The sequence below is a fragment of the Rhizocola hellebori genome (assembly GCF_016862955.1).
Lineage (GTDB): Bacteria > Actinomycetota > Actinomycetes > Mycobacteriales > Micromonosporaceae > Rhizocola > Rhizocola hellebori.
In genome coordinates this window covers 1-52,950 of sequence record NZ_BONY01000064.1, presented here as the reverse complement: position 1 = coordinate 52,950, position 52,950 = coordinate 1, and the positions used below count along the sequence as shown (strand labels likewise).

The 52,950-nt window shown below is 65.2% G+C and carries 46 protein-coding genes; 24 read left to right on the top strand and 22 right to left on the bottom strand.

Features of this window, described 5'->3' with window-relative positions; genetic code table 11:
* Positions 1-168 precede the first annotated feature (168 nt).
* Positions 169-891, top strand: a complete 723-nt coding sequence (locus tag Rhe02_RS36390) for a hypothetical protein (protein ID WP_203913008.1) — start codon at positions 169-171, stop codon at positions 889-891.
* A 97-nt stretch (positions 892-988) separates the two neighbouring features.
* Here Rhe02_RS36390 and Rhe02_RS36385 read toward each other — a convergent pair whose 3' ends face one another.
* Positions 989-1,585, bottom strand: coding sequence for a DUF6348 family protein (locus tag Rhe02_RS36385; protein ID WP_203913007.1), 597 nt, complete (start codon positions 1,583-1,585; stop codon positions 989-991).
* Between the two features lie 260 nt (positions 1,586-1,845).
* Between Rhe02_RS36385 and Rhe02_RS36380 the strand changes: the two genes are divergently transcribed.
* Complete coding sequence (locus Rhe02_RS36380) at positions 1,846-2,313, top strand: GNAT family N-acetyltransferase (RefSeq protein WP_203913006.1); 468 nt, start codon at positions 1,846-1,848, stop codon at positions 2,311-2,313.
* 78 nt (positions 2,314-2,391) lie between these two features.
* Positions 2,392-3,051, top strand: coding sequence for a hypothetical protein (locus Rhe02_RS36375; RefSeq protein ID WP_203913005.1), 660 nt, complete (start codon positions 2,392-2,394; stop codon positions 3,049-3,051).
* Between the two features lie 120 nt (positions 3,052-3,171).
* Here Rhe02_RS36375 and Rhe02_RS36370 read toward each other — a convergent pair whose 3' ends face one another.
* The gene (locus Rhe02_RS36370; RefSeq protein WP_203913004.1) at positions 3,172-3,765 is read right to left on the bottom strand and encodes a TetR/AcrR family transcriptional regulator; all 594 of its coding nucleotides are present in this window, start codon (positions 3,763-3,765) and stop codon (positions 3,172-3,174) included.
* Positions 3,766-3,852: 87 nt separating this feature from the next.
* Here Rhe02_RS36370 and Rhe02_RS36365 point away from each other — a divergent pair, with 87 nt between their 5' ends.
* Entirely contained in the window at positions 3,853-4,857 is a 1,005-nt protein-coding gene (locus Rhe02_RS36365) for a quinone oxidoreductase family protein (RefSeq protein WP_203913003.1), read from the top strand.
* 18 nt (positions 4,858-4,875) lie between these two features.
* On the opposite strand, the gene Rhe02_RS36360 is transcribed toward Rhe02_RS36365, so the two are convergent.
* Positions 4,876-6,681, bottom strand: coding sequence for a hypothetical protein (locus Rhe02_RS36360; RefSeq protein ID WP_203913002.1), 1,806 nt, complete (start codon positions 6,679-6,681; stop codon positions 4,876-4,878).
* 147 nt (positions 6,682-6,828) lie between these two features.
* On the opposite strand from Rhe02_RS36360, the gene Rhe02_RS36355 reads away from it, so the two are divergent.
* Positions 6,829-8,868, top strand: a complete 2,040-nt coding sequence (locus tag Rhe02_RS36355; protein ID WP_203913001.1) for a PLL family lectin — start codon at positions 6,829-6,831, stop codon at positions 8,866-8,868.
* Here Rhe02_RS36355 and Rhe02_RS50190 read toward each other — a convergent pair.
* Positions 8,865-9,011, bottom strand: coding sequence for a hypothetical protein (locus Rhe02_RS50190; RefSeq protein ID WP_239124275.1), 147 nt, complete (start codon positions 9,009-9,011; stop codon positions 8,865-8,867). The genes Rhe02_RS36355 and Rhe02_RS50190 overlap by 4 nt on opposite strands.
* Before the next feature lie 410 nt (positions 9,012-9,421).
* Between Rhe02_RS50190 and Rhe02_RS36345 the strand changes: the two genes are divergently transcribed.
* From Rhe02_RS36345 to Rhe02_RS36325, 5 genes are all read left to right on the top strand, one after another.
* Positions 9,422-10,213, top strand: coding sequence for a class I SAM-dependent methyltransferase (locus tag Rhe02_RS36345; protein ID WP_203913000.1), 792 nt, complete (start codon positions 9,422-9,424; stop codon positions 10,211-10,213).
* Between the two features lie 426 nt (positions 10,214-10,639).
* On the top strand, positions 10,640-11,044 hold the full coding sequence (locus tag Rhe02_RS36340; RefSeq protein ID WP_203912999.1) for a hypothetical protein: 405 nt from the start codon (positions 10,640-10,642) through the stop codon (positions 11,042-11,044).
* Positions 11,045-11,273: 229 nt separating this feature from the next.
* Positions 11,274-12,092, top strand: coding sequence for a DUF4303 domain-containing protein (locus Rhe02_RS36335; RefSeq protein WP_203912998.1), 819 nt, complete (start codon positions 11,274-11,276; stop codon positions 12,090-12,092).
* 230 nt (positions 12,093-12,322) lie between these two features.
* A complete protein-coding gene (locus tag Rhe02_RS36330) occupies positions 12,323-12,652 on the top strand; it encodes a PadR family transcriptional regulator (protein ID WP_203912997.1) in 330 nt (109 codons plus the stop codon).
* Entirely contained in the window at positions 12,649-13,935 is a 1,287-nt protein-coding gene (locus tag Rhe02_RS36325; RefSeq protein ID WP_203912996.1) for a GGDEF domain-containing protein, read from the top strand. The genes Rhe02_RS36330 and Rhe02_RS36325 overlap by 4 nt, the downstream gene beginning before the upstream one ends.
* On the opposite strand, the gene Rhe02_RS36320 is transcribed toward Rhe02_RS36325, so the two are convergent.
* Together Rhe02_RS36320 and Rhe02_RS36315 are read right to left on the bottom strand one after the other, a co-directional pair.
* Positions 13,930-18,192 carry a trypsin-like peptidase domain-containing protein gene (locus tag Rhe02_RS36320; RefSeq protein WP_203912995.1) on the bottom strand — a complete coding sequence of 1,421 codons (4,263 nt, stop codon included), beginning with the start codon at positions 18,190-18,192 and terminating at the stop codon, positions 13,930-13,932. The two genes, Rhe02_RS36325 and Rhe02_RS36320, sit on opposite strands and share 6 nt — an antisense overlap.
* A gap of 69 nt (positions 18,193-18,261) precedes the next feature.
* Entirely contained in the window at positions 18,262-18,582 is a 321-nt protein-coding gene (locus Rhe02_RS36315) for a trypco2 family protein (protein WP_203912994.1), read from the bottom strand.
* 213 nt (positions 18,583-18,795) lie between these two features.
* On the opposite strand from Rhe02_RS36315, the gene Rhe02_RS36310 reads away from it, so the two are divergent.
* On the top strand, positions 18,796-19,017 hold the full coding sequence (locus tag Rhe02_RS36310) for a hypothetical protein (protein WP_203912993.1): 222 nt from the start codon (positions 18,796-18,798) through the stop codon (positions 19,015-19,017).
* Between the two features lie 28 nt (positions 19,018-19,045).
* Positions 19,046-19,960 carry a sulfotransferase domain-containing protein gene (locus Rhe02_RS36305; protein ID WP_203912992.1) on the top strand — a complete coding sequence of 305 codons (915 nt, stop codon included), beginning with the start codon at positions 19,046-19,048 and terminating at the stop codon, positions 19,958-19,960.
* A 36-nt stretch (positions 19,961-19,996) separates the two neighbouring features.
* On the opposite strand, the gene Rhe02_RS36300 is transcribed toward Rhe02_RS36305, so the two are convergent.
* Both Rhe02_RS36300 and Rhe02_RS36295 read right to left on the bottom strand, forming a co-directional pair.
* Positions 19,997-20,293 (bottom strand): T7SS effector LXG polymorphic toxin, encoded by a 297-nt coding sequence (locus Rhe02_RS36300; protein ID WP_203912991.1) that lies wholly within the window; start codon positions 20,291-20,293, stop codon positions 19,997-19,999.
* A gap of 15 nt (positions 20,294-20,308) precedes the next feature.
* The gene (locus Rhe02_RS36295; RefSeq protein WP_203912990.1) at positions 20,309-20,653 is read right to left on the bottom strand and encodes a hypothetical protein; all 345 of its coding nucleotides are present in this window, start codon (positions 20,651-20,653) and stop codon (positions 20,309-20,311) included.
* 211 nt (positions 20,654-20,864) lie between these two features.
* On the opposite strand from Rhe02_RS36295, the gene Rhe02_RS36290 reads away from it, so the two are divergent.
* Both Rhe02_RS36290 and Rhe02_RS36285 read left to right on the top strand, forming a co-directional pair.
* Entirely contained in the window at positions 20,865-21,344 is a 480-nt protein-coding gene (locus Rhe02_RS36290; RefSeq protein ID WP_203912989.1) for a hypothetical protein, read from the top strand.
* Positions 21,345-21,488: 144 nt separating this feature from the next.
* Positions 21,489-21,941 carry a Rieske (2Fe-2S) protein gene (locus Rhe02_RS36285; RefSeq protein WP_203912988.1) on the top strand — a complete coding sequence of 151 codons (453 nt, stop codon included), beginning with the start codon at positions 21,489-21,491 and terminating at the stop codon, positions 21,939-21,941.
* Here the strand turns inward: Rhe02_RS36285 and Rhe02_RS36280 are convergent.
* Positions 21,931-22,395: a hypothetical protein gene (locus tag Rhe02_RS36280; RefSeq protein ID WP_203912987.1), complete on the bottom strand. Its 465-nt coding sequence runs from the start codon at positions 22,393-22,395 to the stop codon at positions 21,931-21,933. The genes Rhe02_RS36285 and Rhe02_RS36280 overlap by 11 nt on opposite strands.
* 157 nt (positions 22,396-22,552) lie before the next feature.
* On the opposite strand from Rhe02_RS36280, the gene Rhe02_RS36275 reads away from it, so the two are divergent.
* The gene (locus Rhe02_RS36275) at positions 22,553-24,367 is read left to right on the top strand and encodes an outer membrane protein assembly factor BamB family protein (protein ID WP_203912986.1); all 1,815 of its coding nucleotides are present in this window, start codon (positions 22,553-22,555) and stop codon (positions 24,365-24,367) included.
* Positions 24,368-24,448: 81 nt separating this feature from the next.
* On the opposite strand, the gene Rhe02_RS36270 is transcribed toward Rhe02_RS36275, so the two are convergent.
* Together Rhe02_RS36270 and Rhe02_RS36265 are read right to left on the bottom strand one after the other, a co-directional pair.
* On the bottom strand, positions 24,449-28,321 hold the full coding sequence (locus Rhe02_RS36270; protein WP_203912985.1) for an RICIN domain-containing protein: 3,873 nt from the start codon (positions 28,319-28,321) through the stop codon (positions 24,449-24,451).
* Positions 28,322-28,477: 156 nt separating this feature from the next.
* On the bottom strand, positions 28,478-28,726 hold the full coding sequence (locus Rhe02_RS36265; RefSeq protein WP_203912984.1) for a hypothetical protein: 249 nt from the start codon (positions 28,724-28,726) through the stop codon (positions 28,478-28,480).
* Positions 28,727-28,885: 159 nt separating this feature from the next.
* Between Rhe02_RS36265 and Rhe02_RS36260 the strand changes: the two genes are divergently transcribed.
* A complete protein-coding gene (locus Rhe02_RS36260) occupies positions 28,886-29,956 on the top strand; it encodes a serine hydrolase domain-containing protein (protein WP_203912983.1) in 1,071 nt (356 codons plus the stop codon).
* A 312-nt stretch (positions 29,957-30,268) separates the two neighbouring features.
* Here the strand turns inward: Rhe02_RS36260 and Rhe02_RS36255 are convergent, their stop codons facing one another.
* The 4 genes from Rhe02_RS36255 to Rhe02_RS36240 form a co-directional block, all read right to left on the bottom strand.
* A complete protein-coding gene (locus Rhe02_RS36255) occupies positions 30,269-32,515 on the bottom strand; it encodes a UvrD-helicase domain-containing protein (RefSeq protein WP_203912982.1) in 2,247 nt (748 codons plus the stop codon).
* Positions 32,516-32,526: 11 nt separating this feature from the next.
* Entirely contained in the window at positions 32,527-33,468 is a 942-nt protein-coding gene (locus Rhe02_RS36250) for a hypothetical protein (protein ID WP_203912981.1), read from the bottom strand.
* 971 nt (positions 33,469-34,439) lie between these two features.
* Positions 34,440-35,000, bottom strand: a complete 561-nt coding sequence (locus Rhe02_RS36245) for a hypothetical protein (RefSeq protein WP_203912980.1) — start codon at positions 34,998-35,000, stop codon at positions 34,440-34,442.
* A 73-nt stretch (positions 35,001-35,073) separates the two neighbouring features.
* Positions 35,074-36,048, bottom strand: coding sequence for a pentapeptide repeat-containing protein (locus Rhe02_RS36240; protein ID WP_203912979.1), 975 nt, complete (start codon positions 36,046-36,048; stop codon positions 35,074-35,076).
* 368 nt (positions 36,049-36,416) lie between these two features.
* On the opposite strand from Rhe02_RS36240, the gene Rhe02_RS36230 reads away from it, so the two are divergent.
* The 5 genes from Rhe02_RS36230 (at position 36,417) to Rhe02_RS36210 (ending at position 42,631) form a co-directional block, all read left to right on the top strand.
* On the top strand, positions 36,417-37,484 hold the full coding sequence (locus Rhe02_RS36230) for a nucleotidyltransferase family protein (protein WP_203912978.1): 1,068 nt from the start codon (positions 36,417-36,419) through the stop codon (positions 37,482-37,484).
* A 108-nt stretch (positions 37,485-37,592) separates the two neighbouring features.
* Positions 37,593-38,786 (top strand): cytochrome P450, encoded by a 1,194-nt coding sequence (locus Rhe02_RS36225; RefSeq protein ID WP_203912977.1) that lies wholly within the window; start codon positions 37,593-37,595, stop codon positions 38,784-38,786.
* A complete protein-coding gene (locus tag Rhe02_RS36220; protein ID WP_203912976.1) occupies positions 38,732-40,030 on the top strand; it encodes an MFS transporter in 1,299 nt (432 codons plus the stop codon). The genes Rhe02_RS36225 and Rhe02_RS36220 overlap by 55 nt, the downstream gene beginning before the upstream one ends.
* Before the next feature lie 236 nt (positions 40,031-40,266).
* Positions 40,267-40,944, top strand: coding sequence for a hypothetical protein (locus Rhe02_RS36215; RefSeq protein ID WP_203912975.1), 678 nt, complete (start codon positions 40,267-40,269; stop codon positions 40,942-40,944).
* Positions 40,945-41,515: 571 nt separating this feature from the next.
* On the top strand, positions 41,516-42,631 hold the full coding sequence (locus tag Rhe02_RS36210) for a PxKF domain-containing protein (protein WP_203912974.1): 1,116 nt from the start codon (positions 41,516-41,518) through the stop codon (positions 42,629-42,631).
* A gap of 462 nt (positions 42,632-43,093) precedes the next feature.
* Here Rhe02_RS36210 and Rhe02_RS36205 read toward each other — a convergent pair whose 3' ends face one another.
* Positions 43,094-43,387 carry a hypothetical protein gene (locus Rhe02_RS36205; protein WP_203912973.1) on the bottom strand — a complete coding sequence of 98 codons (294 nt, stop codon included), beginning with the start codon at positions 43,385-43,387 and terminating at the stop codon, positions 43,094-43,096.
* Between the two features lie 67 nt (positions 43,388-43,454).
* Here Rhe02_RS36205 and Rhe02_RS36200 point away from each other — a divergent pair, with 67 nt between their 5' ends.
* Positions 43,455-44,438 carry a helix-turn-helix transcriptional regulator gene (locus tag Rhe02_RS36200; RefSeq protein ID WP_203912972.1) on the top strand — a complete coding sequence of 328 codons (984 nt, stop codon included), beginning with the start codon at positions 43,455-43,457 and terminating at the stop codon, positions 44,436-44,438.
* Between the two features lie 22 nt (positions 44,439-44,460).
* On the opposite strand, the gene Rhe02_RS36195 is transcribed toward Rhe02_RS36200, so the two are convergent.
* The 5 genes from Rhe02_RS36195 to Rhe02_RS36175 form a co-directional block, all read right to left on the bottom strand.
* Positions 44,461-44,829, bottom strand: coding sequence for a hypothetical protein (locus Rhe02_RS36195; RefSeq protein ID WP_203912971.1), 369 nt, complete (start codon positions 44,827-44,829; stop codon positions 44,461-44,463).
* 62 nt (positions 44,830-44,891) lie between these two features.
* Positions 44,892-46,184 (bottom strand): lanthionine synthetase LanC family protein, encoded by a 1,293-nt coding sequence (locus tag Rhe02_RS36190; protein WP_203912970.1) that lies wholly within the window; start codon positions 46,182-46,184, stop codon positions 44,892-44,894.
* Positions 46,181-47,224, bottom strand: coding sequence for a T3SS effector HopA1 family protein (locus tag Rhe02_RS36185; protein ID WP_203912969.1), 1,044 nt, complete (start codon positions 47,222-47,224; stop codon positions 46,181-46,183). The genes Rhe02_RS36190 and Rhe02_RS36185 overlap by 4 nt, the downstream gene beginning before the upstream one ends.
* Complete coding sequence (locus tag Rhe02_RS36180) at positions 47,221-48,333, bottom strand: phosphotransferase (protein ID WP_203912968.1); 1,113 nt, start codon at positions 48,331-48,333, stop codon at positions 47,221-47,223. Before Rhe02_RS36180 ends, Rhe02_RS36185 begins: the two co-directional genes overlap by 4 nt.
* 43 nt (positions 48,334-48,376) lie before the next feature.
* Positions 48,377-48,835: a hypothetical protein gene (locus tag Rhe02_RS36175; RefSeq protein ID WP_203912967.1), complete on the bottom strand. Its 459-nt coding sequence runs from the start codon at positions 48,833-48,835 to the stop codon at positions 48,377-48,379.
* A 139-nt stretch (positions 48,836-48,974) separates the two neighbouring features.
* Between Rhe02_RS36175 and Rhe02_RS36170 the strand changes: the two genes are divergently transcribed.
* Positions 48,975-50,627, top strand: coding sequence for a glycosyltransferase family 4 protein (locus Rhe02_RS36170; protein ID WP_203912966.1), 1,653 nt, complete (start codon positions 48,975-48,977; stop codon positions 50,625-50,627).
* A 5-nt stretch (positions 50,628-50,632) separates the two neighbouring features.
* On the opposite strand, the gene Rhe02_RS36165 is transcribed toward Rhe02_RS36170, so the two are convergent.
* Positions 50,633-51,280: a class I SAM-dependent methyltransferase gene (locus Rhe02_RS36165; RefSeq protein ID WP_203912965.1), complete on the bottom strand. Its 648-nt coding sequence runs from the start codon at positions 51,278-51,280 to the stop codon at positions 50,633-50,635.
* A 445-nt stretch (positions 51,281-51,725) separates the two neighbouring features.
* Here Rhe02_RS36165 and Rhe02_RS36160 point away from each other — a divergent pair.
* The coding region (locus Rhe02_RS36160; RefSeq protein ID WP_203912964.1) for a peptidoglycan DD-metalloendopeptidase family protein at positions 51,726-52,950 on the top strand (1,225 nt) is incomplete at its 3' end.

The following is a 52,950-nucleotide window of genomic DNA, read 5'->3' as shown; positions in this document are numbered from 1 at the left end:
GCCCGGCGGTCCCGCGCACAGCGGCTCCGCGGCGTACGCGCCGCCGACACACGGAGTCGACCACACCAGACCCGTTGTGGTACAGCATATTCTCGGCAGAACACGCTCATCGCGGCAAATCCGGATGCCTGCGCCGAACGCGAATCGGCTTGTTGAGAACATGGCAGTGTGGGATTCGGTTACAAGACATCGTGGTTGGCGGTACCGGGCCGGTCAGCTGAAGACGTCGCTGACGCGCTGAAGTTGCACGACCGGGAGGTTCTGGACTGGGCGGCCGGCACTGAACGGGCCTACGAGAGCGGCGTATATGTGGCCGCCTCCGTGCAAGGCTGGACACTGGCCCACGGCCGGCTGCATCTGCCAGCAGGTTTCGACGCGGCCGACCCGCGCTTTTGCGACTGGCTCAGGCAGCTGAGCCGCAGTCTGGGCGACGTCCGGTACTTCGCCAACGAACGGGTCCCCGACTATCACGTCTGGGCATGGGCCCGCGATGGCGAGGTCGTGCGCGCCTACTGCTTCATCGGCGAGCGAGGTGAGATACCACTTTTCGTCGGCGACCCGACCGACGACGAGATCGAACTCGCCAAAGGCACCCAGCGCGGTCCAGAGACCGGGTCCGACGAGCACTGGGCAGCCTGGTTCGCTACCACGCCGTCGGAGTCCGACGTCATGGCAATGGCCGGGCGCTGGAGCGTCGATCCCACCACGATTGACGATGCGGCCGTGACAGCCGCTGGCATCCACGGCCTGCCGCCATCGGTCCGACACACCTCGCGCGTTGGGCAGGCTGTCCAGTTGTCCACTGATGACGCGGCCGCAGATGAGGCGGCCAAGATGCACGAGGACGCCGCATTCTGGCGCCGCTTCCGTGCCGGCGATCCACCCTCCTAGGCCTTGATCAGCACCCTTTCACGCATCTGCAGCGGGCCCCGGGACTAGATCTGCGGGTTGAACGTGGGTGGTCTGACGCCGGCGGAGCCTCTGGCTTTCATTCCGGCCCGACCAGGAGAACAAAGGTGCGTGCGAGTCCAAACTGGCTGGTGCGCGGCCAATCCAGTGCGGCCAGCGCCGCCGACGATGGTTCGTGTCTGCGACCGTTGATTCGGACCTCACACTCGGTGAAGTCACCACCCTGGCCGACCAGCATGCGGACACCATTGAGATGCGGCCGATCGAGTCCGGTCGTGATGACGGGCGCCAAAATCGACCAGGGCATTGCTTCGGCGAACCACTCCTGTTTGTCCTGCGATCCGTCGACAGACCAACCGGTGATGCTGCCGACGATCGCATGCCAGCCGCTGACACCGCCCTGATCGCCGGACCTGAAGTGGCTCGCCAGTCGCCCTTGCTGCTCAATCATCTCCAGCACTGTCACCGCACAAGTCTCGATCCACGCACCGATCGCCTGACGGGCAGCCTCGACTGGATCGGCCGCGACGCCAACCGTGCAGTCGACAATCGTTGGCACGTCCGTCCGCGCCGCATTGAGCAGGATCTCCAAATCTAGATGCCGGTAGTCGTCGCTGTCGGCTGGAAGGACGCGAACGCCCAACGACCCCGATCGCAACATCGGCCCGTCGGTCATCTGCCACGTGCCGCCCACCTCGGCAAGCATCGGCGCGGCGATCTCAAGTACATCCTTTGCGGGAAGGCCCTCTGGCACCGGTTGCGGGTCGACCATGTGATCAGCCTACAGACGCTCGTGCGCCGCCGCTTGCTGGCGCAAGGCGCGCCAATCGGATGAGCAGAGCGCCACCGAAATCCAGTCAGGACATACGCTCAGCGGCAGATGGGCGCGCCCGGATTGGGTTCGCGTGACGGTGGGGGCCGTGCCAGCATGGCGGCGTGACGACGAAAGCTGGCCGCCTACGTAGCGCGGCCGCACACGAGTGCGTGGAGTTGCTCCGCCTGTGGGCGTTGCTGTTTGACCAGGACAAGGCCGCACCCGAGGAGCGGTGGATAAATCACGCAGCCGAGTGGTTCACCCGCATGGTTGATGATGACAGCAGTGCTCGCTTCCCGGTGATCGAGGTAGACGGTGCGATCGTCGCCACGGCGATCGGCACCCTCGAACTCGGCGTGCCGAACCCGCATTGCCTCAGAGGGCGCACGGTGCGACTCATGAATGTCATTACCCTGGCTGAGCACCGCGGGCACGGCTACGGCACGAGGCTCGTCTTCGATGTGCTCAACTGGGCCAGGTCCATCCATGCCGACCGCGTTGACCTCAGTGCCACACCGCAGGGCCAGCGCCTCTACGAGCGGCTCGGCTTCACGATGACCTCGGCCCCGCGGATGAAGTTCATGCTTTGAACCGCCATGTTCTCGGCCTGAGCGGACGTTGCCTCAAATCGGTGGAGCTGTTTAACCGCACTGCGGCAAGATGAATCAGTGCAGTGGGACAACGAAACACGGCTTGCCGTAGAGACCGCGCTGAACGAGTCGGAGGTTCTCGGCGTCCGGCTCGGGCCCTGCGGCGGCTGGTGCGACCTTCTTCTGCATGTCCTGGCGCTGCCAGAGGCCGGCCCGATCGATCCTGATACACGTAGGATCCTGCGGCTCACGTCGCCCACACAGGTAAAGATCCTGCTACGGGCAGACCGGATGGCAGCGTCGGGTTACGGCCCTGTCATCCCGCTCGGCAATCTGGACGCGGTCGAAGAGTTCTTCGCCTCGCTGAGTTGGACTGGGTCCATGTATGGCTGGAAGTTCCTCGACGACTCGTCATTAACACACGACTGGCCCGCCGAGACGAGCCTCACCATTGACATCCGCCCGCCCGCCGCCGCACCGCACACGCTGTACTGGTTCAACGAATGTGGGCGGGACGAGGCTGAAACGAAGGTCGGCTACTGCATCGAAGGGACCGTCGCGTTCGAGAGTCTCGCAGTCCTACGGGCCGATGCGACACCACAACCGTTGAGCGAGTTCGTCTTCCAAGGGCAAAACTACTGGCGGGCACTACAACGAGGCGATGAACGGCTCGGCGTGCAGGCCCAGCGAGCTGCTCAAAGCGGCGCGCCCTCGTGGCGGCACAACGTGCGCAACTGAGCGTCCGGCATCCGCTCAATCCAGCTGAGAAGCGGCGGCGTTTGGCGACCATCGGCATGAGTGGATGCTTAAGGTCCGATCAGGACATCCGCTCAGCGGCGCGAGCGGATGGCGAGGGGGCTACTGAGGCATCAGGCCGGTCACCAGGTCGCGCAAGGTCCGGTCGAGGCGGTTTGCGTAGCCACGTTCCAGTGCGTTCAGGATCGGTTCGCTGTGCAGGGTGGCGAGCAGGACGTGCGCGAGCATGTCGGCGTCGAGGTCGGGCCGTTGCTGGTGGACCAGTTGGCTGATGTGGCCGTGCCAGGACCGGTAGACCGGATGCGTCTCACGCGGTTCCTGCTCCGGCGCGGCGGTGACGGGCGCGGCGGGGCCGAGGGCGGCGAGCAGACCCTTGTTGCGGGCGACCAGTTCCACCATGGCGGTGAGGAAGGCCAGGAGTCGTGTACGCGGCGGTGCGCCCTGGCCCAGCGGCGGCGGGCCGGTGGTGATCGCGATCTCCAGGTCCTGCGCGCGTTCCTGTATGAGTGCGCGCATCAGCCCGTACCGGCTGCCGAATCGATGGAACACGGTGCCCTTGCCGACGCCGGCTGCCGCGGCCACCTGTTCCATCGAGATCTGCTGCGGGTGATGGCGGGTCAGCAAATCCTCGGTGGCGCGCAGGATGGCCGCGCGGTTACGGACCGCGTCAGCGCGGAGTCGTTCGGGCTCGGTCACGTCACACCTCCTCGACAACTGGACCGCCGGTCCAGTAATGTCCTGGACCGAAGTTGACTGTCGGTCCATTTTAGGCGAGGGGTGGCCATGCGACGCGTCCGGTACTACGAATACGGCGGGCCGGAGGTGCTGACCGTCGAAGATGTCGACCAGCCGGTCCCGCACACGGGACAGGTCCTGCTGCAAGCCGAGGCGATCGGCGTCAACTTCGTCGACACCCGGTTCCGCCGTGGACCCGGCAGCGGCAGCATCTTCCAGCGGCCTCTGCCTGGCCGCCCGACCGGTGACGTCGTCGGCACGGTCACCGGGGTGGGTCCCGGCGTCGACCCGCTGCTCGTGGGCCGACGGGTCGCCGCGCTCGCCGAGGACGCGTACGCGCACTACGTCGTCGCCGAAGCGCGGTGGCTCGCCGCCGTCCCCGACCACCTCGATGCCGGTGACGCCAGCATGCTTGCCATGAGCGCCCCCGTCGCCCTGCGGATCCTTCGCGCAGCGCAACTCAACTCCGGCGACACCGTCCTGATCCACGCCGCCGCCGGTGGCATCGGGCACCTTGCTGTGCAACTCGCCAAGTTCCTCGGCGCCGGCACCGTCATCGGCACTGCCCGATCATCACGCAAGCTCGACTTCGTCCGGACCATCGGTGCCGACGTCGCCATCGACTACGGACAATCTGACTGGCCAGACCAGGTCCGCGCAGCCGCCCCGGGTGGTGTCGACGTCGTCCTCGACGCGGTCGGTGGACCAATCCTGCAATCCAGCCTCGACCTGCTTGCGCCCTTCGGCCACGCCGTGGTCTACGGCGCCGCAACCGGAGAGCTGGAACAAATCCCCGTCGTCAAGCTCTTCGCGCTGCGATCCGTCACCGGCTTCAACCTCACCGCCTGGCGCCATGCGAACCCGGACCAGGCACGCCACGAGATGGACGAAGTCGCAGACCTGTTCGCGGCAGGCAAGCTTCGCACCACGGTGCACGCCAGCCTCCCCCTCACCCAGGCCGCGACCGCTCACGAACTCATCGAAACCCGCTCTCACACCGGCCGTATCCTGCTACTCCCCTCGGCGCCCACACCCGAGAACACACCCTCATAAGCATCCGGGCTGGAAGGGTCATCTCGCACCGCCGTGATGCGTTGAGTTTTCGGCCGTGTTCGGAGGCTGGTAGGAGCAGCGAACTCCGGTGCGCACGCTGGAGCGCAGCTCGTCGCCGATGACCGGGTCGGCCCGCTCGATGTGGGCCAGCGCGCGGCGGATGGCTTTGCCGACGGCGACTCGGGCCCGCTCGGGGTTGTCCTGGAAACGGCGGTCACGCCCGGCGAGCCCGGTCGCCGCGGCCAGCTCGTCGAGCAGCCATTGCCTTTCGCTGCGCGCGATCTCGGCTGCGGCGGTGTCACCGCGATCCTCGGCTTCCTCGACCCGGGCGTCGAGAGCGCGCAGACGGTCGCGGTAAGCGCGCTTAGCCGTGTTGTCCAGCAATTCTTGCGTGCTCTGCGCGGAGGCCGGGGCGCCCGCCAGCTCGACGGCGGGAACCTCCAGGCCAGGGTGGGCCAGAAGCCTTGCCAGATAAGCCATTCCCAAGCTGTCCCCGACGACGGCTTGGCGGCGGCCCAGCTTGAGCTCCCAGCGGTCACCGTGGCGCCGGCCTTGGACGAGGTCACGCGCGCGCTGCGGCGGCAGGGCCTGCGCCTGGGCCAGGCGCGACCTGGACAGCGCGGCCGCCGGGAGGTGGCCGATCGCGAGATTGCGCTGCACCGCACGCCGGAAGTGCTCGGCCGCGCGTGGGGCTTCGTCGGTGGTGAGGCAGGCAACGCCGAGCGCGTGCTCCACCGAACCGAAGCAGGCCACCCCAAGCCCGGCCATCATCGGCAGATCTCGGTGCGGCGCAAGCAGGTTGTAGGCCTCCGCCGCGACGGCCGCGTCGCCCAGCAGGGCCGAGGCTTCCACAATGCCGTACATGGTGATGAGCCAGCTGCTGGACTGGGGAAGGTCCGCCAGCGAGTTGCCGCGCAGGCGGGCCAGGAGGGCGGCTGCCTCAAGCCGGTCGCCGCGCACCGCCAGCGCCGCGCAAAGGGCCGCCAGATAGGAGTTGTCCACTGTGCTCAGTGCGGGCGAGTCAATCGCGAGGCGCAGCATGGGCACCAGCTCGGTGAGGCGTCCCTGGTACCAGCGGATGGCGATCAGGTGCGCTCCGTGCCAGCCCACGGCGTCGGCGTCCCCGGCCGTCTGGCCCTTTGCGGCACAGATGTCGGCCATCCTTTCCGCCGCATCGAAGTTCCCGCAGCGGATGGCCAGCATCACCTTCATGGCATCGGTGACGAAGCGCGCGGCAGCGTAGCCTTTCAGCGCGGTCTTGTGGCGCAGCTCGGCCAGTCTCCGCTCGGCGTGTGGGTCGGCAGCGAGGAACAGGTCGGCGGTGTGCCACATCAGACCCATCAAGATGTCGCCCCGCCGGCCGGTGCGGAACCCGATGGCCATCAACTCCCGGCTCAGCTCGAGACGTTGCGCCGCATGGGCCGGGCCAAGCAGGCAATGGTGGGCCAGGCTGAGCCCTTCCGCGATCGCGACCAGGTCCCCGCAGGCACGGGCGGCGTCGAGGGCGGCCAGCACCCCGGCTGCTTCGCCGTTGCGGTAGTCGGTCTCCGCGGCGATGCGGCAGCGCAGGCGGATCCCCAGCGGGGTCAGCGGATCAGTCAGCTCTGCGGCGGTGCGCAGCCGTGCCTCCAAGAGGGTGGCCGTCGTCGTGTCGCGGTGCTCGTGCACCCAAAGACCGGCGTAGCCCAAGGCCGCCACTGCGAGCGCCTCCCGGTCGCCGGCCCGTTCCGCCTGGGTGTGCGCGGTGCAGAACAGGTCCCGGCTGATGGCCAGCTCGCCGTCTGTCCACAGTGCGCAAAGGCCCCGGTCAAGCATTGTGGACATGGCGGGCCCGTCAAAGCTGTTGTGTGGCACGCGAACTGGACGCTTTGGAAAGCCGGGGCGTTGTCGCCGTGTTCTGTCGGCTTCCCGGCAGCTCGCCCCGCCACAGAGGATTCAGAGCGATGGAACGGGATGGAACGCCTTAAGGGCATGTCTATTTCACGAACCCTGCGCCTATGCCGGTCGGTGGCGGCGGTGCTGCTTGCCGCCACCGCCGCGGTCGCGGTGGCGGGTGCCCCCGCCCAAGCGGCCTGGGTGCCCAACTTCAGCGGCCGAGCGCCGGCAGCGGCCCTCAACAGCAACGGCACCCTCGAGCTTTTCGCCACAGACGGAAACGACCAGGTCTGGCACCGCTGGCAGACCAGCCCGGGCGCGCAGACCTGGACCCCTTGGACCGGTTTCGGCGATGGCGTTCAGATGCGCTCGCTTGCCGCGGAGGCCAACGGCAGCGGAATCTCGCTTTTCGGCTTCAACTCCTTAGGCCAGATCTTCCACCGGTGGCAGCAGCCGGGCGGCTGGACGGCGTGGCAGCCGGTGCCGGACCTGAGCGCCAGATCGCTGGCGGTGGCGCGAAGCGGCGACGGGCGCCTTCACCTGTTCGCCGTCGGGCGGAGTATCGCGCAGCTCTACCATGCGGTGCAGGCTGCACCCGGTACCAACCAATGGTCAGCCTGGTCTCTGTTTGATAGCACAGCGCAGGCTGTGGTGGCACAGACCAACGCCGACGGGGGGATCGACCTGTTCGCCCTCGACGGCGGCGGCCGGGCCATGTGGCGTACCCAGCAGATCACTGGATGGTCGGCGTGGACAGTGCTCGACGGCAGCTTCACCGCGCTGACGGCCGGCCGCAACAAGGACGGGCGGTTGGAGGTCTTCGGCGCTAGCAGCACGGGGCGGGTCATGCATCGCTCGCAGATCGCGGTGGGCAGCGGCATCTGGGCGCCATGGGTGCCGTTCACCGGCCTGCTGCGCTCGCTGGCGGCCGAGACCAACCTTGACGGCCGGATGGAGCTGTTCGGCGCCACGAATCTGGGCCAGTTCTCGCATCGCTGGCAGCACACGGGTGGCTGGAGCGAGCTGACGCTGCTTCCGGGTGCGCTGAGCCCGCCTTTCCGAGGCGGAGGCACCCACTCGGTGCTCGATGGCGGCGGCGTCACCGGGGCCTACCCCGCGATCGCCACGGGCGTCGACGGCCTGGCCGTCATCGCCTACCGCAACGAGACCACGGGCTCGCTCAAAGTGGCGCACTGCAACAACCCCGAATGCACCTCGGCCACGACAACGGTAGTCGACTCGACCGGCAACGCCGGCTTCTTCAACTCCATAGCAATCGGCGGCGACGGACTGCCGGTGATCGCCTACGTGGCGAAGGACCCGCGCGACCTGCGCCTGGCGCATTGCCTCAACACGGCCTGCACCCAGTCGACGACAGTCACACTGGACCCTGAGTCCAATGTGGACTCGATTCCCGGGCTGGCCATCGGCAACGACGGGATGCCGGTGCTCGCCTACAGCCACCGCGTTTCCGCGCACAACGACCCGGTCTATGTCATCGGCTGCCGCGACCACGGCTGCGCCTCGGTGACCTGGCACCAGGTCTACTCCGGGCAGTTCACCGCCTCGGGGCTATCAATCGAGATCGCCTCGGACGGAAACCCGACCTTCATCGTGGACGAGGGACCCTTGCGCATCGGCCACTGCGGCACCCCGGACTGCGCCACGGTCACCGGGGTGACGGACTACTTCGGCAACAGCTCCAGGATCTCGACCACCGTGGGCGTGGACGGCAAGATATTGACCGCCATGAACAGTCCATCGCTGCCCGATGGCCGGACAGCCGAGATGTTCGTGTCGCGTTGCGCGGACCCGGCCTGCACCTCCTTCGACAGCGGGAGCATGGTGGATTTCGGTGGCCTGCTGGGGGTATGGCCGTCGCTTCGGATAGGCGAGGACGGTTTTGGGGTCGTCAGCTACTTCGAGCACGATGCCGGCGTGCTGCGCCTGGCCCACTGCAACGACATCGGCTGCTCAGCCGCAACCAACACCGGGCTGCTCCCGATCGGGCCCGGCGCGGGCTACACCGCGCTCACCATCGGCCATGACGGCATGCCGCTGATCGCCTACCAGCAGCCGGGCGTCGCCGACCTGAAGATCTTGCACTGCGACAATCCTTTGTGCACAGGTTTCTAGCCCCGAGCCAGGTCGCGGAGATGTGCCTTGACCTCGTCATAGGACATCTCCGCGACCGGCCCCATCGACGGGCCGGCGAGGCGCTTGGAGTTGATCCGCCTGTCCAATGTGGACAAGTTGGATGGCGCCGGAGCCGAAGACATGTACGCCGAGCAGCCTCTTGTCCTCGGGCGACACCAAGATCTTGAGCATGCCGTGCGAGTCGCCGATGACTTGGCCGCGTGCCAGTTCGCGTCTGCCCCAGATAGCGGCTGCAAAGCGTTGAGCACACGTACCTGTTCACCGCATGCGTGCATCGCGGCGAGCCTGCCCTGCTCCATCGAGGTGGCGGCCAGGGCTGGAAAGCCGCCCAAGCTTCGCGGCGGCCACGGCCGCTTTCTGCCCGCCCGGGCCTGACCCGATAACCAGAACATCCACATGCACCATGCGACGGCATGGCTCCCACGGCCAGGTTAACAATGCCATCGCCCTAAGGTTTCGTGATCCCGATAGGGGCAAAGCGGGAAGCAGCCCGCGACCAGCAGCGCCCCGCTCGAAACGCTAGGTTAGCCGGATGGATTCGCACCAGATCGCGCGCCTCATGCTCGGGCACTCCCACAGCCCGGCGATTCAGGAGACGCAGACTCGGTTCCGGCGTGAGCTGGTCAACCGGTGGGGCATCGAGCCTGGTACCCGGGTATTGGAGATCGGCTGCGGGCAGGGCGAGACCACCTCCGTGCTCGCCGCTGCGGTCGGACCGACCGGTCACGTCACCGCGGTCGATCCCGCTCCGCCCGGCTACGGCACACCGGTCACCCTCGGGCAATCCGCCGACCACCTGCGCCAGGGGCCGCTTGGGTCGCGCATCGCCTTCCGGTTCGGATGGGACGGCTCCACGGTCGATGACGGGCCTTACGACTATGTGGTGCTCGCGCACTGCTCCTGGTATTTCGACTCGGTCGAACGGCTGCTAGATCAGCTCCTCGCCGCGCGCGCCTGGGCTGCGACGCTGTGCTTCTCGGAGTGGGACCTGACCCCGCACGACATGGCCCAGGTCCCGCATCATCTGGCGGTGCTGGCCCTGGCCCAGCTCGGCGACGAGACTGGCAACATCCGCACGCCGTTGTCTCGGCAACGCGCCACGGCGCTCATCGCCGAAGCCGGCTGGAACATCGTCGCAGACGAGACTGCGGACTCACGCGACCTGCAGGACGGCCGGTGGGAGGTCGGCGCCTGCCGCGAGGCCGCCGCGAGGCCAGGCCTGTCAAGCCTTGTGGCCAGCCAGTTCGACGTGCTGCTGGCGATGTCGGAGCTCGCCGAGGTGACATCGCTCGGCTCGTATGCCGTCGTCGCCCACCGCAGCTGAGCGGTGTGCACCCGGGCTTGCCGCCACTGGACAACACTGACGCCCGATCGCGCGTTCCGATCAACCAACCTGGCTCACTGGTGCTGGGACCAGCGAACGGCCAACTGAGGATCGTGGCAGCGATCGCGGCGGCCTGATCGGCGATCTGGGCCGCCCACACCGCATCGGTCGCGGCGACCACCTCAGCTACCGCAGCCAGCGCCTTCGCCTGAAAGTAGCCATCGCTGGTGCTGGCGGCGATCTGGGCTGTCTGGGCGACGATCTGGGCTGCCCGCACCGGGTCGGTGCCAGCGACCCCGATCAGGGCGCCCCGGCGACGGTGGCCACCTGGACCGAGGCCGTGCCGGGCCGCGGGCGGATGATCGGCGGCGTGTTCCGCTCGGCCGCCAGCGCGCTGCCGTCGTGCCGCGAGCGCATAATCGCGTCATGATTCTGGTGCTTCTCGGCGTCTCGGTCCTCTTCGCCTTCAGCATGACAATGTCCTATGTGAAGGTTTGGCAGCGCCGCTTGCACGGTGTCACTGGCTGGGCGACGGTGGAGGCACGCAGGGACATTCACGAATACGAGCGCGTAAGTCACCGCCTCCTCGTGCGGCTCGACACCGGCACGTCCGTACCTCTTACCCTTGTGGAGCCTAGCCGCGTGCCTGCTGTGGGCGATCGCATAGAGGTCCGCTACGACAGCCGCAAACCTTCCAATGTGGAGGAAGTTAGCCGCACGTTGGGCGCTCGCCTCCTGGCCGCCGTCACTGAAGTAATCATGCTTGTCTTCACCCTGGGCTCGATTGCCACAGTGGTGTTCCTATCCTTCGCAGCGACCAAATCCACATAGCCGCCGTTACCGGCAGCGCGGACGCCGCAGGGCGTGGGCATTCGGACACTGACCTACACGACACGCTGCGTGGCGCTGTCCGCTACAAGAGCGACCGATGTGGGTGCGAGCCATTGCTGGCAAGTCCACCTTCTGTTCTTGCCGGTTCAGGTATTGACCGGTACCGTCCCGGTCGGGTGACAGCCTCGTTGGGCGGCATGGTGATCCAGGTTCGGGTAGAAAGCGGTAAATGATGGCGCCAACTGAGTCTGATCTTGCCGAGGCGATCTATCGGGCCACGGCAGCGGCTGCGGCAGACCTGTTTCGGGACTACCCCGATCATCATTTCTACTGGTACTCGCTAACGACGACCGGCGAAGCGCACGCCCCGTGCCCGTCCGCGTGGTCGACGCAGGCGCTGGCCGAGGCAGCGCGCACCGACGAGGACTGGCTGATGCTGAAATGGTCCTACGCCGACTCGCCTTTCTACTTCTACGGCGGACAACATTTCGCGGCTGTGGACCGTCTATTCCAGGCACGACCACAGATCGACGCGTGTTCCGAGGAAGCGTGGGCCTGCGAGTACGAGCTGCGATTGCGCGCGATGGAAGCGGCGATGGCGCGGCTGGACCACGAGGGTCTGTTCGGTGTCGGCCAAGAACGGTTACGCATCGTCATTACCGTGGAGGTGGCGCCGCCCGACCACACGAACACCGAACGGGCCATGCGGCTCAACCCACCCGAGGCGCTCACCGAGTGGCTGGCCGAAGCGGCGGAGCCGGCGCCCGATCCCGAAGATCTTCTGCCCTGGAACACCAGCATCTACATCGACCAGATCCCACTGGACTCCATCAAGATCCTGATTCAGCTCAGAAGGATTCTTGGCACCGCCTGGCCCTTCAGCGATCTACGTGGACTGCTCGCCTCCCAGCCGCTGCTCGCCGACGCTGCAGGTGACCCCCGCGCGCTGCGCCGCAAACTCGACCAGTTCCCCGAGCTGCGGCCCTACCTGTTCTTCGAGGCCGATGGCAGACTCGAATCGGTGTGGCCCCAAGACGCAACACATTGATGTTGCCCCATGCGAGAGGGGCATGGTTGGTTCTAGCTACGCCAACGCGACCAGGGGAGGGCTGAGTATCAAACGGCTATGCTCGCTGGCGGCAAGCTGAATCACAAAAGCGCCTTGCCGACGTCCATGAATTGCCTGTGCCGATGTGGGTCAATCGCCTTCCGCGATGCCACTCACTGAACGCTAAGCGGCCGAACGTCACGGTTGCCGCCGTGGGATAAGGTTTTTCCATGTCTGGACCGCCTGTGGTCACTGGCCCGATGCTGGAAGTGCTGGCTGTCCTCCTTGAGGCTTTCACGGCTCAGGAGCAGCCGCACGGCTGGGCGATTGTCAAGGCAACGAGGCGTTCGGGCCCCACGGTCTATGATGCTCTCGATCGGCTGGAGGACGCCGGCTGGGTTACCGCCCGTTGGGAGGATCCTCTGCCCGGCACGGTCAAGGCACGGCGCCGGTTCTACACGCTAACGCCGACTGCCCGAGCCGAGGCCATGGCCTTAGTCGGCGAAATGCGGCAGGCTCGCAGCGTCCTCGGCTCGAATCCTCTGCCGGGGACGGCATGAGCGGCTGGGAGCTGGCCGTTGCCGTCGTCACGGGGCTGCTGGTCAACGAATGGTCGGATGCGTCCCCCTGGCTTGCCCGCCGAATAGTCCAGTGGTCGGCGAGGCGCCGCTACGGCCGCGGCCAGCGCGCCGAGATCCGGTCCGAGGAGTTGAGCGCGTTTATCGACGATCGGCCCGGGAAGTTGTTGAAACTGTTTACCGCGATGGGTTTCGCGATGACTGCAATCCTCGTGAAATCAGGTACTCAAAGCACGCCCTGGGTTCAGCGGCTTCTGGATCTGCTTGCAGGCATAAGAATTCCACGCCGCCGCAGTCGCCTGGGCGAGCTGCAGTTGCTCATCAGGAGGCTCGACGTCGGCGACGGGCAGCTGCCCGATGTGTTGCTGCTGGGCACCCGCGAGCTGTTTGACTGTCGTCACACGACATTCTGGCTACCCGAAGGCGGGCGTTACCCCGAAGTGCTTCTTACTGCCACGCGCGACCTCGACGGGCTGAGCGACGGTCCCAAACCAGACGTCCTGGCCAAGCTCAGGCAGCAGGCCTATATGTCCGGTGAAGCTATAGAAATGTACAGATCTCACCCCGCCCGGTCAGAGATCGCCCCGGGCTGGGATGGAGAGGCTGCGATCATCGTGGCGTTGCGGGTGAGCTCAGTTGTCCTTGGGACGTTGGAGATCACGGGACCATCCAAGCGCCGCCGCCGGTTCAGCCGCAGGGACGTGGCCATGCTCGAGACGATCGCCTCGCATGCCTCGATCGCGGTAGAGAACGGCCGCCTGATGGACCGGCTGCGGTTTGACGCATATCACGATTTCCTCACCAGCCTGCCGAACAGGCGGCGGATCCTCAGCGATCTGGAGGAAGGGCTAAAGGTCCTGGAAGGTGATCAGACAATTCTCGTGGTCGCAGCCGACGTCGCGGATCTCCGGCAGATCAACTCCCAGCTCGGTTACCATACTGGCGATCTCGTCCTGCAAGAGATAGGCAACCGGCTAAGAACGATGGTGCCGGCGCAGGCCCTCGTCGGACGGGTCGAAGGGTCCGGCTTCGCCGCAACGATCCGTTTGTCCCAAAAGGACACAGGTCAACCCGTCATCGAAGCAATTCGGTCAGCATTCAAAGATCCGATGCTGCTGGACACGATAAGCATCCAATTGCGCGCTGGTATCGGCTACGCCAAAGCGACACGAGCCGACAAAAATGTTGAGCTACCTCTGCAACGAGCGTTAGATGCCGCATACCGCGACAAGCAGGAGATCACGAACGTTCCGTTCCGCCTATAAGTATTCAATCGGCTGCCCGTTGTTGCTGTTGAACAGGTCGTCGCAGATGGCCTGTTGGATGGCGTGAGGGAGCGCCTTGGTGCCAGATCTCCATGAAAGGCCCAGCTGAATCGCTTCTGCGACAAGCTTGCATGCCTTCAGCGGGGGAGGTGTCGCACCCCTGACGCCCAGAGCTATTCTTTCAAGCGCATGTGCCCGGTCGAGCGGGTCGGTGATGGTGCGGGCGATCTGCTCGGCTTGGTCGGCAAGGCGCACCGCCCAGCCCACGTCAATGCCTGCGATCGCTGTCGCCATACCGGTCAGCACATTTGTCCGGTCGTAGGGGCCAGTGATGGTACGGGCGATCTGCTCGGCCTCGTGGGCGAGGCTAAGGGTCTGGTCCACGTCGGCGCCCGCAATCGCCTCCGCCACACTAGTTAGCGCCCGTGCCTTGTAAATCGGGTCGGCGATGGTGCGGGCAATCTGTTTGGCCCGCTCCACATCAACGCCTGCGATCGCTTCTGTCGCATCGGTCAACGCCCATGTCTGACGGTCCGCGTCGGTGAGGGTGCGGGCGATCTGCTCGGCCAGATCGGCGAGGCGCACCGCCCGGTCCACGTCAATGCCTGCGATCGCTGTCGCTATACCGGTCAGCGCCTTTGTCCGGTCGTACGGGTCGGTGATGGTGCGGGCGGTCTGCTCGGCTTGGTCCGCGAGGCGCACCGCCCAGTCCACGTCAATGCCTGCGATCGCTGTCGCCATACCGGTCAGCGCCTTTGTCCGGTCGTACGGGCCGGTGATGGCGCGGGCGACCTGCTCGGCGTAGCTGGCGAATCGTCGGGCTCGGTCCATGTCAAGGCTTGCGATCGCCGTCGCTATGTCGGTCAGCATCAGTACCAAAGTCTGGGGGTACGGGTCGGTGATGGTGCGAGCGATCTGCTCGACCTCGTCCGCGATGCGCGTGGCCCGATCCACGTCAACGCTTGCAATCGCTTTGACCACAGCTGTCAGCGCCCGTGTCTGGTGGTGCGGGCCGGTGAGGGTGCGGGCGATCCGTTCGGCCCGATCTATGTCAATGCCCGTGATCACTTCCACCAGGCCGGTCAGCGCCATTGTTTGGGTGGCCGGGTCGGTGATGGTACGGGCGAACTGCTCGGCGCGGTCCACGTCAATGCCTGCGATCAGTGTCGCAGTCTCGGTCAGTGCCAGTGTCTGGCGGAGCGGGTTGGTGACAGTGCGGGCGATCAATTCAGCCTGGCCGATGAGGCGTATGGCCCGGTCCTTGTCAATGTCCGCCATCGCTTCCGCCATACCGGTCAGCGCCCGTGTCTGGTGGTTCGGGTCGGTGACCGTACTGGCGATCTGTTCGGCCCGGTCCATGTCGACGCCCGCTACCGCTTCGGCCACGTAGATCAGCGCCCATATCTGGTCCCTCGGGTAGGCGATGCTGCGGGCTATCTGCTCGGCCTGGTCCACGGCAAAGCTTGCGATTGCTGCCGCTATCTCGGTCAGCATCCATATCTGGGTGTCCTGGCCGGTGATGGTACGGGCGACCTGCTCGGCCTGGCCAGATAGGCGTATGGCGCGGCCGACATCAACGGCCGCGATCGCTGTTGCCACACTAGTCAGCGCCCACGCCTGGGAATACGGATCGGTGATGGTGCGGGCGATCTGTTCGGCCCGATCCGCGTCAACCTTCGCGATGGTCTCTGTCAGGCCGGTCAGCGCCCATTCTTGGGAGGAAGGGTCGGTGATGGCGCGGGCGATCTGCTCAGCCTGGCCGGCGATGCGCATGGCCCGGTCCACGTCAGCGTCTACGACTTGCTTCGCCACACGGGTCAACGCTTCTGCCAGGCGGGTCGGTTCGGTGATGGTGCGGGCGATCCGCACGGCCCGGTCTACATCAACACCCGCGATCGCTGTCGCCACGCGGGTCAGCGCTTCGGCCTGGTGGGCCGGGTCGGTGATGGTACGGGCGATCCGCACGGCCCGCTCCACGTCAACACCAGCGATCACTGTCGCCACACGAGTTAACGCTTCCGCGTGGTGAGACGAGTCGGTGATGTTGCGGGCGATCTGCTCAGCCTGGCTGGCGAGGCGTAAGGCCCGGTCCAGGTCAACGTCCGCGATCGCTTTCGCCACACCGGTCAGCGCCTGTACCTGGTCGTCCGGGTCGGTGATGGTGCGGGCGATCTGTTCGGCGCGGTCCGCGTCAACACCCGCGATCGCTTCCGCTAGAGTGGCCAGCGCCCGTGAACGGGGGCTCGGATCGGCGATGCTGCGGGCGAGGGCTTCGGCTCGGGGGAGGTTGCCCAACCGCGCCCATAGGGCAGGTAGCCGGTCCGGGATGTTGCTGTTGCGCAGCTGCAAGCTCTCCCGGTGCCGGGCAATGCGTACTATCGTGCGGATATCCGGTTCCGCGGCAGCAGCAAGCAGGCTCAACGCCATGTTGATCTCAGCGTATGCCGTGTCGTCGCCGCCGGTGTGGGCAAGCATCCGGTCATGCCGGATAGCGTCTTCGGCCAGCGCAGCCAGCCGGACTAGGTCGCCGGTGGCATCGAGCAGGCGCGGATAGCCGGTCAGCAGATACCCGGGTGTTTGGTGCGGCCATTGTCGCCGGCGGTAACTGTCGGCCCAGGTGTGGATGTGCTGGCGGTAGTGAGTCAGTTCGCCCCCGAGCAAGCCGAGTGCTTGTTCGCGCAATGTGTCGTGGGCGAACAGGTACACATGCTGGGCATCGTTGGCGGTGGGCACCAGGCGGCCGCGTAGGGTACGCCCGAACACCGAACCCAGCAGATCCAAGATGATGTATCTTGGCTGTCCGGTGAGCTCCTCGAGATCGGTGACGGTTACCCCGCCGCCGCTGGCGGCGATCAACCCGACCACCTCACGGTGCACGCCGCCGCGTGCAAGCAGCTCCATCAGCTCCAGGCGCGCGATCTGACCGATCTGCAGGGCATGCGGCGACGTCGACAACCAGCGACGCGCACAGACCCGAAGCGGATGATCGGCGGGCACATCGCCGGGCAGCCGCGGATCGGGACGTCCGGCCACGATCACCTTCAACCCCGGCACCGGCTGACGCGGCAGCAGCGACGCGATGCTGGGCACACCGGACCCGGCATGAGTGCCGCTGTCCTCATCCAGCCCATCAACCAGCAGCACCAGCTGCTGCCCCACCGCGTAGGCCTGACGGGCCCGCTCGCCCAAAAAAGCGCGATACCCCTCCCGCGTCGTCACCAGATTCGGCAACGCCTCGCCCATCAACGCCGCCAACTGCGCCGACACCGTCCGCAGAAACCCCGTGCTGTCATTCTCACCGGCGTACCGCGCCGTCACAAAATACGGCACCACCGTCACCCCCGCCGGCGGACGCAAAGCAAACGTCGCCATCAACGCCGACTTACCCGCCCACGGCGGCGCCTGCCAATACACATAAGAATCGGGACCAGCGCAGAATGCGGTCAGGTCCGCCAGCTCGGCATCGCGATCACGCAACCCCATCGCCGGGACGATCTCGCCCAGCTGATCAGTCAACGCCTGCCGCTTCCACCCCACCCACGGCGGCACACCCGCCGCAGCCAGGCCCGCTACCGACACCACACCCAGCAACGGCAACACCCGCGACGCCTCCGCCCCGCTCAGCTGCGCCAAACACACGTCCAGACGCACCGCGGCCAACCGCGACAAACCCTCCTGCCGATGATGATCCGTCACCACCGCCACCAACAAACCCGACTGAACATCGACGACCGGGGCGCCTGACATGCCCTCCCACGCCGACCGACTCGGGTCTGGATCCGGATCGGGCGGCGTCACGATCAGCTCGCAGCGGCCGGTGCGCCAATTGCCCTGCGGCGCCAGCCTCGCCGGCACCTGCGCCAGCTCCCGGAAACTCCGCCTGCCATCACCAACAGACGGCGAGCTCTCATCCACGTTGCGGACCTTAAACCGGGGGAACCCGAACACCTGTGCACCCACCACCGCGGCACAGTCATCGAATCCGCCCACCCGCACCGCCAAAGGACTCTCATCGGCCAGCCCATCCAGACAAGCCACCGCCACATCGGACGAACCCAGCCGCACCACCGAACGCGCCGTAGCAGTCCGCCGCCGATCCGATCCCGCCTCGAACACAGCCAGCACCCGAACCGCGTCCGCGACCACATGCCACGCCGTGATCAGCACATCGGCACGCAGCCACAACCCCGACCCACGCTCACGCCGACCATCCGCAAACTCAGCGACCACCTCGGCCACCCGACGCCGACCATCCACACCCACAGCCACCGCCGCGAACCCGCCTCACCTAGACACAGCGCATCGGACACCTCCCACACCCGCGCGCTAGCCGGGGTCTTCCTCACCCACCATCGAAGGCCCAGAGATCTTCGATGGGTGCCCGTCCGGTCCGACCGGCTGCAATGTCAGCTTGATCCGATGAATTGTCTGCGAGGACCGTTTGCCTTCCGCCGACACGTCTACCACCCACAACGCCGCCGACGCCCCCACGCCTCGGGACGAGTCCACGATCACCGACAGTTCAAGCTCCACCGGACCCACCACGAACTTCGGATCCTTGCCCTCGCCCTGCCACGCGGCCCGATACAGATCGCCGCGCAGCTGCACGATCAGATCCGCCAGCGATACCGCCTCAGCCTCAGACACCCAAACCTCACCTAGGTCGAAGAACACCAAGCAGATGCCCACATCCTTGCTCACGCCGGCCGATCAGCACAGTCGCCAACCAGACCACCGCCGACACCCATGCGTAGGCAGAAGAGCGCGTATGCACGGCCGCGTTCGCTCGACGCGACGAGCGTGAAGCAGCGCACCCGGCGGCAAGTTTTGTGGACTGGATCCCACCTCCAAAGCAGCATCGTGCTCGGCTTCGCCCTGTTCAGCCCAGCCCTTGCCGACGACGGCGCCGAGGCAGAGGCGGACCTGGCCGCGATGCCCCCTGCTCCCCCACCGGGCGCAACGGTCGCCCCCGAGTTGCACGACGCCGACAACCCCACGCTGGGCTGTGCGACAGCCAGACCGAGTTCGAGTTCACGCTGGATCTCCTACCCGACGGGTCGGACCGCGCATGAGACCAAATAGCATGGTCTGTCGATATACATTGGCGACCATGCAGCGATACCAGATGATGATGTCAGACAGCGCACTGTGGAACGGATTCCCGTTCCGCGACGACGACGTCGTAATAAGCCCGCCGGCCAAATGCGGCACAAGCTGGATGCAGATGCTGTGCGCTTTGCTTGTCTTCAACTCGACCCGGTTTACCCGCCGGCTGACCGAGATCTCGCCCTGGCTTGACAACATCACCTATGACTTCGCCGAGACACTCGCGGCCCTGCAGGCACAACCACACCGGCGTTTCATCAAGACCCACACTCCGCTGGACGGACTCCCGTTCGTCGAGACAGTGACCTACCTTTGCGTCGGGCGCGACCCGCGCGATGTCGGGGTCTCCTTCGACCACGCCCTCGCCAACATCAGCGACGAGACAAGGGCGGTGCTCACGGTTAAGAAGGACATCGATCGCAGCGCCATGCCGGTGCCACCGGAGGACCTGCGGGAGCGCTTTTGGCTGTGGGCCGAGGGCGAGTTCGTCAACGGCCCGACCGGGATTGGGAGCTTGGCCAACATGATCCAGCACCTGCAAACATTCTGGGACAGGCGAAACGAGCCCCAGGTCGCGCTGTTCCACTACCACGACCTGCTGACCGACCTGCCCGGCCAGCTGAAGCGCCTGGCCGAGGTGCTGGGCATCGACCTGCCCGCCGGGCGCGTCGAGGAGCTTGCCGCCGCGGCCACCTTCGACAAGGTACGTGAACGGGCCGATGAGCTCGCCCCCGGCGTCGACAGCGGGCTCTGGCGCGACAACCGCGCCTTCTTCCACACCGGCACCAGCGGGCAGTGGAAGGCCCTGCTCGGCCCGGACGACCTGGCTCGCTTCCACACGCGGCTGGCCGAGCTGGCCTCCACCGATCTCATCGAGTGGTTGTACGACGGTTGGCTGCACCGGCCGGCGGCTCAATAGGTCATGTCCATCACCTTCCGGACCAACGCCTGTAATTCAACCCTGCCTGATCTGCGGCGGTCTTGGCCGTATCCTTTGCAACTGCTCCTCGAGCCGTCGCAGCCGCTGTATTTCCTGTTCGAGCAGCTGCTCCAAGCTGCGCAGGAGCTCGCGTTTGCGGGCAATCTCCTCTTCGAACGCCCGCCGGACCGCCCTGCCTCCCTCGCCGTCCAGCCCCGGATTGTCCACAGACGACTCCAGTGCCCGCAGCCGCTGCTTGTGCTGCGCCAGCTGCTGCCGCAGATCGGCGATGATCCCCCGCGAGGCTTCGATGTCCAAGTCAAGCTGCGCCATGTCCCTACCTCCCGTTCAGCCGTTGAGCGCGGAACCGTACTTACCGCCGGAGATCTTCCGGGTCGTCTCGTCTCGATCCGCCTGGCTCTCGCTAAGAACCGCCTCGATCACGCTCGCCGACTCTCCTAGATACCGGCCGACGTCGAGCATGCGCTGATGGATCACCGTGTCCGACTCCTGCAGCTGCTCGCCCAGACGCCGCAGCGCCTGGCTCGTACCGGCCTCGTTGAGCGTGCCGGCCAGCCGGCCAAGCAACTCCACGATCTGCCCGGTGTTTTCTTGAAGGCTCTGGCACGCCACCTCGATTGCGTCGGACGTGGCCTGCATTTGCTTGGTATCGGCGCGCTCCGGTCCAGTCATCGCCATCCTCCCCACATTCAATCCAACGACAACCATAGATGTCAGAGGCGGGGAGTTATGTGAAATAGTACGCACAACGGCCACTATGACTGGTTTGATTCATTGGCCCGTGCCAGCCAACATTCCCATGGGCCAACCAACGACGATCAGGTTCCTGTGCCGACGTCACGAATGGCGTTGCGCCAGCTCGCCGAGACGCTACCATCGGCCGATGATCAGGATGGCGCGGTCAGGCGATCTCGAATTGATCGTGTCGCTGGCGGCAGCACGCAGGGCCGAATATGAGGTACACCAACCACAATTCTGGCGTGTCGCGCCGCGGGCGAAGGAGCTTCATCATGCACACCTGGCCTCGCTGATCGTCGATGACCAGTGGGGATCGTTCGTTTCTGAGCCGTTCACGGGCTATGTGTTCGCGCGGCTCGTCCCGGCCCCACCCGTGTACGACCCCGGCGGGCCATCGTGTTTCGTCGACGACTTCGCCGTGACATCGGCGCGGCTTTGGCTGACCGACGGCAAGGCGCTGCTCGACGCGGCTGCCCGGTGGGGTGCCGCCCGCGGCGCCGCCCAGCTCGTCGTGGTAAACGGACAACACGATGCGCTCCAGGCGGAGTTGCTTGCTGCGTATGGGCTTTCGATCGCCTCGACCTGGTCAGCCGGCTCGCTGCCTCAGATCCCAGCCCAACATTAGGTCCGAAACACCCCGCCTGAAGAATATCCCTGTACGCGGGCCACCCGTGACCCGCTCTCGCCGCGGAGCGGGCATCCGGATGGTCACACCTGTCCCACAGGTTTGGGACAGGTGCTCCACAGCCGGCCCAACAAGGCTGGACGGATGAGCGATGAGGGTGAGGCCTTCGGAGGTACGGTCCGGCGCACGCTGCTGGCGCGCGGTGGCGTGCTGTGCGGCGCGGTCGGGCTCACCGGTTTGACGGCGGCCTGTGGTGGTGGCGCGGCAACGTCGAGCACCGGATCCGGTACCGAATCCGGCGGCTCAGGTGTGGTCGGCGACGTGCTGGCCGCGGTCGGCCAGGTGCCGATTGGTGGTGGCGTTGTCGTCAGCGGTGTGCTGGTCGTGCAGCCGACTGCGGGCGTGTTCAAGGCCTACAGCGCCACCTGTCCTCATCAGGGTGGGCAGGTAAGCGCCCCGGTCGACGGGGTCGCCACCTGCCGGCTGCATCAGTCCACATTCGACATTGGCGACGGAGCGCGTCTTGGCGGCCCCGCTACCCGCGGCCTGACCGCGATCGGGGCCACCGTGCAGGGCTCGAACGTCGTCAGATCCTGACAACACGGCGATGCGGGCCCTCTCGGCGGATACCCCGCCCAAGAACCGGTGACGGACCCAGGGCTGTCCGCGGCGCGGCTCCCCTGACGAGCATGACCTGATCGCGCCACACCCGGCGCTTGGCGGAGGCTTGAACGGCACGACCTGGCAGCACTGTGACTAGATCGATGCGGTACAGGTCATTGGCTTGGATCTCGGCTTCCCGTCGCAGTTGTTCGTCCTGGTCGAGATGCTCGTAGAGCACCCGCGACAGCAGCCGCAGAAAGGTGGGATTCTCCTGGACATCGTCTGGGCCGAGGTGGTCCAGGTCGGCGCCTTCACCCACCACGCCCATGATCGCCTCAGGATGCTGGCCGTGTTCGAATGCCCAGTCTGGTTCGAGGATCGATACGACGTCGCGCTCGCCCTGCCCGGTGTCAAATCGGTAGATGAACACCTGGCGTTCTTGAGTCATAGCCCGACATGCTAGCCAACCCAATCGCCAGAAAGTCGTCTGGCGGTTGGGAGCAGTCCCCCCAGACGCGTCCTATCCGGTCGATCATGATTGTGGCAACCCTTTCCGGGAGGCTGGCCGTTTCTCATCTGGTCCCCATACTGATTCGGTGGAGCGGATGAACGAAACCGACGACTTTGATGCGTTTTACCACGGAAGCTTCCGAAGGCTGCTGCGCTACGCCAGCGGCATTGCCTTCGACCTAAACGATGCTGAAGATCTGGTTGGGAAGGCGTATGCGCGGGCGTGGCTGCGCTGGCGATCGCTGAGGGATCACGAGGAGCCCGAGGCGTGGTTACGCGCTTTGGTGACTCGGCTCGCCATGGACCGACGGCGCAGGAACATGACTTCGTCCGCCTTCGGCGCCGATGGTATGCGCGTGCCCGGCGCCGAGGCGCTTCGGGCGTTTCCGCGCGATCAGCGTCGTGTCCTGGTGCTGCGTTTCCTGCTGGACCGTTCGCCCGAACAGATCTCCAAGGAGACGGGTACCGATCTGAGCGCCGTCGAGTCCTGGCTTACCCGCGGCCAGGAGGCCGGCATCGCGGAGCTGTTGGCGGCCATGGGTTCTCAAGCCGATCAAGTCGATCGTTTGCCACCCGCCCTCGTCCGCGAAGCTGCTGTCAAGCGGCTGCGCCGTCGGCGTAGTGGCCTGGCGTGGCTGCTCGTGCTGGCCGTGATCGCGATCAGCGGCGGTGTCGCCTTCCTGGTCAACCGGACTGCGCCGACGACCTCGCTGCCAACCACACACGGCGGTGCGGTGGTTCCGCTTCACCAGGTCGGTCCGGGGGTTGCCTACGGCCCGGGTGGGCTGGCTGGGCGGCCACAAACCGTGATCCGCCAGGGGCGGGCGTTCGCGACCTGGCAACAAAGCGACTTGACCTCCGTGATGGTGGCGATCGACATGCAATCCGGTGAGCAGGTATGGCGCCACGACGAGGAACAGGTGGGCGCCTGCGGCACTCTGAGCGGTTCTGACGAGGTGCTCCTTTGCCGGTACCAGAAGACCGGCTCCACCGTCCAACAGGTGATCGCTTTGGACTCGGCCGACGGCCACGTGCTGTGGCGCTTCCCGCTTTCCCGCAACCTGATGCGGTTCGGCGACATCGTCGTGGTCGATGGCGGTCAGGATCTGGTCGGGCTCAACCTCCGTACCGGCGAAAAAATCTGGACCGTGGCCGCCGGCCCGGTCGAGGACACGCAGATTGCGCCCATGATGTCGAGCAGCACCGGCTGGGCCACCGAGCCAGTCGAAGGCTGGGAGGACCACCGTCTGGCGATCATGAACTTGAACGGCAGGCTGCGTTTTGTGAACACCGACTCCGGCGCGGTGACCTTCGAGAGCACCGTCGCCACCGCGGGCAGGCTCGATTCGCTTGCGGCCGTTGACGGCACGGCCTATGCCGGCGACGGCACCCAGCTGCGTTCGGTCTCGGCAAGCGGCGAGACCGTCGTGCACACCGTGCCGGCCGGCCGCAGGCTGATCCGTGTAACCCCTTGTGGCGCTGGACATCTGTGCGTCGCCGAGCAGGGCGCGCAAAGGTACGATCTGGTGATCGTCGACGTCGCCAAGAAGCAGCCGCTTTGGCGGGTCAACACCACCGCGGTTCCGTTCGCCAATGCGATCTCCGGTTTCTACTTCGTCACCGCCGGCAGCCAGGTCCAGGTGTTCGACAGCGCGGGGGCACCGGTGAAATCCTTCAGCAGCGACACCGAGATCCCGACCGTCATCGGCCCCGATCGGGTGCTGCGCGTCCACGGCGACCTCGTGTCGGCCGGACCCGTGGGGGTGCTGTTCACGGTCGGCAACATCAGTGCGACGAGCACCGTTCCGATCGGGCAGCTGGTGGCTTTCGCCCGCGGGTGCAGTCCCAACACCACCACCGTTGTCTGTCCAACCGATACTGGGGTGACGGTCTGGCGGTACGTGGACTAGCCCTTCAGTAAGCATGTCGCGCGCCTCGGGCGGGGACGCCGCGGTTCGTGGCATCCCCGCCCGGCTAGGCCGGAGCGCTATTTAGATTTCACATTCGAACGGTGCCTGGCACGGCGGCGGTGGGGGCGGAGGAGGAGGAGGAGGCGGCGGGTCACCGAAGGTCCACGTCGCCCAAACGATGCTGCCGGCGGCGTTGTGTATCACGAAGTTGCCGTCGTTGCCGAAGACCAGTCGCCCGCCTGGTGCCCAGGTGTTGGAGGCCCATAATGGTTGCCCGGTCAGCGAGTAGACGACGAGATTGCCATCTGTTTGGAACGCCGCGTACGCGCCGGGCGAGTAGGTGCCGCTTGCCCACAGGGCCTGCCCAGAAGGCGAGTAGATGACGAGGTTCCCGTCGGCCTGCATGTACAGCGTGCCGGTGCAACCCTGGTAGGACTCATCGGGTTCGAAAATCTCGGTGGCGAACCAGGTGTAGCCGCACTGCGGCTGCGGTGGTGGTGGCGGGGATGTGCCCGGCGTAATCACCAGGAACTTCTGGTTGGTCCCGCCGTGGCAGTCCCATTGGTAGGCCCGGCCACCGTCGGCCCGCGACGCCCCGGCGATGCTCAGGCAGCGTCCCGAATGCACGTTTGCCAGGGTCAGCGTCTGGCCCGGCTGCGGTGCTGTGTTGAGTACCCATTGCTGGTTGTTGGCGCCGTGGCAGTCCCATTGCTGGACCCGGCCGCCATTGTCGAACCACGCGCCCTCCACATCGACGCATCGTCCGGAGTGGACGGCCTTGAGGAGGAAAGTTCCGGTTCCGGTCGCCTCGAACCGGAACTGCTGGTTCGCACCCGCATGGCAGGCCCATTGTTGGACCGTTGTGCCGATCGCTGGGCTTCCACCCGCCACGTCAAGGCACTTGCCGGAGTGCAGCGCCACCAAGCTGAACGCAGGTCCAGGAGGAGGCGGCGGTGGCGGATCACCAAACGTGCCGGTGTTCCATACGGCGCTGCCGGCGGAGTTGTAGATGACAAGGTTGCCGTCACCCTGGAAAGCCAACGAGCCGTTGACAGCCAAGCCCGCGGTTGCGGTTGACCACAGCACGACACCCGAGGTGGCAACGACGACCAGTTCGCCGGAGCTGCGGAATTCGGCGTGCGCGCCGGGGTTGCCCGCCGTACCCGTAGTCCAGAGAACACGCATGGACTCGCTGTAGATAACCAGGTTTCCGTCGCTTTGCATGATGAGTTTGCCCTTGGGCATCGTGCAGGCGTATCCGTTCGCGATGACGGTCGGCGCCCTCCATACCTCGCCACACACTGGCGGCGCGGGCGGCGGGCAGGTCCCGTTGGGAATGCCGTCGATGGCATGACTGGGCAACTTCACCGCGCCTGTCGTCACCGTGGTCGGCGTCTTATATCCGCAGCCGATGACATAGTGCGTGCCGGTTCCGGCATCTCTGAGCACGGTCTGGTCGACCGGCGGTCCCGCGATGGCGGCTATCTGGTCGGGGTTTAGCTGTTGGGCGGTGACACCGGGTTGGTAGGGGTATCCGGCGGCGATGATGTCGGCTGGATTTGTGAAGGGGAACAGTGCGCCGCCGGCTGCCACGAACACCGAGCCGCTGGACGCGTCGGCGATCAGCGTACCGTTGCCCGGCGTGGGGATCGACGAGGTGCTTGCGGGGAAACGCTTGCCGCCCAGCCGGATGTAGGCGGCCAGCAAGGCGCGATGGCCGGCCCGGTTGGGGTGCAGATAGCCCATCGTGTTGCAACCGCACTCGTCGTTGTTGGGCACGTTGACGCCGTGCGTGTTCTCGTTTCCGGTCGGGCACGCTGTGTGCCGGGCCAGCGCGGTGTCGAACGCCAAGTAACGGATCTTGATGCGGGCGTCGCTGTCCTGCGCCTGCTCGACCGCGCGGCGCAAGATGACGTCGATGCGGCGCAGGACGGTGTTGGCCTGCAGCTCGTCGACGCGGACCAGACTGGTGGAACACGACTGGGTATCGGAGAAGATCTGCGGATAACCCGCCACCTCGATGATGGCGTTGGGCGCGGCGGCGGCGACCGTCGCGTACAGGTTTGCCAGCTGCCCGATCAGGCCGTCGGCCTGGTTGGCCAATTCCACGTCGGTGGGCAGGCAGTTACTGGCCGGCCCCGTCTTGGAGTGCGTCAGCCCATAGGTGACCGCGCACGTGGCGATCTGACCCAAGCCGGTCAGGGTCTCGTTTCCCCGCACGTGCGTGACATTGTTGCCGCCCACCGAGACCTGCACGGCCGCGGTGTTGACGCCCAGACCCACGGCTGCGCCGCCGTTCATCTTGGCTTGCGCAATCGCGCGGGTGATCTGCCCGTTGGTGCCGGCGATGTTCGCCCCGCTACACGCCCAGTTCTGGAACGGGGCCTGACCGCCTGCGATGGTCTGGTTCGGCGGGTGAGCCAGCGCCACCCAGCTGGTCGTGGCCACATGGCAGTTAAGGTTCGTGGCGGCGGTCGGTGAGATGAGCGGGTCGGTGTTGAACTGCGGTGCGCCTTCCCCAGAGATGTACGAGTCGCCGAAGGCGACGTCGCGGGCGCCCTGGATTCGCGCCGGACGAGGTGGCGGTTGCGGGCACGCGGGCAGCGCCGACTCGGGTGGCTCCTCGGCCGGGAACGGATCGGTGGCCAGCAGGCCGTGGTAAAACTGCCGCAGCTGGGTGTAGTCCTCCCGCTGCGATTGCATGCCCGCGCAGATGTCGTTGTTGGGGAGCCGCTGCGTTACCTCGAACGCGCCGTCTTCCCCGTCGCCTCCGGCACCGGCGGTCACCCCGGCGATGCCGTCGGAGCCATCCAGGCCGTTGACACCATCGAAGGCTGGGATCACGTCATAGGAAATACCGCCGCGGCCGCCGATACCGCCATGGCCGGCCGTGCCCCCGCCACCACCGGCTCCGCCAAGACCGCCATGGCCTCCACTGATCGAGATTTCGATGTTCGCCGGGTCGTAACCCGGCGGGTAGGTGACGGCGATCTCGCCGCCCTCACCGCCGAACCCGCCGGTCGCACCGTGGCCACCATGCCCGGCGGAGCCGCCGTTGCCCCCGTTGCCACCGCGCCCGCCCGCCGCACAGGCGTAGGTGTAGTAGTAGAAGTCGCCGCCATCGCCGCCTTCACCGCCTGTCCCGCCGTCACCCCCGTTGCCGCCAGGGCCACCGTCGCCGCCGTCGCCACCCCGGCCACCGTTGGAGATCAGCCGATAGGTGTCGGTGGAACCGTCCGGGACGTCGAAGACAATGTCGCCGCCGTCGCCCCCGTCGCCACCCGGGCTGCCGTCGCGGCCGTTGGCCCCACTGCCCCCGCTAAGGCCCGATTCGCCGCTGGTGGCCGGATCACACCAAGGCTGCTCCGCCTCAATGAACCTGGCATCGTGACCCGACATGCCCGAACTGCCCACGCTGCCACTCGCGCCGGAGGCCCCCGTCGCACCCGTGCTGCCGGTAGCGCCGGTACGGTCGGGCGGCGTCACGACCGCCAGGCTTTCCCGGGTACCCGCGCCGCCAACGATGCCGGAGCGGTCAATGGTGATCACCATGCCAGCCGCTCGCCCGGCCACCGACAAGCCGTTGGCCGGGTAGAGCCGCAACGGGTGCGAGCCGGTGACCCGCAAGGTCGGCGATGAGAGCACAATGCGTTGCGCCACAATCGTTGTCTGGCCATCGAGGGACAGATTGGCCGGCACGTAAACGGTGCCTGCCAGCACGGTGCCGCGGACGGAACCCCTTAACGACAACTCCGGCCGCAAGGTGGCCGCCCGGGCTAGCAAGGAACTCAAACTGCTTCGCCAGTCGTCGGCTGATAGTCCTGCCAATACTTGTTGTTCAAGCGCCGCAAGGGTTTGCCCCACGCCGATGCGCACCGGGGCGACCCCGGCGGCGCCAGTGACCAGCACGGTGACGGCAACAGCGGCAAGTACCGCGCGCGTTCGTCGATCCATCAAGAGCCTCCACTAGACAGTGAGGCCGATTGTGGGATCTGTTTCCACAGCGGAATAGATAAGATCGACCGCCCTAATCGATATAGTCATAAGGCGAGCTGCCCCACCGAGCCGCCGCAGCTACCTTGCTGTCGACGTCGGCGATCATCGTCGCCGCTACCAGTTGTCCCAGCCTAGTAGGCGCGGCAGCTCCTCAAGGTACGGTCCATACTCCGGATCGTCCTCGGCAATACGACGAAGGACCATCCTGAACTCCTGACGCTCCTCTTCGTTCATCATGTTCAGGTCTGAGGCGATGTTCTCCAGCCCTTGAGAGGCAACGTCACGGTCAATCTCGGCGGCAGAAGACTGGTCAAGCAGCATGATCGCCGAGATGACCGCGCGCGCCAGGTGTACTTCAATCATCGACTCGCCTCACTCGCATGATCCAGGGTTAGTGATCCACTCTATGCGGTGACGCTTAGCCGGCAACGGACGCCTGCACCCGCACCTCACTGAACCTCGGTTTTGCACGGGCCTGCGGTTTGACGGTGGCCGATATTCTGACGCGCTGAGGGGGCTGCCATGACGGATGTGGGTTACCTGCAGTCGATGTTGCAATGCGATGTGGACGCCATGGTGGCCGACGGCGCCGTGGGCGTGATCGCGCAGGTGTGCACCGATGATGGCGAGATTCGGGCGCGCAGCGGTGTGGCCGACACCGCCACCGGGGCACCGGTGCCGTTCGATGCCCATTTCCGCATCGGAAGCAACACCAAGACCTTCGTTGCCGTGGCGATGCTGCAGCTGATCGCCGAGGCACGCCTTCAGCTGGACGATCCGTTGCGGCGGTGGCTGCCCGGCCTGCTGGAAGGCGCCGGTTACGACGCCGAGGCGATCCGGGTACGCCATCTGTTGCAGCACACCAGCGGCATCTCCGACTATCTTCTCGACGAGCGGTTCCAGGCGGTGTTCGCCGACGTCGACGGCCTGTTGCACCACTTCACCGCCGATGATCTGGTGGGCTACGCGCTGGCTCGTCCTGCGGTCTTCAAGCCGGGCAGCCGGTGGGAGTACTCAAACATCAACTACATCCTGGCCGGCATGATCATCGAGCGGGTCACCGGCCGTACCTGGGAGCAGCAGGTCACCGAGCGAGTCATCGAACCACTGGGCCTGCGTGAAACCGTTGCGCCGCAACAACCTCAACTACCCGGCCCGCACGCTGTCGGTTACTACTGGGATCCGGACACCGATGCCTACCTCGACGTGACCTTGATGGATCCATCGTGGGCGGGTGCGGCCGGCTCCATGGTCAGCACCCTGCACGATCTGGGGATTTTCTGGCGGGCCATGGGCAGCGGCCTTCTCCTGCCACCGGCCCAGGTCGCGCAGATGCGCACCACAGTGGTGGTGAACGACCCCACACGCATCGCCGGCGGTGCCTACGGCCTGGGAATCGGTGCGGCGCCGCTGTCGTGCGGCGGTGTCTACTGGACACACGGCGGTTCGCTGCCCGGCTTCAAGACATTCAACGCGGTCAGCGACGACGGCGAGACCAGCGTGATCATCTCGGTTTCCGGTCATGGCAAGTCCGAAGGCACCCAAACACTCGGACGCGACATCATCGACCGCACCCTATGCGCCCTCAAATGATGTGGGCTCGATCGTCGCGCCCACCAAGCCTCGCCGCCGGACATCGATCCTGGCCAGCAGACTCTGAACTCTGCGCACCGCAGTCGGCGAAGCACGGTGCTGGAGGAAGGTCAAAGGACTGCCGAGAGTTCTGCGGTCGTGGCGCGTCGTCGTCGCTTCGCGACGCATGATCTATCGGTGCCGTCGCTGAAAGGGATGGTTGTCGAACGAATGGGCCTTCCCCGTCCACGCACCTACGTTCAGACCCAAGATCCGTTGTGGCACCACGATCTCCTCCAGCTGGCAGTTGGATCCAACGCTCGCCGGCGGTGGCTACGACGACTGAAGGACGCCATCCTCGACAGCGGTGCGAAGCACGTCGTTCAGGTCGTTCTCGCCGCTGGTGGAGAAGATGCGCAGGTTGGTCTGTGCCCGGGTGATCGCTAGGTAGAGGTACGTGATCGCCGCCCGTTTGGCACTTGTGCCCTGCCCACCGAACTCCGCCTGCCCCTCCGCGGTGAAGACTACGACGACATCACTGAATTGCAGGCCCGCAGCGTATGGCCCGGCGGTGACCACTACTGCACGCCGAGAGATGCTGAGCTGATAGAAGTCGTCGCGGCTCTCGACGATTTCAAACCGAGATTTGAGCCCTCGGCCTGTGCGAAGCGGTTCCACGACGGCGGCCAAGTCACTATTGGTGACGCACACCACAGCCACTCGGCTGTCGCCCTTCACCTTCCGGGCGACGGAGTCCGCATACTCCAGGGCGCGAGTGATCACCGAGTCTTCCGGTGAGAAGCAGACCACTGGCATGTTGCCGCCCGAGGCCGCGTCGGACGTAATCGCTTCGTATTGCCAGTCGTGTCCCATGTCCACGATGTTGGGGACACGGTTGTGAGCGTGCCTGACGAAATTCAGAATCATTGGTGCGAAGCGATAGTTGGTTCGCAGATCGATCAGCTGCAAGTGTTGTGGCGCGCCGATGAAGTCGCGGACGGCGTGACTGAGCTCGTTCTCGCGCAGGCCGGTCACGTAGGCGAAGGGCGACTGGTAGGGATCGGTAGCGAGGATGATCTTTGGGTATTCGTCGGGCTCACGGGTGAGCAGGTGCAGAACCAGGCGCTCCACGTCGTTGAAAAGATGGAACTCGTCGACGAAGAGGAAATCGTAGCCCTCCAGCTTCCGGCGCAGGTTCCACAGGTAACTCTCCAGGAACAACAGGAAATCGCTCATGGCCTGATCGATAGTGAGCTGATTGCGCTGCACCAAATGCTCGACATAGTTTCGATAGATGCCGAACGCGAATTCGCGATCGCCTTGCTTTTTGAGGTTAACCATCCATTCGGCGCGCGGGAGATTGATGTACCGCCGCAGGGAGTTCACCCCGGGCTTGAGCCGGTTGGCGTCGATGACCTCGACGAACTCCCGCATGAGACTCCAGCACAGACTCTTGCGCTGATCCGATCGGCGGTCGGCGAGCGCTGACTGCCGGACCCATGCGCTTACGTTGTCCTCATACGTGGACCAGGTGGTTGCGGTCACCTCGTCGATGGCTTTGGAGATCAACTCGAGCTGACGTTGCTTACCGTCGAGGCTGTCCTCGCCGAAGACCTCCGCCCCATGGGACTGCTCGCCCTGGAGGAGCGTTCGCAGGAAGGTAAAGGGAACGACGTCCACATGCCGGCTGACTACTCCACGCTCGTCAAGTCTGTCCAGCGCCTGGTTCACTTCCGTCGCCAGCGATGAGCTGTGTGTGACGAAGAGAATCTTGAACTTCTCCTCGTCGTGGGCCATGCCGCCCTCGACCGAGCTCGTCTTCCGGTCGATGTCGCGGTAAAGCTCTTGAAGAACCTTGAGCATCATGACCAAGGTCTTGCCCGTACCAGCCGCCCCGCGGATCTTAATCGGCGTCGTCGTCGTGTCCAGAACCTTGCGTTGGGCCGCCGTGAGTTTGGGCAACCACATGCTGTAGGTGTGGGTGCCGATAACCGAAGCGAAGCCGATAACACCAAGATCGACGGTCGGCTGGAGCAGCTGCTCCGCAGCGTCCAGCTCCGGTGGAAACTGAGCCGCCGCTGCGGAAAGGGACGCCGTGTAGCGCTGGCGGACGGCTTCGGCGAGGTGCTTGCGGGGGTGAAAGTCCTCCAGCCGAAGCTCATTTCCGCGATGTGTTAGTCGCCAGAAACACGCGTCGCCGTTGGGCATCGCTTCGGCTATCCACCGCATTGAGTCCGAGTTGAGGTAACGGGGAAGGGCGAAGAAGGCGATCAGGCTCTCGAACGAGTACTTACTCCAGTTCCAGGGGAGCGAGACCGGCGGATGCGCGATCTCCCACGCGGCACGGTCCACGCGCTTGAGAAGATCTTCCTGTCCGTTGGGACACATGCTCGTGACACTGGACCAACTATCGCCGTCGACCATGATCAGGCGGCTGTTGACGTCGTCGTTGCGGTGGAAAAGAAACACATCCGTCTCGACCGCCATTGCGATCAGATCCGGCCCGTACTCCGCGCCCTCCTCGAACGGCTCAAAGCCTACAGTACGGCCAATCTCAAGGTACGAGCGCAGGCTTTGCATGGAAAAGACTCTCACCCTTGCCGCCCCTCATCCGAATTCGGCTCGCATGTCGCCCACAGGTCGCCGTACACCTTGATTCTTGCGTCTCGCGACTTGCTGTAGTCTTCCGGCAGTCCGATGTCGGTGAACACTCTGGCCATGTGCTGCACTAGCTTGTGAACATAAAGAACGTTGAGGCGGCTGATCCGTCGCGCTCGGTACAACCCAGGCCGGCGCCGTTCCTCCGTAGCGGTGAGCGAGATCTCGGACTGCCTTATGTCCCGCAACATGCGCAGGATCGCGACATAGCCGTCGGTCAGGTTCTCCGCTAGCGAGTTGATGAACAGGAAGTCGCCTGGCATCTTGTCGCCCATAGTCTCCTTAAGGGCTTCGACGAAATTCGTCAGGGCGTTGTTGGGTTTTCGCCCGTGCAGCTGGTCCAGCTGGCTCGCTGCGTCGCGCAGGATCACCAGGCTTTGCCGGAGTTCGTCGCAATGTTGCAGACGATCCAGCGCGGACCGGTAGATGGAGAACTGTTGGACCTCGCTGGTCTTCTGCCTTAGTAGGGTGGACTTCTCTTCGAACAGACGGATGACGGAGGCCGTCTGACCGAGTTCCAACATCTCGTGCACGCGCTCCACCAGGTCCGCCTGATCCGCGTCGACCAACGCTTTGGCTATCTTTACCAAACAGGCGGCACGGCGGCGATCAAGCAGTCGGGGCACCTGGATGTGGTGGGTATAGATGAGTGCGGGAATGAGCGGTACACAGGTGAGAACACCGTCGTGTTTGCTCCAGGTCAGATCGCAGTTCGCGGTCACGACAACCGCGAAATGGCGGTCCAATAGGCCGACTTCGCCGACGAGATTCTTGGGGATCATCTGCAGGATGTCGCCCTGCCTGAGATCTTCGCCGGTACCGATGAAGTTTGGCTCGTACTCCCCGAGGAATTGATCCAAGACGACAGCTGCCACGCACGACACCATAGCGGTAAGTAGCGCGCCGATACCTCTGCGTCGTCTCTATGGTGGTCGATTTTGTCTGGAATAGTGAGTGGACTGCGATGATCGGTGGGCATCAAGAGCCGTTTTGTTGCACCCGTGGGGGTTCGGTCATGCGGTCGCCTCGCCCGCTCGTGGGCTATGCCCGCCGGCGGCCAGGACTCCATATAGGACCGGCATATAGTTCAGAATGCCAAGAGCGCCGAATAGAATCACGGCGACGGCGCTCTGTGCCTGGCCTTCCATCCAGCTGCAGTTCCGACAAGGCAACGTCCATGCGGTGTTCTCGCCTTCACCGGATGCCTCATGTCGACGTGGAGGGTCGTGCCCTCTCGCTGGCGAGACCACCTGACGACCCTGCTCAGAGCGCTAAGGACCTCGCCCGCCGCCCCCAAACTGCTTGTTCGTCGATCCCCGCTCATAGCGACCCGCTACCCCGCACCGCAATGAACGTGCCGGGCCCGGACGTAGAGGCCGACATCGCCACAGAAGTCAGCCGCAGGATATCTGTCCAACGCCAGCGTTTAGCAGAACGAGCACAGTGAAATGGACAAGTCCCACGGCGCGCCTGAGGCCACGCATACGCATCGAGCTCGACTAGGACAACGCCTGGCGCCTCGACACTGAAGGACCGGATCGCCTTGACCACGAGGTGATCGACGCCCTCGGTCCACATTTGTATCGCGGATTCCGGCCCGTCCAGTGTGGCTGATCGCCCAAGGTCGGCGGCCGTTCGCGGGCCGAGGTCGACATGGATCACGGAGGGCAAACTCGTTTCGGCAGTGCGGCTGGGCGGCAAGCTCTTCGGCGCCTGCACGATGGCCCCTGGCAGATGAGAGGGAGTCGATCGCGTGCTCGCTGCGGTGCGCGCAGCGATTGCCCGCCGGGCGAGCGGGCGAAACGGCAGCCGCTGGATTCTTGGCTCGGCCAGCCGTGTGTGGTGTTCACCAGTCGGGATATTCGAGACCGAATACCTCCGGTCGGGCACGGGCGCGATCGGCCCAGCGTGCCTTCTCGCCTTCATTGCTGGTGTCGTTGAGGCTCTTCGTCTTTTCGTGGTCGCCGGGCACCGTCAACGGCCAGGTGGGTGATCCGCGTTGGCCCTTGTCGTCGGTGAACCAAAACGGGGCGCTGAAGGTCCAGCGTTTGCCGTTCGCGTCGGCCACCTCCTCGCCGTCGTGCAGCATGGCGAAAGGCCGGTACACCAAGTGGCCGTCGAGGTTCCATTCCGACGACGGGTCGAAGAACATCCCGCCCACCGAATCTGGCGTCGGCGACTCGGCTGTCCTCCAGACCGTCCAACCTTTTCCTGATGCCTTGAACTCGTTCTTGGAAATCTCGAGGATATACACCTCGGTCTGCGGAACGAAGACATGCGCGGTGTCGCCCTTGACCAGCGTGTCGAGATCCTCCCGGAAACGCTGCAGGGTATGACTCCAGTCCCCGGGGCCGATCCCGTAGCTTTTGCCGTCAGGATCGGCCGCCAGCCAGAACGAGATCTTCATCTCGGACCGCCTGCGTATCAGCACAGGCTGGTCATCGGAATGCAGGCGCCAGATGTCCCCCGGACGGCCTGCGTCAACAGGTATCGCCATGGCGGCCTTCGGCGATGTTGGCGAGGAGCACATTCTCGGCAAGGACACCAAGGGACGGACTGCCACCGTCAGCCACACTTTCAAAGTCGAGTCGGTTGAATACATATGCGTCGCGGTCCCGAAACGGGCCTCGGAGACTGTACTCCAGCCTCAGTGACAGAATTCGAGCTTCCTTCGATGAATCGGCTGCCAGTTCGGCCAGCGCCCGGTGGGCCACAGAGCGGTATTTGGGGATGAGATGAATCCCTGCCCTATCTGGCAGGCGGGTCCGCTCAAGGTTGAAGCCGCGGAATTCCACGAATCGAAAGTCAGCACCATGAAAATCGACGTCGTCGAGTTCGGCAGGTGCCGGACGCGATCGGCCATCCGGTGCGGCGCCTAGATCACGCCCATCGAAAACGACCTCACTGAGTGCACCGGCGAAACGGCACCGTGCGATGGCGCAGCGCTCGAACATGGCCCCGTCGAGCCTTGCCTGCGAGAAGTCGCAGTCTTCTGTCTGAACTTCCTGAGCGACCACGCCGCGGAGATCGGCACCGCGCAACGTCGACGCCAGCATCTGATTCGTCCGCGGGTACCGGCTGCTCCAAATCGTTTCGCGCAGGTTGGTCGTGTCGAGGCTGCAGTCCCGGATACGACTACCCCAAAGGCTCCAGTTTCGGCAATCCGCCGAGTCGAACACACAGTTGTCCAACTCGCTGTCGAAGAAACGGATCTGGCGCATCGAGGCTCCTGCGAAATCCATCGACATCCAGTGCTGGTTTCGTATTTCGAGACCCGTCACCCGCGTATGGTCCTTGCCGGGTTTGGGGAAGCTGATGCCCCGCAGGTCCCATCGGCCGTCGTGAGCATCGATGGGTAGGCCGGACAAGTCGCCGCCATGCATGAGCTGGTCCAACACCGACTGAGCCAAAGCTGCTCCCTTGACACCCGACCACCGGCCACGCATTGCTTTCATTCGATGTCCTCAGCAGGGCAGCGGAATCCCGTTACCATATCTCGTCGGGTACTTCAGGACATGACCCGCCAATGGCCAGGAGTCGTGATATCCCAACATGCATTGGTCCTCGAATTGCCCATCACCGTGAGGCGGTGAAACGAATCATCGGTGGGCGCGGCGTGGCGGGACATCCCGGCGCGGTACGGGTCGTGGCAGTCGGTGTACACCCGGTTTCAGCGGTAGGCCCTGGACGGGACGTACACGGATCGCGTCGCGGAACTGGCTCTGACTGGGCTCCGGTCGTTGAGGTTCCGCCGCCGAAGCCCGGCCGATGGCGAGGGATCAGGCGCTAGCGGAGATCGGCCGGGATGCGGCATTGTGAATGGATGCATCCGCGTATCTCGATGATCACGGTCGAGGAGCTGCTCGGCGTACCGCCGGGGTATCCGCCATGGCGCGTGGCCGACATGGCGCGCCGGGCGAGGGCGTTGCCGACGTGGCTGTCGACGGCGTACGCCCGCGGCATCCCGCTGTCCCCCGCCGCGCAGGAGGTGCTGGACCGCGAATGGCGCCGGGTCGAGACCTTGCACGGGATCGCCGAGGCGATGGCGGCCGCTCATCGGGTCACGGTGCTCAAAGGCGTCCGGATCGCAGGGCACCTGCCCAAGGGGATGCTGCGCCAGTCCGGCGATGTCGATCTCGTCGCCGCCGACGAGGAGGCGCTGTGGCGGTGCGTACAAGATCTTATCGAGCGCTTTGACGCGGTGCCGCAAGGTGTCAGCGTGATGACCGGCACCGACACGCACTACGGCGTGGCCCTGAAATGGCCGGCCAGCGAGGCGTTCCTCGACAAGCCGATGGGTGCCGACGTCACGACGTGCGCGTTCGCGGGGAACTTCGCCGGGGTGCCGATCCGGACGGCCCCGCTCGACGACGACGACCTGTGCTCGATCTTCGCTGTGGCCGAGGAGCGGTTTCAGCGCAAGTACCGGCTGAAGGATCTGCTCGACCTGCTGGTGCTGGCCGAGGTGGCCGAGGACCGCTTCGGCGGCGAGCTGCTGACGCTGATTCCGCGCTACGCCAAGGAAGTGTGCCTGGCACCCGAGCTGCTTCAGCTCATCGGAAAGGCCGACGCCTGGGTGCCGGTGTCGCCGTTGTGGGAAGCCATCGCGGCCGCGCTGCAACCGGTAGCGCAGGACGAGAAGGCCGCACGCAAGGGCGGCGGCCGCGTCATGCACCGGCTGGAGTTCGGCTTGCCGATCTCCAGCATCACGAGCACCGCAGGCATCGCGGAGCGGATCGAACGAGGCGGAGGGGACCTCCTCAAGACGCCGATCGGCACGTGCCTGCTGGTGGACTCGCCGGTGGTGGACGCCGACGAGCTTGCGGCGGCACTGGAGTTCCTGCGCCGAGGAGGTCCCGCGGCGGTCATTTGCCCGGGCGGGGCGGCTTGACCTTGAACTCGGCGCTGATCAGGTGACGCATTTCTCCACCTCCGTTCCCGCATCGTTCGGAGACGTCCGTTCGGAAGACCAGGTTATCTCATGCAAAGAGATGTTTCGATGACTAGATCCACGCGGGACTTCCCGTTTGGTCCGGCGGTCGGCCTCGACCTGGACCCGATGTTCCTTAGGCTGCAGCAGACCGAGCCGGTGTCACGTATCCGATTGCCCTACGGCGGCGTGGGCTGGCTGGTGACCCGGTACGCCGACGCGAAACTGGTGATGACGGACGCGCGATTCAGCCGGGCGGCCGCAGTCGGACCCGATACGCCGAGGCTGTCGCCCGCGCCGGGCGGCGCCGCGTCGATGGTGCTCATGGATCCGCCCGAGCACACGCGCGTGAGGCGGCTCGTGTCGAAGGCGTTCACACCGAAACGGGTCCACGAGATCACCCCGCGCGTGCGGCAGATGGCCGACGAGCTGCTGGCTGACATGCTGCGCAAGGGTCCGCCCGCCGATTTGGTCGAGGACTACGCCCTGCCGCTGCCCGTCATGGTCATCTGCGAGCTTCTGGGGGTGCCTTTCGGTGACCAGAACCAGTTCCGGGAATGGTCCACCGTCGTCATGTCCACCACGGCGTACACGCCGGCCGAGGTCGACGCGGCGATCACCGCGTTCTCCGAGTACCTGTGGGACCGTATCGACGAGCGGCGCGAGCACCCCGGCGACGATCTGCTCAGTGCCCTGGTCTGCGCCCGCGACGAAGGCAAGAGCCTGTCCGAGGCCGAACTGGTGACCATCGCCGGTACCCTTCTGGTCGCCGGGCATCAGAACACCGTGAACCAGATCGCGAACTTCACCTACCTGCTGCTTGCGGACCCCGAACTCCTGTCGCGGATCAGGCAGGAGCCGGACATCCTGCCGACTGCCATCGAGGAGCTGCTGCGGTTCGTGGCGCTCGGGCATGGCGTGAGCTTCGCGCGCGTCGCGACCGTGGACGTCGAGCTGTCCGGAGTCGTGATCGCTGCCGGGGACGCCGTCCTGGTATCGCCGCAGGCCGCGAACCTGGATCCGGCGCAGTTCGACGATCCGGGGCAGCTGCGCCTCGACCGGCCCGACAACCAGCACATGGCGTTCGGCGCCGGGATGCACCACTGCCTCGGTGCGCCGCTGGCTCGCATGGAGCTGCGGGTCGCGTTCGAGCGGCTGCTGGACACGCTTCCCGGTCTGCGTATGGCCGTTCCGCCGCAGGAGGTGCAGTGGAAGACAGGACTGCTGGCGCGCGGGCCTATCGCCTTGCCCGTGGCCTGGTAGCACCGACCGAGTTCGGTCTGCTGTGGACGGCCACCACCCTAAGCCAGCTGGCTGTCCGGGTGGGTGGCATCGCCCTGTCGCTGCTCGCGGTCACCGCCATGGCAGCCACGCCAGTGCAGATGGGCCTGCTCACCTCGGCCCAGCACCTCGGCATGCTCATTGTCGGGCTCCCGGCCGGCGCGATGATCGACCGGTACGCTCGCCGCCGCATGATGGCCCGCATGGACGGCGTACGCGCGGCGCTGGTGGCCGGTGTGGCGCTCGCGTGGTGGACGGGGGTACTGACGTGGCCGCTGCTGCTGGCATCCGCGCTCGCGGCCAGTGTCGCGTCGGTGTTCTTCGACGTCGCCCAGCAGGCGTACCTGCCCAGTGTCGTGGCGCGAACGCAGCTGGTCCGGGCGAACACCCGGCTGCAGGGCACGTCCTCGGTGCTGGCGCTAGGCGGCTCCGCGGCTGGCGGCGTACTGGTCAGCCTGCTCAGCGCCGCCGGTACCGTCTTCGCCGGCGCCGTCGGTTACTTCGCGTCGGCCCTCACCTTGCGGTTCATGCACGGCGACGATCCCTTGCCGTCGGCTGCCCGCACCGGGATGGCAGCCGAGATCCGCGCCGGTTTCGGCTACGTGTGGCGGGACCGCGCCTTACGGGCGATCGCGCTGTGCACCGCCAGCGGCAACTTCTTCATGTCCGCGTTCATCGCCGTCATGCTGCTGTTCCTCGTACGCGACCTGCACATTCCTGTGTACGCGGCCGGCCTGGTGGTCGCCGGAGCCGGAATCGGCGGTGTGGTGGCGGCGGCGACCACCAAACGCTGGGTCGACCGGTTCGGCCAGGCGCGTACCGTCGTGCTGTCGCTGGCGCTGACACAACCGTTCGCCCTGCTGACACCGCTGTCTGCGCCGGGCTGGCGGATCGCGCTGTTCATCACCGGATGGTTCGTCACCGGATACGGCAGCACGCTGTACAACATCAGCCAGGTGTCTTACCGGCAGGCCGTCTGCCCCGACGAACTTCTCGGCCGCGTCAACGCGTCCAACCGCTTCCTCGCCTTCGCCACTCCCGCCGTCGGTGCCCTGCTGGGCGGAGTACTGGCGGATGTCACCAGCCCACGCACGACCCTGCTGATCGCGGCCGCGGGCCTGGTCTTGGGTGTGGGCTGGCTGGTCGCCTCACCCCTCGCCCAGCAGCCGCAGCCCACACTCGTCGACGGCGTCGAGGGCATCGGCAGTGCCCGGGGTCTCTCCTAGCCATTGTCCAATGAGGACAGTTTGAGTCACTGCGTCCGCAGGGGATCGCCCGGCTGAGGATCGCCGCCGCCGATGACCTCGAAGTAGGGCAGTTGGGCGCCGGTCAGTCCGGGCTTTGCGCACATCGCTGCGGGATCACGGCTTTTCGGCTGCGCTCATCGACACCGTCCCCGGCGATGGTGACCTGATCGTCGGTGTGTTTGCCATGTCGCATGACCCATGTATCAAGGTTGCGGTTGCCCGCTCTAGTAGGCGTGACCAACCACCAGCCCAGCTCGGGCCGCTTCCGGCGAGCGCTTGGCCCGCGTGCCAACGTGACCGTGCCTGACCTGTCGCCCGGCCTACTTCAGATCACTGCGGCCGACCGCCGCCGCGCGGCTGTCGCCGCACACTCCTCGATCGACATGGGAAAGGACACGACCATGCATGGCTGGACCAGCAAACCACTCGCCAAGTCAGCGACGGCACTGTTGATGCTCGCGGCCCTCGGCTGCGGATTCGGCAAGAATACGCAGACACCACAGTCCAACGATCGCCCCACGCAGCCAACAACGACGGCACCCCGGCGCGACAGCCCCTCACCCGCAACAGCGCCGAAGACGGACGCCAGATTCACGGTGACACGGCGAGGGCTGACCGGCGTCGACCCTTCGAACATGAAGGTGTCATGCAGCAACATCGACTACCCGGTCATCCTGAAGGACGCGAGCGCGCCATTCCACTGGAAGATCCGCAAGGACAGCCGGCTACGGGATGTGTTCACCGTTCCCGCCGAAGGCGACCTCACACCAGGCCAGCAAACCATCGTCCGAGTCAAGGGCAACTACGACGGCAGGCCCGGCGACGAGCTGATCGTCCAAATCTGGTCGGAGGAATCCACGCAGAGCGCCGGTATCCAAATGTACTGCCGGTAAGCCAAGTCACTTGGGGTTGAACAAATAACTGCCGCAACACGCAGGTCGGCCCCAACCGCAAGGCCGTCGGTCTCTGCGAACACGGGTGTCCACTCTCGACAGACATTGGGTCACCTCGGCCTACCCTCTTGTGCTCCCCATTGCCTCACGCAACGGCGCGCGGCTTCTGGGGCTTGTCACGCAGGGAATGCCGCACCGAGACATGATCGCGCGAAGCGAACGCGATCATGTCAGCGTCACAAAATGGAATACCTTTCGCATACAAGGTCGGGTCAGGCCGGCTCTCTTCGTCGTCCTGCCCTTTACCAATGGCCATACGACCACGGCTCGGCTCCAAAGAGTGGGCCGAGAGCGTACCGGGATTGGATGATCGTCAACCGGCGGCGTGTCTCTTTCGGCTGCCCGCATGGTCGGGTCTGCGCGGTCCGGCAGATTCGCTTAGTAGATCGGGTTCCTGATTGGGTTAATCATCGGCGTGTTGGATCAGAAGGGTCTATGGATTCACGTCTGCTCATGTCTTTCGCTACCAGCAGATGCAGTTTCCGCTTGGGCAGTGAGAAAGCGAGGAAGTGTGAAGAGATTCTGGATCGCCGTGGTAACGACATCTGCGTTGGTGCTCGCCGCTGGCGCGATCATTAAAGGTTCTCCCGGCGACACTGAGAAACTTCAGCTCGCCAGCACGGCCTGTCTGACACCACCAGACGGGATCGTGAGCTGGTGGACCGGCGACGGCAGCGGTACCGATATCGTGGGCGGCAATGACAGCACCAACTTCGGCGCGGACTTTGGCGCCGGTTTGGTAGACCAGGCGTACCATTTGGCCGGCGGTGGACCTAGCGCGGCCTACTTCACGGCCCCAGCCGCGCCGGAGTTCGCTGCCGCAACTCAGTACTCGGTAGAGTTCTGGTTCCGTCCGATCATTGAGATTGCCCCCGGTCATCTCAGTGCATACCTGCTGCTGGCGAACGGCCAAGAAAACAGCATCGGCTTGTCCAATGGCGACACTCGGCTGGAGCTGCGTGGTCCCTTGCCGCGCGCGTACTCCGATTCTCTGACCTGGCAAGCAGGAGTCTGGCACCACGTCGGTTTGACTTACCAAAATCCCGGTGGCTACCGTCTGTTTCTCGATGGCGTCCTGGTGGGAACTACGGCCGAAACCCTCTCAATCCTTGCTGGCGCGAGCATTCTGCACTTCGGCTGGATCTTCGTTTCCTATGGCAATCCCGATTCCTTCCCAGGCGACCTGGATGAGATCACCATGTATAGCCGTGCATTGGGTGACGCTGAGATAGCGGCCGTCCATACCGCGGGCAGCGCCGGCAAATGCAAACAGAGCAGCTATCCATTCGCCGGCTTCTTCAGCCCGGTGGACAACCTGCCTGTTGTCAACAGTATGAGGGCCGGCCGTGCGGTACCAGTCAAGTTCAGCCTTGGCGCAGACCTCGGGCTGAATGTCCTCAGTGCTGGCTATCCGAAGTCCGAGCAAGTTGCCTGCGACTCCAGCGCGCTCGTGGACGGTGTGGAGGAAACCCTCACCGCTGGAGGCAGCTCGTTGGCTTACAACCCAATCACCGGTCAATACAGCTACGTCTGGAAGACCAATAACGACTGGAGCGGCACCTGCCGGCAATTGGTCGTCAAGCTCACCGACGGATCTATGCACAGGGCCAACTTCCAATTCAACTGAATGCGTGGTCCACACGCCAGCATGATCACAGTTTGACCAAAGTGATCATGCTGGCCATGGCACGGCCGGCATCCGCCCTGTCGTGAAGTCGGACACTTCGCGAGCTCCATCATTGCGAGTACCACGGAAAGCCTACGGCCGTGATCCGTGTTGGCATGCTCGCACGATCCGCATCGACACGACACCGCGCGCCACTGCCTTGCGGCGCGACGGTGCCGGTTCCGAGTAGGGCTTTACTTCTGCCTGCATCAGCTTCGCCCACGCAGCATGGCAATCGGGCAACTCCAGGACTACGCCCGCTGTGCCGCCACCTCCGCTTACGCCTAACATGCCCGCCGCTCAGATTAGTCGAGGGCGCGGGCCAGCTGCTGCCTCACCTACACTGACATCGAGTCGCTCCAGACCTCACGGTTCCGGCCACGGCCCTTTGCGCGCACGGTGGCCGGATCCGTCGTTCGCGTTCTAGCTTTCGGAATATTCGTCTGCCAGCTCCAGGATCCTGGTCTGGGGCTGGCCGACCAATGCCGGGGCGTTGCCCGTGTTCCACACGCTGGTCTGGAGGAACCCGAGAAATTTCCTCGCCTCTTCCGCCGTCGCGAAGTCCAGATCGACAAGAACATAGTGGGCGTCGTCGACCGGCTGTGCGATGCGATGGCGGCGCACGCCCGCGTCGCGTCGCATCTCGGCAAAGCGGTCGAAGGCCGCTTTCCATACGCCGAACTCGGTGATCGCGTGCTCGATGTGAAGTGTGTTCATGCCTCCATCCTCGGTACGGGCGGTGGCGCCGGCCATCCCAGACTTCTGGGAACCTACGCTTGGCGGTGTGGACTCGCGTACGCTGCGCTCGGCAGTGCTTGATCGGCTACGCCGCTCGGTCGGTTTCGACGCCTATGTTTTTCTGCTGACGGATCCGGTCACCTGCGTCGGCTCGTCTCCGCTTGCCGACGTTTCTGTCGCGCTGCTCCTGCCGCAGCTGCCGACGTTGATACGCCTGAAGTATCTGTCTTCGGTGAACCGCTGGACCTCGCTGGAATCCGTGGCTCGCCTGTCCTCGCCGTCCGCGAGCCTGATGTGGCAGTCGCTGTTGGCTAATTACGGTGTCACAGATATTGCCTCGGCAGTGTTCCGGGATCGGTTCGGCTGCTGGGGCTGGCTTGATCTGTGGCGAGTGGGTTCCTCGTTTACTTCCTCCGATCTGTCGGCGATCGGCGCTGTCGTTCCCGAGGTGACGTCGTCGTTGCGGGCGTGTCAGGCCGCCACGTTCGACGCTGTCGGTGAGACCTCGCCGCGACCCGGCCCGGCGGTCCTGCTGCTCTCCCCATCGCTGGCAGTGCGTGAACAAACGCCTGATACGCATGCGTATCTGCAGGCTCTCCTACCGCCGAGCGCGATTCCGGCGGGGGCGTACAACGTGGCAGCGCAGCTCCTCGCCGTGGAGGCTGGGGTAGACGATCACCCGCCGTCGGCCCGGGTACATCTGACCGATAGCGGGTGGCTGACATTACGCGCGGCACGGCTAGGCGATGACATCGCCGTCACCATCGAGGAGTGCCAGCCGGGCGACCGCCTCGACCTATTCGCGCGGGCGACCGGGCTCAGCACCCGGGAGACCGAATTGCTTTCGCTGCTCGCCGAAGGCTTGGACACCAAAGAGGTCGCCATGCGGATGTTCCTGTCCGAGCACACCGTGCAGGATCACCTGAAGTCCGTATTCGCGAAGGCCGGTACGCGCAGCCGCCGCGCCATCCTCGCCCGAGCCCTCGGCCACCGACGCCGAGACGGACCTCGGAATCCTTTGCTCACATGACCTGCGAGATCAAGGAATAGGGCTACCCACCCAAGACCGAGTCGAAGGCGACCTGCCAGCGCAATTGTCCTGCCACGCCTCGAAAACTCTTTCCGAGCACCGGCTCGGTCATTACTCTCAACATGTGGCGAATAGCGGGTACCACCAGGTGATCGCCGAGGCGCGCCAGCGGCTGGAGGAAGGCGAAGATCTCCAGGATGTGGTTGCTCTGCTTCGATCGCGAGACTCGGGCCTCATGCAGTGCATAGGCGTTGTCAAGGATCTGCTCGGTGTCGATCTCGCGGAGGCCAAACGGATTGTCCTGAGTGGTCCGGCTTTCGCCGACGTGCGCGCAGGCGTCGACGCGTTCTGGGATGCTGTAGCCGAGGCGGCGAAAGAGGCCTGAGGCCAAGGAACGGACCGTTCCGCCGACCTGGTCCGCGTCGAGGACCGGCGGGACTGCCCACCTTGGGCTTAACCCGAAACGGGCAGGCCTGTCGAACCCGCTCTGTTGGCGGTACGGGCGAAGGCGCCCGGTTTCAGCAGGAGGACAGAAGGGACGGCGGGATCGTGTAGCCGCAGGTAGAACAGTCCGATGCCGGCAAGTCCGCACATCAAGCCCGGTGTTGAACCTTCGCGGATTCCGCACGGCCACGGCTGGCTCGGGTGGCTGTGGTGTTCTCGTCCCGCCTCGGCGACCTCTTGCAGCAGGGCTGCCTGTGCGGCCGACGGCTCGTCGAGGATCTCCTGTGCGTGCAGCAGCAGTTCGGCGTTACCGCCAAGGCCATGACATAGCGAGTAGTTGCCGGTGCGGGTGGTCAGCGTGTCGCGGAGCATTCGGCTGGTGGTGGCGATGCCTTGGAGGGCCTCGTCGCGGCAGGCTTCGTCGGCGAACAGCTCGTAAGCGCGTAGCCGGGTCATGGCGATACCCGGGGCGCCGTGGCACCAGGTGCTGATGAACGGCACCGCACGACGGCTGGCACGTTTGGGTACCTGCCGCAGGTCGGGCCAGTTCTGGTGAACCGGGTCGAACAGATGCCGCTCATAGGCGAATGCGCGCTCGCCTGCGTGCCGGTAGCGGGCTTCGCCTGTGCTGCGCGACAGTTCGAGTAGCGCTTGGCCGATCCCGGCTGTGCCGTGAGAGATGCCCGCGAGTGGCGATGTCGAGGGGCCTGTCGAAGGTGCCCAGCAATACCAGTCCTCGGCCTTGACGACCGTGGCAAGGAGCCGGTCGGCGAGCAGGATGGCTTGTTCGACGAGGTCGGTACGCGCGAGCACGTCGCTCAGGATGAGCAGGCTGAGAATCTGTCCAGCCAGGCCCGACATCAGGTCGGCCTCGCGATCGCCGTCAGGATCCGCTGTGGCGGGCTGTTGGATGAGGCGGGCGGCCTGCTCCACGAGCCATGGTTGGTCCAGTCGCATGCCGGCGTAGGCGGCTGCCACGGCGATCCCGGTGCTTCCGATGTACATTCCTGGGCCGCACCGGTCATCTGTGGTGGCTGACGCAAGTGCCTGCCGCAAGGCACCGAGCGCGGCCCGTTTGATCGCGGACGCGCCGGTGGCGGTGTAGAGCTCGGCGAGGAAGTACGCGACACCGCTCGTGCCGCCGTAAAGGTCGGTGCCGAGGGCCGACAACGCCGCGCCGTCCCACTGCGCGTCCGTTTCCGATGCGGGGCCGATCCAGTTGCAGCGCTCGTCGTGCCAGATGGCTGTTCGCACAAGGTCTTGCCCGATGGCGTACGCGACGTCGAGGTGGTCGGTGTTCATCGGCGTCCCGTTCGCTCGGCCGTGGTCAACGTGGCGTAGTCGTCGGTGGAGCCGGGATGCAGGTAGGGCGCATCCGGGTCGATGCCCGCCGCCAGCAGATACTCGAACACGGTGGTCAGGCGCTCATCACTGGTGCGGCAGCCCTTCTCCCCCGCGGCCACGACACCTTCGGCCAGCAGCCCGCAGCGGTGCATGCCGAAACTGCCTCCGTCACCGAAGTCCTCGGCGAGCCCGAGGCCAGGTGCAAGCTGCTTGGTGAACGCCGGTGTGCCAGGTGTAAGCACGTCGCGCAGCTGCGCGTATGCCTCGGCCACTACGTTTCTGACCTGGGTGTGATGACGCTTGGGGTAGTACAGCACGCCGGCATCACAGCGGGCCAAACGCGTTGGGGTGTCGGCAACCTTGAACCGGAAGGGGACTCGTGCCTCGTTTAGCGTGGCGGTCAGAATGCCTACCGCAGGCGCGGTCGCCTTCGGTGTGAGGTTCCAGTACATCCGTACCAAGGGCTCCGCGGCTGAGGGTGGCAGCGCCTCGTTGCCCAATGCTACGTAGAAGCCCGGCGATCGTTCGAACAGTTCCTTGGGTAGCCGGATCGCCACCTCGCTACCGGCGGCACCGGCCTGCGGATTTCCGCCCGTGACTGCGCAGAGATCGTCGGATGTCAGCCAAAGCCGCAGTCCTTGCTGTTCGACGACCGTGTGTGGTCCTTCCTGGCCGTGCACCCGCCAGGATCCCTCCGCGCAACCGGTGCCTGTGTTCGCTTCTGACAGCGCTTGCAGGTACGGCTGGCGAGCCGAGGTGCTGCCCACGGTCGCTTGGACCTCATCGTCTATGGGCACGGGCATACCTGGACAGTAAAAGTTCGTGTAGAGCCGCGTCTGCAGCGCGGTGACCAGGTAGCTTCGCGCGGTTGCGGGGTCCAGCCCTTTCGCCGCAGCCCTGGGCAGCACCCGGTGTAGCCGCCCGAACCACGAATAGGACGTGGCTTGTACCCCGGCTGCCGACACCGCCGAGCTGATCCGGTCGCGATGGGCGTTCATCGCGGATCGTCGGCGCGATCGGGGCCAGCCCCATCGTCGAGTGCCAAGCCGAGCAGGTGTGCCGCAGCCTCCACCGGCCGGGCCAGCATGTTGTGTGCCACCTGCAGATGCAGGACGATATCGCTGGTCAGCGCCCCTGATGACTGAGCGATTTCTCGCGCGGTGTGTACGAGGCGGACGGCGGCGAACCCGACGGTGCCGCGCAGGAGCTGACGCGCGGCGGTCACGTCGAGGTCGAGCGCCTCGACGTAGCCTCGCCAACAGGCCAGGATCGCCGGCTGGACCAGTCCCAGCGGACGTGTCGCCAAAGCCACCGAGCGTGCTTTCGACGCCGTCGCGGACATCGGAATGGACGACAGCCACAGCGAGAGGTAACCGGCCAGCACCGAACCGATGTCCCAGCGCGGGTCGCCCAGACCGGCGAACTCCCAGTCCACCAGCCTCACGCGTGGTCGGCGCCGCTGATGTGGCGAAGCGGTCAGCAGGAAGTTGATCAGCCGGGCATCGTGGTGGATGGGGGTGGTCGCCGACCACGCACGCGCAAGCTCGTCCAGACTCTCCCCGAAACCCGGGGTGCCCTGGATGATCCGGATGAGATCGAGCTGCGCGGCGGTGGAGGTGCGGTACAGCTCCAGGTCCGGCCGATGCGGTGTGAGAAAGCTCAATCGCCTCGGGTGCATCACGAGGCCCTCCCACCGGGCCGCAGGGAGCCGATGCAACGCAGCCAGTGCCGCACCCACCTCGCCGGCGACACCGGTCGGCGGACGGCGCCGGCGGCCGTGGAAGGTGGCCAGATCGACAGCGTCGTGAAGGTACTGCAGGAAAAGCACTTTGCCCTGCGGGTCGTAACCGTGAAACTTCACCAGATACGCATGCATGCTGGGCTCGTCGGCCAACAGCCGGTAAACCTCAGCCTCATTCACCACAGTGTCGAGCTGCCCAGCCTGCGCCTGTTTCAGCAGATGACTGGACGCCTGCCGGCACCGCACACCGAAGTTGTGATTCCTGCTCGACAGCTCACGCACGAGCAGGTCGCCGTCGACGATTGATTGTGGGCTGACCAGCCCACAATCAATCAGGTACCCAGGCACATTCCCCAAGGTGAGCATCTGCGTGTGCTTTTCTCCGTCCCGTAACGCCGGTGCCCGAGGATCACTGCTGGGTCCCACCACCACACGAGGTCCCCAGGGGGGTGTGGCAATACACATGGCCGGAAGGCGTGATACTGATGAGCCGCACTGCACCGCCGACGAAGAACGGGTTGATGGCGGGCACGCCCACGTGGTTGGCGGTGATGGCCCCATCGAGGAACTCGGCCTGGATGTGCTCCGGTTGCGCCTGATGGAGTTGCAAAGTCATGTCTTTGGGAATCCACAGCAGCGTGCCGTGGTCGCCGAGCTGCACGGCGTGCAGGATTTTGTCCTCAGGGATCTCGACATAGCGGTCGAGTGCGGCAGTCAGATACAACCGCCACTTGTCCGGGTGGGTCGACTTGCCGAGGAAACCGCTCAGCACGATCGCGTTGGGTGGCGCCGCGGACGGGTCGGGCATCAGCGCCTGCACAAGCGCATCCTGCGTTAGGTTGACCGGCTTCTGCTTCACCTGCGCCATATCAACTGCCCCCCGCTAGCTTAGCCGATTTAACGTACTAAGTAATATCATCACTAGCTGAGCGCAAGGGCCATTTGGAGTGAATCGGACCGGTGGATCCGGCAATCACCTACCAACGATTCTGAGCCAGGGAGCGCCAATGTACTCCATGACTATTGCCTCACTGCCGTTTCCGATTGAGGCGTACAAAGACGAGCACCCTGCGCAGTCCGGAATCTGGGGAGCCGAAGTCGCCAAGGCGGGACTGCTGCGGGCGGTGCTGCAGCATTCGCAGTGCGAAACCTTGTATTTGCCGTGCACGACCCAGCGTCATCTGTCCGAGGCGATGAATCGACTGATGGCCTACCCAAACCGGGAGCGTGTCCTACCGGTACTCGTCGCCGACTACCCCCATCTCGCGCGCCACGACCGCATGGTGCTTTTTCATCCCGGCTCGTCTGGTGAGGACGGAATCCGGGATCCGGGTCTTCAAAGTCTGATGAACATGCGTGCGTTTGCCGGCAGCGGCCCCCGGCCAGTCGTCGGTGTCACGCACAGCATTTCGGGCGGACCCGGATTTTGGTACGGATTCGGCGCGCTCCTGAAGGCACTGCGCAGCCACGACGCCTTGGTCTGCACGAGTCACGCAGGGCGCGCCGCCGTGCAGCGGCTGACATCGACCGCCTCGGCAGGGTCCCCACCCGAGATGCTCAGCTGTCGATTGCCGGTCATTCCGCTGGGCACCGATGCCACCACGTATCAGCCGGGCGAAAAGACGCCGGCGCGAACACGACTCGGCCTCGCTCAGGATGCGGTGGTGATCCTCTATCTCGGAAGGTTCTCGGCGCACTACAAGGCCGATCTGTTCCCGTTGGTCCTCGCCTTTCGGCGGCTCCCGCCGAGGCAGCGCGCGATCGCCACGTTGGTTCTTGCCGGCGACGACGTGCCGCACCAGATCGCACCCAGGCTGGAGAAATTTGCCGCCGAGTTGGGCGTGGGCGACATGGTGACGGTGATGCCCAATCCGACAAGTGACGTCAAACGCAGCCTGTACGACGCCGCGGACGTCTTCGTGTCACCAACCGACAGCGTGCAAGAAACCTTCGGCCAGACGGTGATCGAAGCGATGGCGTGTGGGCTTCCGGTGATCGCCTCAGACTGGGACGGCCACCGCGACTCGGTGCAGCACGGCGTCACCGGGTTCCTCGTCCCCACGCAATGGGCGGACTGTTTCGAACACCTGCGGCACACACCATTTCTCTGGGAGCCGTTGGAGCTGTACCGGCGCTTGGGCCAGGCGGCATCGGTCGACATGCGAAGCCTTACCGGCTATCTGCAGCAGCTGATCGACAACCCTGCGCTTCGCACGCGCATGGGCGCGCAGGCGCGGCGCCGGGTGCAACAGCACTACGACTGGCCGGTCATTATCCGCCAGTACGAGGCGCTGTGGCTCGAACTTCTGGACCAGGCAAGGGATCGGGCTGTCGAAGCGCCCGGTGACGACCTCGGATTCGACTACCTCGAGACGTTCCGCGCCCATCCGACGTCGTTGATCAGCGCCGACATGCGGGTCAAGGTCAGTACGGAGGGCGCCGATCTGGCCCAGGGCGGGTTGCATTTCCTCCGCATGACCGAGATATCGGAGGAACTGGAGACCTGTGCGAAGATCCTCGCGGTGTGCCCAACCGGCAGCAAAATGCAAATAACCGAACTGATGGCACGCGTGGCCGACGCTACACCCGAGTCGCAGCACCAGTGCTTTCCGCAGATAGCTCAGCTGGTGAAGTACGGCATCCTCGAGCTCGCGGACTGACCGCGTTATCCGCGAGCATCCATGAATGTGGTGCGGATGAGTACCGTCGACTTCGTCTCCCACGCTCCCAGCCGCGGCCACGGGCAGCTGTACCGCAGGACCTCCTCGCCGGGCCAGCTGAACGGCGGCCCCAGCACGTCGACGGGACGCATGAGACCAGTTGGTATGTCTGTGTTGACATCCTCGATGCGCACCACCGCGCCATCGGGCCGATGCAGCTCGGAGCTCACGGTGTTCGTTACCAGAGCCAGGTGGAATCGTCTGAGAAACCTGGCCATGCGGTGAATCTCGCTGTTCGGGAGGTGCTGCAGAACGTCCTTCACGATTAGCAGATCGGCATGGGGCAGTTCGTCCTCGTCGTTCAGGTGCGCGAACCGGATGTTGCCGACCTGGTAGTGCTGTTGATTTCGGGCGATGACCGACTCGACGACGTCGACGCCGAGATACCCCACGCGACTCCAGTCGATCAATCTCGACGAGCGCCAATCTCCACATCCAAGGTCGACGACGGTCTGGATGTTGTTCTGGACAATGAATCGCTCGATGAACACCCGATACTGCTCGGTGTTGGCCGGATCGGAACCCGTACCAGAACCGTTGGCCCACAAGCCATCTCGATAGATCCGCTCGAACACGCTCGCCAACGGGTGCACCTGCCACCTCCTTGGTCGACATGTCCGATCGTAGCAAAGTGAGGGCGACCAGAATGACCGATCTTCGTCGCTGCTTTCCGGAAGATGAGGCCGAACATCGAGCTGCGCAATGGATCCGCCGCAGCTGCGACCCGACCCATGTCGTGAACCCACCCTTTCAAGCGCGGCCGCCGACAGCGACAGCCATCCCGCAACGCAGCGCAGTTGAGTCGGCGGTAAACGTTGGGGTACCTACTGTTACGCCAAGTTCTGCAAATACTCACCCATCTCGCCGCGACGGTCGGAAGAGGTAATGCCCGCTCCTCTTCGGACAACGGTGGTGATCTCGTTAGTCCCTTCTAGATAGTTCGATGTCGGGCGGGGCAGCGGGCGGCGCGCCGTCGTGGCAGACTCCGGTGTGCTCCCACGGGGGGAGATGAACTCGGGGATTCATCGAGGAGACGCCTTGCGTGTACCAGCCTTGCGCCAGCTGGCCAGCCTATGTGTGGCCATCCTGGCCGGTGTCGCCGTTTCGGTCGTCCACGTCACTGCGGCCGCCGCCACCACGCCACGTCCAGCTTTTCAGCTCCCGTTCCTGTGCGGTGAAGCTTGGCGCCTGACCACCTATGACGGGCATGACGACTACGACATCGACTTCTTCGCCGTCAGTGGCCCCACCCCCGGCAGAGCGGTGATCGCCTCGGCTGCGGGCACGGTGGCGTGGGCTGGCTGGGACGGCAAGGACATCAACGGCGTGCCTTACCCTCCGGGGACGGTCGGCACGCAGAGGGGCCTGGGTTACGGAGTCATCATCAACCACGGTGGCGGATGGTTTACCGCCTACGGCCACTTCAACGCGATGCCGCTGGTCAACACCAACCAGGTCGTTCCGCTGGGCCAGCCACTTGGCTTCGTCGGCAAGACCGGCGCCACCCGGATCGAGCATCTGCACTACGAACAGCTTGACGACACCCTCGACCCGGCCAAAACCCGTGGCGTCCGCGACAAGGTGGAGTCTGTCTTCAATGGTGTCTACTCGCACATCACCACCGACGGCAGCGCCTCGACAGGCCCTATCTACGTCGACGACACCACCTCGCCAAGCCAGGAGCGTGTCAGCGCCAACTGTGGCGGCGCACCGATTCCGGCACCACCAGCACCAGTGGTCTCGGTGCCCTCACAGGTTTTCGGTGACAGCATGACGGTGACCGCGACTGTCAACGGCTACGCCACCCGTGTCTCGTTCCTGCTCGACGGCATCCCGATCGGTGAGGCGACCTCGACGCCGTTCACCCTGGGCGTGGACCTGCGCAACGTATCGTTCGACATCCATTCGATCTCCGCCATCGCGGTGGCCTCCTATGGCACCGGCGAGACGCCGCAAAGCCCCATGTCAGCGTTGACCCCCTTCACCCGATATCGCAGCCAGACCGATCCGGGCGCTTCGGCGCAAGTCGACTTCAACGGCGACGGCCGCACGGACATCGCCGTGGCAGGCGTTGGAGGATGGAACTCGATACCGCTGGCGCTGGCGGGCAACGACCTCTCCTTCGCCACTTCCACACCGCTGGTGGGAGCGTTCGCCGACTATGCCGCCAACCCGATGGTGAAGATGGTCCCTGGGGACTTCAACGGTGACGGCCGCACCGACATCGCCTTGACCGGGGTGGTGGGCTGGAACTCGATCCCGT

Bases quoted from the DNA above. Each gene is read 5' to 3' on its own strand.
- Rhe02_RS36205 (WP_203912973.1), bottom strand. From the start codon at position 43,387: ATGAACACACTTCACATCGAGCACGCGATCACCGAGTTCGGCGTATGG.
- Rhe02_RS36355 (WP_203913001.1), top strand. From the start codon at position 6,829: ATGTCTATTTCACGAACCCTGCGCCTATGCCGGTCGGTGGCGGCGGTG.
- Rhe02_RS36180 (WP_203912968.1), bottom strand. From the start codon at position 48,333: ATGCTCACCTTGGGGAATGTGCCTGGGTACCTGATTGATTGTGGGCTG.
- Rhe02_RS36270 (WP_203912985.1), bottom strand. From the start codon at position 28,321: ATGGATCGACGAACGCGCGCGGTACTTGCCGCTGTTGCCGTCACCGTG.
- Rhe02_RS36265 (WP_203912984.1), bottom strand. From the start codon at position 28,726: ATGATTGAAGTACACCTGGCGCGCGCGGTCATCTCGGCGATCATGCTG.
- Rhe02_RS36325 (WP_203912996.1), top strand. From the start codon at position 12,649: ATGAGCGGCTGGGAGCTGGCCGTTGCCGTCGTCACGGGGCTGCTGGTC.
- Rhe02_RS36330 (WP_203912997.1), top strand. From the start codon at position 12,323: ATGTCTGGACCGCCTGTGGTCACTGGCCCGATGCTGGAAGTGCTGGCT.
- Rhe02_RS36225 (WP_203912977.1), top strand. From the start codon at position 37,593: ATGACTAGATCCACGCGGGACTTCCCGTTTGGTCCGGCGGTCGGCCTC.
- Rhe02_RS36285 (WP_203912988.1), top strand. From the start codon at position 21,489: ATGAGCGATGAGGGTGAGGCCTTCGGAGGTACGGTCCGGCGCACGCTG.
- Rhe02_RS36240 (WP_203912979.1), bottom strand. From the start codon at position 36,048: ATGAAAGCAATGCGTGGCCGGTGGTCGGGTGTCAAGGGAGCAGCTTTG.
- Rhe02_RS36260 (WP_203912983.1), top strand. From the start codon at position 28,886: ATGACGGATGTGGGTTACCTGCAGTCGATGTTGCAATGCGATGTGGAC.
- Rhe02_RS36295 (WP_203912990.1), bottom strand. From the start codon at position 20,653: ATGACTGGACCGGAGCGCGCCGATACCAAGCAAATGCAGGCCACGTCC.
- Rhe02_RS36290 (WP_203912989.1), top strand. From the start codon at position 20,865: ATGATCAGGATGGCGCGGTCAGGCGATCTCGAATTGATCGTGTCGCTG.
- Rhe02_RS36245 (WP_203912980.1), bottom strand. From the start codon at position 35,000: ATGAAGATCTCGTTCTGGCTGGCGGCCGATCCTGACGGCAAAAGCTAC.
- Rhe02_RS36385 (WP_203913007.1), bottom strand. From the start codon at position 1,585: ATGACCGACGGGCCGATGTTGCGATCGGGGTCGTTGGGCGTTCGCGTC.
- Rhe02_RS36190 (WP_203912970.1), bottom strand. From the start codon at position 46,184: ATGAACACCGACCACCTCGACGTCGCGTACGCCATCGGGCAAGACCTT.
- Rhe02_RS36170 (WP_203912966.1), top strand. From the start codon at position 48,975: ATGTACTCCATGACTATTGCCTCACTGCCGTTTCCGATTGAGGCGTAC.
- Rhe02_RS36305 (WP_203912992.1), top strand. From the start codon at position 19,046: ATGCAGCGATACCAGATGATGATGTCAGACAGCGCACTGTGGAACGGA.
- Rhe02_RS36230 (WP_203912978.1), top strand. From the start codon at position 36,417: ATGCATCCGCGTATCTCGATGATCACGGTCGAGGAGCTGCTCGGCGTA.
- Rhe02_RS36300 (WP_203912991.1), bottom strand. From the start codon at position 20,293: ATGGCGCAGCTTGACTTGGACATCGAAGCCTCGCGGGGGATCATCGCC.
- Rhe02_RS36345 (WP_203913000.1), top strand. From the start codon at position 9,422: ATGGATTCGCACCAGATCGCGCGCCTCATGCTCGGGCACTCCCACAGC.
- Rhe02_RS50190 (WP_239124275.1), bottom strand. From the start codon at position 9,011: ATGTCTTCGGCTCCGGCGCCATCCAACTTGTCCACATTGGACAGGCGG.
- Rhe02_RS36275 (WP_203912986.1), top strand. From the start codon at position 22,553: ATGAACGAAACCGACGACTTTGATGCGTTTTACCACGGAAGCTTCCGA.
- Rhe02_RS36360 (WP_203913002.1), bottom strand. From the start codon at position 6,681: ATGTCCACAATGCTTGACCGGGGCCTTTGCGCACTGTGGACAGACGGC.
- Rhe02_RS36185 (WP_203912969.1), bottom strand. From the start codon at position 47,224: ATGAACGCCCATCGCGACCGGATCAGCTCGGCGGTGTCGGCAGCCGGG.
- Rhe02_RS36280 (WP_203912987.1), bottom strand. From the start codon at position 22,395: ATGACTCAAGAACGCCAGGTGTTCATCTACCGATTTGACACCGGGCAG.
- Rhe02_RS36175 (WP_203912967.1), bottom strand. From the start codon at position 48,835: ATGGCGCAGGTGAAGCAGAAGCCGGTCAACCTAACGCAGGATGCGCTT.
- Rhe02_RS36335 (WP_203912998.1), top strand. From the start codon at position 11,274: ATGATGGCGCCAACTGAGTCTGATCTTGCCGAGGCGATCTATCGGGCC.
- Rhe02_RS36340 (WP_203912999.1), top strand. From the start codon at position 10,640: ATGATTCTGGTGCTTCTCGGCGTCTCGGTCCTCTTCGCCTTCAGCATG.
- Rhe02_RS36255 (WP_203912982.1), bottom strand. From the start codon at position 32,515: ATGCAAAGCCTGCGCTCGTACCTTGAGATTGGCCGTACTGTAGGCTTT.
- Rhe02_RS36365 (WP_203913003.1), top strand. From the start codon at position 3,853: ATGCGACGCGTCCGGTACTACGAATACGGCGGGCCGGAGGTGCTGACC.